Origin of the sequence: Halopseudomonas sp. (assembly GCF_038130085.1) — a bacterium.
In the GTDB taxonomy this organism is placed as follows: Bacteria; Pseudomonadota; Gammaproteobacteria; order Pseudomonadales; family Pseudomonadaceae; genus Halopseudomonas.
Map to the genome: position 1 here is coordinate 1 of NZ_JAYPMU010000009.1, position 41,521 is coordinate 41,521.

39 protein-coding genes and 1 pseudogene are annotated in these 41,521 nt (G+C 56.3%); 14 read left to right on the forward strand and 26 right to left on the reverse strand.

Annotated features, from left to right (window positions below):
• Positions 1 to 21: 21 nt before the first annotated feature.
• The 3 genes from AAFM31_RS08565 to AAFM31_RS08575 all read left to right on the forward strand — a co-directional run bounded on the left by AAFM31_RS08565 (position 22) and on the right by AAFM31_RS08575 (position 3,513).
• Positions 22 to 1,137, forward strand: coding sequence for an acyltransferase family protein (locus AAFM31_RS08565; protein WP_341707503.1), 1,116 nt, complete (start codon positions 22 to 24; stop codon positions 1,135 to 1,137).
• A 73-nt stretch (positions 1,138 to 1,210) separates the two neighbouring features.
• Positions 1,211 to 2,377, forward strand: coding sequence for a glycosyltransferase family 4 protein (locus AAFM31_RS08570; protein ID WP_341707504.1), 1,167 nt, complete (start codon positions 1,211 to 1,213; stop codon positions 2,375 to 2,377).
• The gene (locus AAFM31_RS08575) at positions 2,374 to 3,513 is read left to right on the forward strand and encodes a CDP-glycerol glycerophosphotransferase family protein (RefSeq protein WP_341707505.1); all 1,140 of its coding nucleotides are present in this window, start codon (positions 2,374 to 2,376) and stop codon (positions 3,511 to 3,513) included. Before AAFM31_RS08570 ends, AAFM31_RS08575 begins: the two co-directional genes overlap by 4 nt.
• Before the next feature lie 3 nt (positions 3,514 to 3,516).
• On the opposite strand, the gene AAFM31_RS08580 is transcribed toward AAFM31_RS08575, so the two are convergent.
• From AAFM31_RS08580 to AAFM31_RS17725, 8 genes and pseudogenes are all read right to left on the reverse strand, one after another.
• Positions 3,517 to 3,909, reverse strand: coding sequence for an adenylyltransferase/cytidyltransferase family protein (locus AAFM31_RS08580; RefSeq protein WP_341707506.1), 393 nt, complete (start codon positions 3,907 to 3,909; stop codon positions 3,517 to 3,519).
• A gap of 1 nt (position 3,910) precedes the next feature.
• The gene (locus tag AAFM31_RS08585; RefSeq protein ID WP_341707507.1) at positions 3,911 to 6,346 is read right to left on the reverse strand and encodes a glycosyltransferase; all 2,436 of its coding nucleotides are present in this window, start codon (positions 6,344 to 6,346) and stop codon (positions 3,911 to 3,913) included.
• A gap of 6 nt (positions 6,347 to 6,352) precedes the next feature.
• Positions 6,353 to 7,093, reverse strand: coding sequence for a class I SAM-dependent methyltransferase (locus tag AAFM31_RS08590; RefSeq protein WP_341707508.1), 741 nt, complete (start codon positions 7,091 to 7,093; stop codon positions 6,353 to 6,355).
• 9 nt (positions 7,094 to 7,102) lie between these two features.
• Positions 7,103 to 8,818 (reverse strand): ABC transporter ATP-binding protein, encoded by a 1,716-nt coding sequence (locus tag AAFM31_RS08595; protein WP_341707509.1) that lies wholly within the window; start codon positions 8,816 to 8,818, stop codon positions 7,103 to 7,105.
• 28 nt (positions 8,819 to 8,846) lie between these two features.
• Positions 8,847 to 9,722 (reverse strand): glycosyltransferase family 2 protein, encoded by an 876-nt coding sequence (locus AAFM31_RS08600; RefSeq protein ID WP_341707510.1) that lies wholly within the window; start codon positions 9,720 to 9,722, stop codon positions 8,847 to 8,849.
• Entirely contained in the window at positions 9,715 to 11,682 is a 1,968-nt protein-coding gene (locus AAFM31_RS08605) for a hypothetical protein (RefSeq protein WP_341707511.1), read from the reverse strand. Before AAFM31_RS08605 ends, AAFM31_RS08600 begins: the two co-directional genes overlap by 8 nt.
• A gap of 80 nt (positions 11,683 to 11,762) precedes the next feature.
• Positions 11,763 to 12,074 (reverse strand): pilin, encoded by a 312-nt coding sequence (locus AAFM31_RS08610; protein WP_371833029.1) that lies wholly within the window; start codon positions 12,072 to 12,074, stop codon positions 11,763 to 11,765.
• Between the two features lie 5 nt (positions 12,075 to 12,079).
• A pseudogene (locus AAFM31_RS17725) lies at positions 12,080 to 12,188 on the reverse strand (prepilin-type N-terminal cleavage/methylation domain-containing protein); the annotation flags it as partial.
• 303 nt (positions 12,189 to 12,491) lie between these two features.
• On the opposite strand from AAFM31_RS17725, the gene pilB reads away from it, so the two are divergent.
• From pilB to AAFM31_RS08640, 6 genes are read left to right on the forward strand one after another with little or no spacing between them, the layout of a single operon-like run.
• Entirely contained in the window at positions 12,492 to 14,192 is a 1,701-nt protein-coding gene (gene pilB, locus AAFM31_RS08615) for a type IV-A pilus assembly ATPase PilB (protein ID WP_341707513.1), read from the forward strand.
• 3 nt (positions 14,193 to 14,195) lie between these two features.
• Positions 14,196 to 15,452, forward strand: coding sequence for a type II secretion system F family protein (locus tag AAFM31_RS08620; protein ID WP_341707514.1), 1,257 nt, complete (start codon positions 14,196 to 14,198; stop codon positions 15,450 to 15,452).
• Positions 15,453 to 15,455: 3 nt separating this feature from the next.
• Positions 15,456 to 16,328 carry an A24 family peptidase gene (locus AAFM31_RS08625; protein ID WP_341707515.1) on the forward strand — a complete coding sequence of 291 codons (873 nt, stop codon included), beginning with the start codon at positions 15,456 to 15,458 and terminating at the stop codon, positions 16,326 to 16,328.
• A gap of 35 nt (positions 16,329 to 16,363) precedes the next feature.
• Positions 16,364 to 16,966: a dephospho-CoA kinase gene (gene coaE / locus AAFM31_RS08630; RefSeq protein WP_341707516.1), complete on the forward strand. Its 603-nt coding sequence runs from the start codon at positions 16,364 to 16,366 to the stop codon at positions 16,964 to 16,966.
• Entirely contained in the window at positions 16,963 to 17,154 is a 192-nt protein-coding gene (gene yacG / locus AAFM31_RS08635) for a DNA gyrase inhibitor YacG (RefSeq protein ID WP_341707517.1), read from the forward strand. The genes coaE and yacG overlap by 4 nt, the downstream gene beginning before the upstream one ends.
• A gap of 2 nt (positions 17,155 to 17,156) precedes the next feature.
• Entirely contained in the window at positions 17,157 to 18,092 is a 936-nt protein-coding gene (locus AAFM31_RS08640; protein ID WP_341707518.1) for a Nudix family hydrolase, read from the forward strand.
• Positions 18,093 to 18,154: 62 nt separating this feature from the next.
• Here AAFM31_RS08640 and ispH read toward each other — a convergent pair whose 3' ends face one another.
• The 6 genes from ispH to murJ all read right to left on the reverse strand — a co-directional run bounded on the left by ispH (position 18,155) and on the right by murJ (position 25,541).
• Positions 18,155 to 19,102 (reverse strand): 4-hydroxy-3-methylbut-2-enyl diphosphate reductase, encoded by a 948-nt coding sequence (gene ispH / locus AAFM31_RS08645; protein ID WP_341707519.1) that lies wholly within the window; start codon positions 19,100 to 19,102, stop codon positions 18,155 to 18,157.
• A 48-nt stretch (positions 19,103 to 19,150) separates the two neighbouring features.
• Positions 19,151 to 19,582 carry an FKBP-type peptidyl-prolyl cis-trans isomerase gene (gene fkpB / locus AAFM31_RS08650; RefSeq protein WP_341707520.1) on the reverse strand — a complete coding sequence of 144 codons (432 nt, stop codon included), beginning with the start codon at positions 19,580 to 19,582 and terminating at the stop codon, positions 19,151 to 19,153.
• Between the two features lie 45 nt (positions 19,583 to 19,627).
• Positions 19,628 to 20,125: a signal peptidase II gene (lspA, locus tag AAFM31_RS08655; protein ID WP_341707521.1), complete on the reverse strand. Its 498-nt coding sequence runs from the start codon at positions 20,123 to 20,125 to the stop codon at positions 19,628 to 19,630.
• Complete coding sequence (gene ileS, locus AAFM31_RS08660; RefSeq protein WP_341707522.1) at positions 20,118 to 22,943, reverse strand: isoleucine--tRNA ligase; 2,826 nt, start codon at positions 22,941 to 22,943, stop codon at positions 20,118 to 20,120. Before ileS ends, lspA begins: the two co-directional genes overlap by 8 nt.
• A 23-nt stretch (positions 22,944 to 22,966) precedes the next feature.
• Positions 22,967 to 23,893, reverse strand: coding sequence for a bifunctional riboflavin kinase/FAD synthetase (gene ribF / locus AAFM31_RS08665; RefSeq protein ID WP_341707523.1), 927 nt, complete (start codon positions 23,891 to 23,893; stop codon positions 22,967 to 22,969).
• A 70-nt stretch (positions 23,894 to 23,963) separates the two neighbouring features.
• The gene (gene murJ, locus AAFM31_RS08670) at positions 23,964 to 25,541 is read right to left on the reverse strand and encodes a murein biosynthesis integral membrane protein MurJ (protein WP_341707524.1); all 1,578 of its coding nucleotides are present in this window, start codon (positions 25,539 to 25,541) and stop codon (positions 23,964 to 23,966) included.
• 217 nt (positions 25,542 to 25,758) lie between these two features.
• On the opposite strand from murJ, the gene rpsT reads away from it, so the two are divergent.
• On the forward strand, positions 25,759 to 26,031 hold the full coding sequence (gene rpsT / locus AAFM31_RS08675; RefSeq protein WP_083725310.1) for a 30S ribosomal protein S20: 273 nt from the start codon (positions 25,759 to 25,761) through the stop codon (positions 26,029 to 26,031).
• A gap of 111 nt (positions 26,032 to 26,142) precedes the next feature.
• Here the strand turns inward: rpsT and proB are convergent, their stop codons facing one another.
• From proB to rplU, 4 genes are all read right to left on the reverse strand, one after another.
• Positions 26,143 to 27,261, reverse strand: a complete 1,119-nt coding sequence (gene proB / locus AAFM31_RS08680) for a glutamate 5-kinase (protein ID WP_341707525.1) — start codon at positions 27,259 to 27,261, stop codon at positions 26,143 to 26,145.
• Positions 27,262 to 27,345: 84 nt separating this feature from the next.
• Positions 27,346 to 28,551, reverse strand: coding sequence for an Obg family GTPase CgtA (gene cgtA, locus AAFM31_RS08685; protein WP_341707526.1), 1,206 nt, complete (start codon positions 28,549 to 28,551; stop codon positions 27,346 to 27,348).
• 98 nt (positions 28,552 to 28,649) lie between these two features.
• Positions 28,650 to 28,907, reverse strand: a complete 258-nt coding sequence (gene rpmA / locus AAFM31_RS08690; protein ID WP_088274866.1) for a 50S ribosomal protein L27 — start codon at positions 28,905 to 28,907, stop codon at positions 28,650 to 28,652.
• 24 nt (positions 28,908 to 28,931) lie between these two features.
• Positions 28,932 to 29,243, reverse strand: a complete 312-nt coding sequence (gene rplU, locus AAFM31_RS08695; protein WP_341707527.1) for a 50S ribosomal protein L21 — start codon at positions 29,241 to 29,243, stop codon at positions 28,932 to 28,934.
• Positions 29,244 to 29,497: 254 nt separating this feature from the next.
• Here rplU and ispB point away from each other — a divergent pair, with 254 nt between their 5' ends.
• Positions 29,498 to 30,466: an octaprenyl diphosphate synthase gene (gene ispB, locus AAFM31_RS08700; RefSeq protein ID WP_341707528.1), complete on the forward strand. Its 969-nt coding sequence runs from the start codon at positions 29,498 to 29,500 to the stop codon at positions 30,464 to 30,466.
• A gap of 66 nt (positions 30,467 to 30,532) precedes the next feature.
• Here ispB and AAFM31_RS08705 read toward each other — a convergent pair whose 3' ends face one another.
• The gene (locus AAFM31_RS08705) at positions 30,533 to 31,150 is read right to left on the reverse strand and encodes an FKBP-type peptidyl-prolyl cis-trans isomerase (protein WP_341707529.1); all 618 of its coding nucleotides are present in this window, start codon (positions 31,148 to 31,150) and stop codon (positions 30,533 to 30,535) included.
• A 121-nt stretch (positions 31,151 to 31,271) separates the two neighbouring features.
• Here AAFM31_RS08705 and AAFM31_RS08710 point away from each other — a divergent pair, with 121 nt between their 5' ends.
• Entirely contained in the window at positions 31,272 to 32,564 is a 1,293-nt protein-coding gene (locus AAFM31_RS08710) for an NCS2 family permease (protein ID WP_341707530.1), read from the forward strand.
• Positions 32,564 to 33,649 (forward strand): tRNA (uridine(54)-C5)-methyltransferase TrmA, encoded by a 1,086-nt coding sequence (gene trmA, locus AAFM31_RS08715; protein WP_341707531.1) that lies wholly within the window; start codon positions 32,564 to 32,566, stop codon positions 33,647 to 33,649. The genes AAFM31_RS08710 and trmA overlap by 1 nt, the downstream gene beginning before the upstream one ends.
• Positions 33,650 to 33,671: 22 nt before the next feature.
• Here the strand turns inward: trmA and AAFM31_RS08720 are convergent, their stop codons facing one another.
• From AAFM31_RS08720 to AAFM31_RS08745, 6 genes are read right to left on the reverse strand one after another with little or no spacing between them, the layout of a single operon-like run.
• Positions 33,672 to 34,037 (reverse strand): type IV pilin protein, encoded by a 366-nt coding sequence (locus AAFM31_RS08720; RefSeq protein ID WP_341707532.1) that lies wholly within the window; start codon positions 34,035 to 34,037, stop codon positions 33,672 to 33,674.
• Positions 34,030 to 37,257, reverse strand: a complete 3,228-nt coding sequence (locus AAFM31_RS08725; protein WP_341707533.1) for a PilC/PilY family type IV pilus protein — start codon at positions 37,255 to 37,257, stop codon at positions 34,030 to 34,032. Before AAFM31_RS08725 ends, AAFM31_RS08720 begins: the two co-directional genes overlap by 8 nt.
• A gap of 13 nt (positions 37,258 to 37,270) precedes the next feature.
• Positions 37,271 to 37,804 carry a PilX N-terminal domain-containing pilus assembly protein gene (locus AAFM31_RS08730; protein WP_341707534.1) on the reverse strand — a complete coding sequence of 178 codons (534 nt, stop codon included), beginning with the start codon at positions 37,802 to 37,804 and terminating at the stop codon, positions 37,271 to 37,273.
• Positions 37,804 to 38,523 (reverse strand): PilW family protein, encoded by a 720-nt coding sequence (locus AAFM31_RS08735; RefSeq protein WP_341707535.1) that lies wholly within the window; start codon positions 38,521 to 38,523, stop codon positions 37,804 to 37,806. The genes AAFM31_RS08730 and AAFM31_RS08735 overlap by 1 nt, the downstream gene beginning before the upstream one ends.
• Positions 38,520 to 39,044: a type IV pilus modification protein PilV gene (pilV, locus tag AAFM31_RS08740; protein ID WP_341707536.1), complete on the reverse strand. Its 525-nt coding sequence runs from the start codon at positions 39,042 to 39,044 to the stop codon at positions 38,520 to 38,522. Before pilV ends, AAFM31_RS08735 begins: the two co-directional genes overlap by 4 nt.
• Positions 39,041 to 39,511: a GspH/FimT family pseudopilin gene (locus tag AAFM31_RS08745; protein WP_341707537.1), complete on the reverse strand. Its 471-nt coding sequence runs from the start codon at positions 39,509 to 39,511 to the stop codon at positions 39,041 to 39,043. Before AAFM31_RS08745 ends, pilV begins: the two co-directional genes overlap by 4 nt.
• Positions 39,512 to 39,620: 109 nt before the next feature.
• Between AAFM31_RS08745 and AAFM31_RS08750 the strand changes: the two genes are divergently transcribed.
• On the forward strand, positions 39,621 to 40,175 hold the full coding sequence (locus AAFM31_RS08750; RefSeq protein ID WP_341707538.1) for a GspH/FimT family protein: 555 nt from the start codon (positions 39,621 to 39,623) through the stop codon (positions 40,173 to 40,175).
• Here AAFM31_RS08750 and argJ read toward each other — a convergent pair.
• The gene (argJ, locus tag AAFM31_RS08755; protein WP_341707539.1) at positions 40,172 to 41,389 is read right to left on the reverse strand and encodes a bifunctional glutamate N-acetyltransferase/amino-acid acetyltransferase ArgJ; all 1,218 of its coding nucleotides are present in this window, start codon (positions 41,387 to 41,389) and stop codon (positions 40,172 to 40,174) included. The genes AAFM31_RS08750 and argJ overlap by 4 nt on opposite strands.
• Positions 41,390 to 41,521: the final 132 nt, after the last annotated feature.

Genomic DNA, 41,521 nt, shown 5'->3' on the forward strand with positions numbered 1-41,521 from the left:
CTCAGTTGATCGGCGCGGGTGATGCGCAAATCTGATTTGATCAGCGTTTCCCTAAAGTATATTGGCGACATTTCCTACTCGCTATACTTGTGGCATTGGCCCGTTTTGGTAGTCGGCCAACATCTACTGCTCGATAAAGGCCTCTACTCACAACTGTTGCTTGTAGCGACCTCCTTTGCCCTCGCCGACCTCTCGTATCGATTGATCGAGAACCCAATTCGTCAACACCGAGCCGCGCGCATAAGCACAAAGTGGCAAATCGTGATTAGCCTTGCCGCAATCGCATTGGTCAACGTTCAACTAATTAAATGGCATAACAGCGCAACAGATCGCCTTGTCGCTCAGGCGGAATCCCCTTTCGCACTGGCTCGTATGGATGCCCCTGAGATTTATAGACATGGCTGCGACGACTGGTACAGTTCAGCGCAAGTAAAGGTCTGCCATTTCGGCGCGAAGGATGCTCCCAAGATCGCCGTAGTATGGGGCGACAGCATTGGACTTCAGTGGTTCCCTGCGATTAAGGGCGCCCTTGAACTGGAAACAGGCCAATGGAGAATCGAGGTAATCACAAAATCTTCTTGCCCAATTGTCGACCATCCGATCTTTTACGGACGACTCGGTCGCATCTACACCGAGTGCAGCGATTGGCGCAGGGACGCGGCGAAATACATCAACAAGCTAACCCCCGATCTGCTGATCGTGGGCTCCGCAGGCAGCTATGACCTGGATGAATCAACATGGGAACAAGCGACCCTCAGCTTGCTTAAAGAAGACGCTATGACCGCGAAGCAGGTAGCAATCCTGGCTCCAACCTATGCACTTGGGATGAACGGCGTAACGTGCTTGGAGCGACACGGACTACCAATGAAGGATAGCGAGAATTGTCATACCCGGGCTGAAGATCCCTATCGATCCGCAACCATCACCGCACTGAATCGGGTCGCCACCATGCAACCACGCATTCATGTGATAGACCTGAATGGGAAGGTTTGTCCTGACAGGATATGCAGAGCCCTGATAAACGGCACTATTGTCTATAGAGACAGTCAACACATCACCGCAACTTTCGCTGAAAGCCTCGCATCCGCCGTAAAGGCGGAGCTACAGTTACAGTTCCAAGCGGCTTCTTACCAGTAGCTTCCGAAGATGTGGATTGAAAACACTGCACAACTGACAAATCGACTGTCGGACCAAGGACAATACACAGCAGATGCCACAGAGCCCTCCATCTAAAATATTGCTTATTACCCGCAACCTGCCGCCCCTAATCGGCGGTATGGAGCGCCTGAACTGGCATATGGCCGATGAAATTTCCAAATATGCGGAAGTTCAAGTCATCGGGCCTAGCGGGTCAGCAGCACGCAAGCCGGAAAACGTGACACTTAGAGAGGCACCGCTCAAACCTTTACCGTTATTTCTTATAGTCACGTTTTTGAAAGGCCTCTGGCTCGCCCTGCGCTGGCGCCCGGATACCATTTTGGCTGGCAGCGGCCTAACCGCCCCCACCGCGTGGCTGCTCAGCAAACTATGCGGCGTACGCTCCGCTGCTTACTTGCACGGCTTCGACATCACGGCCGACCACACGGTCTACCGTAGACTCTGGCGCCCAACCTTCAAGAAACTCGATCGTGTCATCGTAAACAGCACCCCAACCCGTGACCTAGCACTTGCCGCCGGCGTTGCGCCGGACCGAATCAGTATCGTATTTCCGGGAGTAACCCTGCCCAAGACACGAAAACCCGAAAGCAGCATCAGTGCATTCAAACAACAGCACGGGCTCGAAGGCAAAAAGATACTGCTCTCAGTCGGCCGCCTGACCACCCGAAAGGGCCTACGCGAATTTGTAGAATTTAGCCTTCCCGACATCGTCAAAGCAGAACCCAATGCCGTGCTACTAGTCGTAGGCGAAGCCCCCAAAAACTCTCTTGGCGCAGGTATTCAGAGCGTCGAAAGCATCCAGGCCCAGGCAGATGCATCGGGAGTCGGCGACCACATCAAGTTTCTCGGCGTCATCACAGACCCCGCCCTGCTGGCCACCGCGTATGAAGCAGCTGACGTCCACGTATTCCCTGTACGCCATATACCGAACGATCCTGAAGGTTTTGGGATGGTCGCGATTGAGGCTGCAGCGCATGGGCTGCCGACAGTTGCCTTTGCGACGGGGGGAGTAATTGACGCAGTTTCCCAAGGGCAAAGCGGAAAGCTGGCACAGCCTGAGAACTATACCGAACTATCCGAGGGGATCATCAGCCACTTCTCGTCGGTGACTGATCTGGACGGCATTCGGTCGTTCGCGGCGCAATTCGGTTGGGAGGCGTTTGCTAAGAAACTGCACATAGCCCTTGGCAGTTCGGCGATTAGCAAGCAGGCCGCATGAAAATAGACAAGTCAAAACCCTCGCATTGGCTTAAGCTGCTTTCGTTCGCAGCACAGGCAACCGTTGGGTTGCTACTTCGCCCGCTATCAAAAAAATCGGCAGTAACGTTGTACGGTCACAAATTGAACGGAAATTTGCTGCCGCTATATCAACAATGCCCTGATGCCGTTTTCTTGAGTATGGATCGCGACTATTGCCTTGCGCTCCACGCTCAAGGCATCCGTGCGCAATGGGCGTGTACTCCCGGTGCTGCCTTACTACTCGCACGCAGTAAAGCCATCATTAGCGACCATGGCCTCCACAGCCTGGAGCCGCTACTGCCTGCGTACCGCAAAACGGGCCTTAAATGCTTCGATGTTTGGCACGGTATACCCTTCAAAGGTTTCGATGCAGACGACTTCAGGCTACAGCGCACCTACGACGAGGTCTGGGTTGCATCCCCTCTGCATCGAGAGCTTTACATTGAGCGTTATGGTTTTGCGCCTGAAAAAGTGATTGTTACCGGATACGCGCGAACCGACGCCCTCGTACAACCCGCACACACCAACATCGAACTACGCGAACATCTGAAGCTACCTGCAGATGGTGCCATCATTTTGTTTGCTCCCACTTGGGCGCAAGACACTCAAGGTAGGAGTCTCTACCCGTTCGGCCACAATGAAACCGAGTTCCTGACGGTCTTGTCAGAGTTGGCGCGGGCTCACAACGCTACCGTGATTTTGCGTACGCACCTCAATAGCAGCGGCACCGAGGTGCGGCGGGAATACTCAAACATCTGCAGGATGCCGAGCAATCAATGGACTGATACCGAAAGCATTCTGCAAGTTAGTGACGTACTGATCTGTGACTGGTCATCCATCGCCTTCGACTACCTCTTACTCGGCCGCCCCACCCTGTTCCTCGATGTACCTGCCCCGTTCCGAAAAGGCTTTTCGTTGGGGCCAGAGTATCGATTCGGCGCACTAGTCTGCAGTCTGAAGACACTCATGCAAGAACTGGAACGAGCGATAGAGCAACCTGATGAGTATTGGCGCTCACACGCAGAGAAACACAGTGCGGTTCTCACGGACATCTATGGCGCTTGGGCGGATGGCAAAGCAACACAGCGCTGTTTAGAACGCCTTAGCGAGTGGTGATGGCTAAAGCCGGATCTTTTCAATGATAGTGGTGGTCGAGATTGACGGAGTACGAGGAAGGTAGACAACCTTACAGATATCCGAGAACTCATCGAATCTGCCAGCCCAATCGTCTCCCATGACCAGCACATCTGCTTTGTGTTGAATGAGATACTCGCGCTTCTGCTCAAGTGACTCCTCAACAAATACCGAGTCTACGCAACGAAGCGCAGCGACAATCGCCATGCGCTCTTCCTGGGAATAGACCGGTGTTCGCCCTTTCTTACTCATATTGAGCAAGTCACTGGATACACCCACGGCGAGGGAACTACCCAGTCGACTGGCTCCTTCTAAGATCCGAAGATGGCCTACATGGAACACATCAAACGTTCCGAAAGTAACAACTCTTTTTTCCATATCAACGACCTAAAGCTTGATCGATACATTTATCGAACTGAGAGACTGCGAACTCGTTATGCGCGTAAAAATCATACGCCTTTGTAGAAACCCGACCTTGAAGAGCTTCAAGCATCCCATATACAAGCCCCCCAACACTGTTCTCAACAAGCAGACCATAACCTTCTGAAAGCAGTTCACTGGGCCCGGGAATGTCTGTCGAGATAACAGGCATACGAAGCTGCATAGCCTCAAAAAGCACTAATCCAATACCTTCATAGAAGGAAGAAAACACAAATGCATCTGCGCGTTTTACCAGCGGAAAAGGATTATTGGACCCCACCACAATAAAAATAGACTCGCGTGCAGGTGAGCGTTTCTGGCGCGCCCTTATTTCATCTAAGAGTACGCCATGGCTACCAACAATGAAGAGTTGAGTATCAGGGTGCTCTTGCCAGACCTGTTCAAACGCCTCGATCAGTCTTAACTGACCTTTCTCAGGAGAAAACCTGCCAAGATTTACGAATGAAAATTTCTGACCATCTCTAAAGCACCGCTCGACTCTTTGATACTCTTCCGCCTCTACCCCTCGGTAAAATGCGTTTGCCAAAGGCTCAGCCGCGCGAGCACTGACGTCAATCAAAAGAGGATTTGGCGTGTATACCGCCTTATTTCGATAATCATAAACCTTTTCGCAGTACTCGGACTCCACACCCTCCCGAACAATAGCTACCGAATCTGCAACTTCATATGAAAGGCGCAGCAACCTCGAATCAAAAACCCTATTAGCTGCCACCTCTTTAACCATTTCGTTATGAACGTAAACAACCTTTTTACAATCTAGACCAAGTGACAGCAGTGCTGCGCGCCAAGAATATCCATTGAAATTCACAAAAACATCGAATTGAGAGTTTCCAAATATCCGAGAACACTCTTTACTCCAGATTTTCCTTAACACGCCACTCCCGCCAAACCAGTCAGCCCTGAAAAAGTAAAGGCTCGCTACTCCAATCAAATTAAGCGGCGACACATATACACTCAGGACAAGAGGAATGTACTTGATATGACGACCGAGAGAGAGAAAATATTCCTCCGCTGCTTCCCTATCATGACTGGAGTCAGCCAAAACCGTGATCTCATATCTATCATCATCCAGCAATGGCAAAAGAGTCTGAAATGAGCGAGCGATCCCATTATTCAGAAGCGCACCAACGTAAAATAAAACTCTCGTCTTCCCTAAAGGATGAGCGACACTCAATGCACACTCAGCCTCAAGTCCGCCAAAAAATTGGTCGCACACTTCTTTTGAGCTAACCCCTTCATCCCACGGGCAGAATTTTTCCAAAAAACCAGCATACGTTGGAGCCAAGCCTTGCACAAAGCTTTGCGATTCGACCAACGCGCCAAGTAGTTCATGGTGATTCGTGGTTTTAAAAAAAGGGAGCGCCTCCAACGCCATATACATATTACGCCCAGATCGATAACTATCTAAGTCTGGCACATAAAGAAATATTGGGCGCCCAGTACAGGCAAAATCAAACATTACCGAAGAGTAGTCCGTCACTAACGCATGACAGCAGGATAGGTGTTCATATGGTTCCCTTTCTACAGGAAACGACTTAACCCGATCATAACCACCAAAACTTAACTTCCCACTCACCTGAGGATGAAGCCTAACCCATATAGTAAAATTTACAGGAAGGTGATCATCTAAAAAATCTAAAAAAACTTTCAATGCCTCCAAAAGCCGAAGAGACTCTGCCTTTCGTGTAGAAAAGTCCCCTCTCCAAGTAGGCATAAAGGCCACATCAAAACGAGACGCACTCAGGGACTTAGCTTTTGAGTTCACAAGTACATCGTTACGTGGGTACCCTCTTCTGACAAGCTTTCTATCCCCCAGGTTCCTAATCATGTACGCATCTAGCAATACATTTTCAGTAAACCGATTAGGAACAAGAATGAAACTGGCGTGCAGAAAATTCCTCTGAGTATTCCCGACATAAGAAAACGCTTCAAAAGGCGTATCTCGCCCTAGTGATTTCAGAGGGGTACCATGCCACGTATTCAAATAGCACTGTTCTTCTCTACGGCTAAAATACAAAGGAAAGGTAACATCGCTTATCAACCATTTTGACACTGCAAGATAATAGACATAAGCAAGACCGCGAGGCCTCACAACTTTAACCCGCCCCGCCCCCAACCTACCCAATACCCATGCTTTTCGCCTGCGCGAGGCCACTACAATCAATTGCAGACTATCGTATCTCGCATCCGAAACAATATTTAACGCCAGATAATAAGGACTACCAAAAAAGTCCGATCCATGGTGCGATTCCAGCAACACAAATTTTTCCTTTACAGAAAAGAAATCGCATATAAAGCTATATATGTAGCCATAGACAAATCGCCGAGTCAGAACCGTGCGGGCAACAGCGGAAAATCTGCGTAGAATATTCACCAGCACTCATCTCCGCGAACGCAGTTCATAAATCACCTGAGGTGCAAAATATGCAGGGAATTTCTTTACCGCAAACTTAACCATATCATCCCCGAACGAAAACTGCCCTTGGACAGAACAGACTTCCAGCCCAAAAGTTTCTGCCCACTGCTCGAAGTCCTTAACCGTCCAAAATCGCAGATGCTCGCGCATGTGATAAACAATAGTCGTTATCGGAAATCTACCACCAAACATCAGGCGAAATCTGTGCTTCAGGCACCCGACGTTCGGAATTGTCACAAAAATGCGCCTAGGCCTCAGCTCAATTACTTGCCGCATAACGCTTTCTGCATCAGGAATGTGTTCCAACACCTCCATCAATGTAACGACGTCCCAATCACACCCAACTTGTTCCAATAGCCGCAAATCGGTGTCAATCACTTTAGTCGCGCATCCATGCTCCTGAGCAACTCGCACAGCCTCAGAAGACGCATCCAGTCCTAGCGACTTGCATCCTGGCTTCACCCTAGCAAGATATTGCTGAAATGAGGCATCCCCACAACCAATATCCAAGACACTTTCTTGCTCCTGAATTAAACCGGCAATTACTTTGAACCTATCCAGCTCTCGCGTACTTCCCTCGTCTACCGCACGCTCCTGCCAATACGCATCGTAGTCGTCGAACTCTTCTAGAGGAGCTAAGCGAGTAATATATTCATGCAACCGAGCAACAATACGAAGGCCAGGTATTTTCAATAGCAAGCTCATATGAGTCCGTTACCTTTCCGTCCCGAGGTGTTGAACTTGATCGCAAAAACCAAGCGAGGTTTTACGATGAGCGATTACAACCACTGTTTTGAGGCTTGACAAAACACCAATAGCTTCGGTGATTGCTGCTTCAGCCTCACTATCGAGTGCACTTGTTGCCTCATCCATAAACAATACAGGAGGATCCCGATACAGGGCTCTTGCGATTCCCACCCGCTGCCGCTGCCCCCCGGACAAGCGCACACCGCGGTCACCAATTGGCGTGTCGTAGCCCCGTGGTAAATCAGTCAGCACAAAATCATGAATCTGCGCCAACCGCGCGGCGTCCTCCACCGCCCGTATGTCAATCTGGCCTCTTGGCACACCAAAAGCGATATTCTCAGCGACGCTCATGTCGGCCAGATAAATATGCTGCGGCACATAACCTATGGCGCGCTGCCAACTCGCTACATTCGAAACATCTACTTCCACATCATCGACCAACAAGCGCCCCTGTTGCGGCTTCAGCAAACCAAGAAGCAAATCCATCAGGGTGCTTTTACCCACTCCGCTAGCCCCGACGATGCCCATACTGGTGTTCGCTGGCACACTCAGATTGAAATTTTCAAAAACTGGCTTTTCTGGTGTTGATGGATAAGCAAATTTTACGCCCTCAAGCCGAATACTCCGTGTCGGGCGCAGTGCAGTCGTGCCAGACGGATTTGTTTGTACCGGAAGCCTAAGATGTTGATAGATGACGTCGAGCGCAGCGGAGGAAAACTTTAGCTGGGCAAAACCCCGGTACATGATCTGCGCCGATGGCAAAATGCGGTATGCGGCAAAGCCGTAGAGACCAAGTACAGGCAACACTTGAGCGATATCTTCGCTACGCTGAATCAGGAACAGCGATAGAGTAATTAGGCCAGTATAGCCAACAGCCTCAACAATATAGAGCGGTGACTGGCTCAATGTTTCGGCGTTTGCCTGATGCCGCGAATAACCACGCGATGCCGCTTGGAAGCGCGCTTGGTAAGCTTCCACTGCACCGGTGACCTTCACATCTTTGATGCCACCAAGAACTTCATTGCAGGCCTTGAAGCGAGCACCGTTCTCTTCCTGCCGCGCCCGCCCCGTCAGCACCAGACGCTTGCGCACCAACACATAGATGCTGCCATACAGCGCCGCCACAAGCGCTGCCGCACCAATAGCGACCCATGGGTCATACAGAAACAACACCGTGACCATAGCCAAAACGACAGCCCCTTGGGCTATCAGTTGGGACAAGGGTTTGATCAGCCCCCCATGCAATTGATCTACTTCTGACAGGGTATTGCGAGCCAATTCAGCAGGGTTGTGTGTCAGAAAGAATTCGTAAGGCTGCGCCAGATAACGGGATAGCAACCGAGCGCTAATCCCGTGACGCAAAAAATAGGTAAACCGGTTAATGGAATGAAGGGTAAATGTCTTGAACAAAGAGGAGCCGACTACCAACGCAATAGACCCCAAACCAAGCATCAAGATAAACCGCCCGTCATCCGCCGGCGCGAGCCGCTCGTATAACCATTTAAGGGCAGCAACTTCGTGAATCACTTCAGGACGTGCAAGTACAGACAGAAACGGCATGATAGATACCACTCCGACTGTCTCAGCGAACGCCATCAAAACCACCAGCGCCATCATCAAAATGGACTTACTGCGCTCACTCGGCGTAAGAATGAACCAGACCTTTTTCAAATCAGAGGTCATACCTGCCACATACCTTTCACACGAGTCACTAGCGCCCCTCCCGGTACATCAACGCGGTGATCTGCTCTGATATCAGCCCCATGAGAAACACCATCGCGCTGCCGGTGTAGAGCAATGCACTCATGTTGGTAAATCGCCCGAACGCACTCAAGGTATAGCCATACCAGACTGACGCAAGCAGAAACGCCAACGCGGCAATCGGTGCAAACAGCTTGAGCGGAGAGTAGAGCGTGCCGATTTTAAAGATGATCAACAAAAACCGAACGCCATCCTTCAGCGGCTTGATATGACTTTTCCCAACGCGCTGAGCCGCGTGAATAGGCTCGTAGGCCACTGAGTACCCCGCCCTGAAAAACGCCATAGTTGAGGTAGTCGGATACGAGAAGCCGTTTGGCAGCAGATACAAGAACTCGCGAAACTTGTCAGCACGCACCGCCCGAAACCCAGAAGTCAGGTCTTCGACCTTATGTCCTGTCATATAGGTGGCGAGCCTGTTGTAGAAAACGTTCGCTGCGCCTCGCCCCACGCTGGCTTGGGAGCCCTTTTGTCTTGCCCCCACGACAAGGTCGTACCCTTCATTCAGCCGAGTCAGCAAACGCTGAATATCTGCTGGGTTATGCTGCCCGTCGCCGTCCATGAACACGATAACGTCCCCTGTGGCTGACCTTGCGCCATTTTTGATGGCCGCTCCGTTGCCCTTTGAGTAGGGATGGCGCTTGACCACGCAACCAGCCGCCTCTGCAACCGCCGCTGTTTCATCGGTCGAGCCATCGTCAACGACAATAACTTCTTTCCATCGCCCTGCCGACATCAGCTTCTCCAGCATGCCAGCCAAACCAACAGCTTCATTCTTTGCCGGTATGACAATCGACACGTCCGACTCCAGAACCAGATTCTTACTCATTCGCCTGCCTTTGTGAGTCGTTATTTGATTCACGCTCTTCCAATAGATCCGCTTTAAGCTCGTCAAGCACTGCTTTTGTCATCACCCCGGTGTTTTCCTCAACGAAAGGGTAGCGCCGCTCAATGGCAGACAGCGCAGAAGAATGATCATCGGCCGCCAACGCCGCAGAAACCTGATACTGCAGCACGGGTAGCGCCACCGGGGAGGCCGCTTCTGCCTCCAGCAAATATCGATCACGTTCAGTATCGCGCCCGAGATCCTCGGCCACGGCCGCCGCCAGGAAATAAATACGCGTGCTTATATGATTGATTTTGAAAAGCTGGCTGCCCGATAACGCATTGATCAGGCTCAACAAGTCTTCACCGTTGAGGTCGCCGCAAGCTTCATTCTGAATCAATTCTCTTAACCCAAATAACCCGTCAACCACAGAACGCGGCTTTTCCGCACCAGCAGCAAAAGAAACCGTGCTTTTTAATCGCTGCCGGGCCTCTTCGTACCGATTCAGCTTGCAGGCGTAGCCTACTGCCTGCAGCTGAACACTGACACAACCGGGGCAGTGCTCAATGGTTCGATCCAGCAAAGACAGCGTGTACTCGTATCGCTGCCTGCGAATATGTTGGTAGTTCAGATCTGCAACCGTGTCCTGGGCACCGGACAGCTCTAGAAAAACAGCGTGGGTTACGGCCCGAGATGAAGCAGGCCGCTCGGCAGCCCACACATTAGCCGCTTTGATCGGTTGCCCCCACATGGTCGTCACCGAGAGCAGCACAGCCCACTGAAGTAGCACGAACAAGCCGAACACCAAGATGGCCAAACGACGATATGCCATTGGCACACTTGCAACCCCAAAAGCTAGAGCCAAGCAAATGCCATAAACAGGGAGGTAGTTTCTGTGCTCGAAATAGAGTTCCAGCTGAATGGAGGTAGATTCAAGAAGGTGGCCAAACAGAAACCAGAGCAGTGCAAACAACGGCCAACGGGTTCTACCTGTCACATGCAGCCATATTGCTGCCGACAACACCATCAGCCAGCCAACAGCCGCGCCTATTGCGTGTAGCGGGTTCGGAGTTCTCGGATAGTCATCGTGGAACGGCCCGAACAACGATGGAACAGGCGCAAAGAATGCCTTCAGGTACTCCCAGAGTATTACCTGCTCGATCTGGAGCCGCTGCCACACGCTGTAGCCGCGCACATCCGACACCCAGAAATAGTTGCGCATCAGCGGAGACAGATAAACAAGAAAAACCGCCAAGGCTAGAAACAGCACTGCTAGCCTGGCCTTGTGTGTCCAGTGCGCGCGCGCCCCAAGCGCCTGCTTGCGCACCAAGATATCTATTGCCAGTGCAAACAGAGGCGTCAGCGCACCGTTTTCCTTGCTGAACATAGCCAGCAAAGTGCCCAACCCAAGCAAAAAGAACTGAACAAACAAAGCGCGCACAGGGGACACCGAGTACAGCCGGTAGCTCCACACAAAACCGACCAACCCCAAGAGACTAAATAATGCCGCGAGCCCCGTCATGCGCTGGATGGCAATCAATGAGGTTGACGCCAACAAAGGCAAACCTGCCCATAGAATGGCAGCACCAAAAGCCGCAAAAAATGCCTGATTCACGGAGCAATGGCTGCTGACGCGTACACACAGGTAACCCAGCGCACCAATCAGCAGCGTGTTAACAAAATGGATAAGCGTATTAACCAGAAGAAGACCAGGGCTATTATCTGGCCAGCCATTCGCCTGCAGTGCAAATGAAGCCAACGCAATGGGCCTGCCTAGAGGGCCAGCGAAACCATCAAAGGTGAAGGCCATCGCTGAGTGCAAATCGGTAATCTTGGATAAGCCTTCCAGATTTCCATAGTCGTCATAAAAAAGGGCACCACCAAAGCCTTGTTTATAAACCAGGAAAAGCAGTGCTGAAGCAAAGGCTATCAACAGGCACCTAAGCGCAACCACCTTAGTCATAACGTTCCACACGCCAAGTTTTCTATAACATGAAAAAGCCCCGCTTTGCGGGGCTTTTTCAAATCAACAACATGCCCGCATTAGCGGCAAGAACCCGGCAGCCAGGAGTTCTTGGCAGGAGCGGTTACAACACTGGCGGAGCAGATCCACTCAGTGATGTGGAAAGAGCTCTGATAAACCGGAGAAAGCTCGATAGTTACACCATCGATGTCGTCTTGACTTTCTACGGTCACGATACCCGTGGTACCAACCAGAAGGTTAGTCGCGTAACGAGTTGCCTCGAAATCGCCACCACACTGACTCAAGTTGCTAGTAGCAGACTGACCTTTGGCCTGAACAGTTTCAGTTACACAAGTCCGAGCAGAGCTGGCAGCCAGAACCACTTCAGACATCTTGGCACGTGCGGTGTAGTCCTGGTAGGCCGGCAGAGCGATAGCAGCCAGAATACCGATGATCGCAACCACGATCATCAGTTCGATCAAGGTAAAACCCTTTTGAGCTTTCATGTTGTACTCCTTTAAGTGAAATAGCCGTGCGGCTCACAAGATCAAAGCAAATATCAGACCAACGTGCAAAGGAGTGATCTACGGCCTGTGCAATGGCTCTTAGTCGCCATACCAACACGCGAGCCGAACGGTGTACGACAAAAAGTGACATTTTTTGTCACCCTGCGCATTTAGACCGGGCCGGAAATCAATGCAAATACCGACAACCCACGCACAACCAGCAGACGCAGACAGTTCAATCACAGCGGCGACTGTACTATAGTCTGCAACATTGACGTTTTTGCAGATTGGGACTATTGCCACATGGAAACCCCCGCTCTTTCAGGGCTCGCACGACGTATCGTGCAAGAAGGCCTCATTGAGGCCGAAGTGGCTGCCAAAGCATGCCAGCAGGCAAACCAGGAAAAGATTCCGCTGATCACACACCTGGTACAGAAAAAACTGGCCGATGCCAAATCACTGGCCATGACCTGCGCCGAAGAGTTCGGCTACCCCTACTTTGACCTCAGTTCCCTGGACAAGGAAGCCCAACCCAAGGAACTGGTGAGCGAAAAGCTCGTTCGCCAGCACAACGTGATGCCGCTGTTCAAACGCGGCTCACGGCTGTATCTGGCGATTTCCGATCCAACCAACCAACAAGCACTAAGCGACGTCCAGTTTCATACCGGCCTGATGACCGATGCAGTCATCGTCGAAGACGATAAGCTGCTGAACGCCATAGAAAAGTATCTGGATAGCCCGACTGGCGGCTTGGGTGACATCGGCGACGCAGATCTCGACGACCTTGATGTACAAACCGTCAAGGACGAAGACCGTGCAGATGGCGGCAGCGAGGCAGATGACGCCCCTATTGTGCGATTCGTCAACAAGATGCTGCTGGACGCCGTGCGAATGGGCTCTTCAGACTTGCACTTTGAGCCGTACGAAAAAATGTACCGGGTGCGGTTTCGTACCGACGGTGTGCTGCACGAAGTAGCAAAACCGCCCTCACAGTTAGGGGTCCGTATCGCAGCACGCCTCAAAGTCATGTCTTCCATGGATTTGGCGGAACGCCGTAAGCCGCAAGATGGTCGCATCAAGCTAAAGATTTCCAAGAACAAGGCAATCGACTTCCGCGTCAACACCCTACCAACACTCTGGGGTGAGAAGGTTGTGTTGCGTATCCTTGACTCGGAGAGCGCCAAGATGGGTATTGATGCCCTGGGCTACGAAGAAGATCAGAAGAAGATGTACCTCGCAGCATTGGCTAGGCCCCAAGGCATGATTCTGGTTACCGGCCCCACGGGCTCAGGCAAAACCGTATCGCTGTACACCGGCTTGAATATCCTCAACACCATGGAGCGCAACATTTCCACCGCGGAAGACCCCGTGGAAATCAACCTCGAAGGCATCAACCAGGTCAACGTCAACCCGAAACAGGGCCTGGACTTTGCCCAAGCGCTGCGTGCCTTCCTGCGTCAGGATCCAGACATCATCATGGTGGGCGAGATCCGTGACCTTGAAACGGCAGAGATTGCGATCAAGGCGGCGCAGACAGGCCACATGGTCATGTCGACTCTGCACACCAACAGTGCAGCCGAAACCCTCACCCGGATGCGCAACATGGGCGTGCCCTCGTTCAACATTGCCACCTCCGTCAACCTGATCATCGCCCAGCGGCTGGCCCGTCGCCTATGCAAATCGTGCAAGAAGCCCATGGAAGTACCCAACGAGGTGCTTCTTGAAGAAGGCTTCACCCAAGATAAAATTGATACAGGCCTAACAATTTACGGCCCCGTGGGTTGCGAAAACTGCAAAGACGGTTATAAAGGTCGTGTTGGTATCTATGAAGTCGTCAAGATCACCCCGGCGATGCAGCGCATCATCATGGAAGACGGCAACTCAATTCAGATCTCTGACGTAGCGCAGAGTGAGGGTTTCAGAAACCTGCGCCAGTCCGCCCTAATGAAGGTTGAAGAGGGTGTCACCAGCCTGGCGGAAGTCAACCGAGTGACCAAGGATTAAGTCATGGCGCAACAAGCCGCACTGAAGAAAAAACCTGCAGCCAGGAAGGCGAAAGAAGACAAACTTCACCCGTTCAAATGGGAAGGCAAGGATCGCAAGGGCACCAAGATCTCAGGCTCACTGCAGGGAGAGAACGCGGCGCTGGTCAAGACCCAGCTGCGCAAGCAAGGCATCTTGGTCACCAAGATCAAGCGCGAATCCACACTGTTTGCCAAGCGCCCCAAGCCGATCAAACCACTGGATATCGCCTTCTTCACCCGTCAGCTGGCGACCATGATGGAGTCTGGCGTACCCATCATCCAGGCGTTCGAGATTATCGCCGAGGGCGCAGAGAACCCAAGCGTCGCGAAGCTCGTTACCGATATCAAGAATGATGTCGCAGCTGGTAACACGCTGGCTGACTCGCTTCGCCAGCACCCCAAGTACTTCGACGACCTGTTCTGCAACCTCGTTGAATCAGGCGAACAATCCGGTCGCTTGGAGTCGCTGCTTGACCGCATCGCGACGTATAAGGAGAAGACCGAGGCGCTCAAGGCCAAGATCAAGAAGGCGATGACTTATCCCATCGCCGTAGTCGTGGTTGCTGTCATCGTGACAGCCATCATGCTGTTGAAGGTCGTACCCGCCTTTCAGGATGTATTCGCCAACTTTGGTGCGGAACTACCAGCCTTCACCCTTTTCGTGATCGGCATATCAGAGTGGCTCCAGTCGTGGTGGTTTATCGCACTGGTGCTGATTATCGCGATAGGCTACGCGTACTCGCAGGCACACCAAAGATCGAAGGCGTTTCGCGATTTTGAGGATCGAACGCTCCTCAAGGCGCCCGTCGTCGGCGATATCGTCTACCAGGCAGCTGTCGCGCGATACGCTCGCACCCTGTCCACCACCTTCGCAGCCGGTGTTCCGCTTGTTGACGCCTTGGACTCTGTGGCTGGCGCAGCCGGCAATGTCGTGTTCTACAACGCAGTAATGAAGATCAAAGAAGACGTCTCAGCCGGCTCACAGCTCAACTTTTCAATGCGCACCACAAACGTGTTCCCCTCTCTTGCCACCCAGATGACCGGGATTGGTGAAGAGTCCGGTAACCTCGACGGCATGCTGGAGAAAGTCGCTGATTACTACGAAGCGGAAGTAGACAACAAGGTTGATAACCTCACTACGCTGCTTGAGCCGCTCATCATGTCGGTCTTGGGTATTCTGGTAGGTGGCTTGATTATCGCCATGTACTTGCCGATCTTCCAGTTGGGTAACGTCGTCTAACCCATGCCGCTCATTGACTACCTGGCCAGCCACGCGCTGGCCTTTGTTTTGCTCGCAGGGCTGCTAGGACTGATCGTCGGCAGTTTTCTCAATGTTGTCATCCACCGCTTACCCCGCATGATGGAACGGGAGTGGCGTCAGCAAGCGCTGGAGCTGCTCCAGCCTGACACCGAGCACCCGCCCGGTGAGACTTACAACCTCCTGCTGCCGCACTCCCACTGCCCGCACTGCAAGACTGAGATAAAGGCGTGGCAGAACTTGCCAATCATCAGCTACCTGATTCTGGGCGGCCGGTGCGGCCAGTGCCGTCACCCAATCAGCGCCCGTTACCCGCTAGTCGAAGCGCTGACCGCAGCACTATCGATGGCGGTTGCCTGGCAGTATGGTTTCGGCTGGGCCGCGGCCGGCATGATTCTGCTGACTTGGGGCCTGATCAGCCTCAGCATGATCGACGCAGATACTCAACTGCTGCCGGACGCACTGGTGCTGCCACTGCTTTGGCTCGGCCTGATCGCCAACAGCTTCGGCCTCTATACCGACCTGCATACCGCGCTTTGGGGCGCGATCGCCGGCTATCTCAGCCTGTGGTCCGTTTACTGGCTGTTCAAGCTGATCACTGGCAAGGAAGGCATGGGCTATGGCGACTTCAAGCTGCTCGCTATGCTCGGCGCCTGGGGCGGCTGGCAGACTCTGCCACTGACGATTCTGCTGTCATCGCTGGTTGGAGCAATCCTCGGCATTATCATTCTCAAGGCTCGTGGTGCCGCTAACAGCACCCCACTGCCCTTCGGACCCTATCTGGCCATTGCTGGCTGGATAGCACTGATCTGGGGTGAGACAATCACCAGCCAGTATCTGCAATTCGCTGGTTTTTGAACCGGTCACGCAGTAAATCCGAGGAGCAGTACCCGATGATCATTGGCCTGACAGGCGGTATCGGCAGCGGCAAGACCGCCGCCGCCAATCGCTTCGCTGCCGCGCACGGCATCCACGTCGTCGATGCGGATGAGAAGTCCCGCGTCGTTGTTCAACCCGGCAAGCCCGCACTGAAACATATCGTCGATCGCTTCGGCGACGAGATTTTGCTTGAGGACGGCAACCTCAACCGCGCCGCCCTGCGCGAGCAGGTCTTTGCCGCGCCAGCCGAGCGCCAGTGGCTGGAGCAATTGCTGCACCCGCTAATTCGCGACGAGATCATCACCGATTTACAGTCAGCAACGTCTCCCTACGCGCTGCTGGTCTCGCCGCTACTGGTTGAATCAGGCCAGAACGCACTGACCAAGCGCATAATCGTCGTGGACGTACCCGAGGCCATGCAACTCGCCCGCACAGTCCAGCGCGACGCGGTACCTGAGGCCCAGGTACGCGCAATTATGCAGGCACAGGCACAACGCGAAGAACGCCTGCGGCACGCCCACGACGTCCTGACCAACGACAGCGACCTGGCTGCTCTACACGCACAAGTCGACGCATTACACCAACACTATCTGCAACTGCTGGAGGTGCAACCATGACACTGACGGTCAACTGCCCCACCTGCAAAGCGCCTGTAACCTGGGACGCCAGCTTCCCTGAACGCCCGTTCTGCAGCCATCGCTGCCGCCTGATCGACCTTGGCGCCTGGGCCGCCGAAGAGCACGTGATTGAGGGGCGCCCTGACGACGAGCAAGACGTCTTTTCCGAAGACCTACCGGAGCGCTGATCATGCGCCGCATTCATGTCATGGCGGCGGTTATCCGCGATGCCCAGCGCCACATCCTGATTGCAAAACGTCCCGACAGCGCCCATCAGGGCGGATTGTGGGAGTTCCCGGGCGGCAAACTGGAGGACAGCGAATCTCGCTACGACGGACTGCAACGCGAGCTGTGCGAAGAACTCGGCATCGAGGTTCGCGAGGCTCGGCCGCTGATTGATCTGCACCACGACTACCCGGACAAGCACATCCGGCTCGACGTCTGGGAAGTCAGTTCATTCACTGGCACCGCGCACGGTGCAGAAGGCCAGCCGGTACGCTGGGTCTCTGAGCAGCAACTGCCGGACTACGCCTTCCCCGCTGCCAATCAGCCCATCGTGAGCGCCGCGCGCCTGCCTGATCTATACCTGATTACACCTGACTGCAGCACCGCAGAGCTATTGAGCGGGATTGAGCGGGCAATTGAGGCAGGCGTAAGGCTTATTCAGCTGCGCCAGACCCAACTCAACGCAGACCAGTACCGGGCGCTTAGCCAAACCGTGCTCGCCCGCTTCGAACAGCATGCAACCTTCATCCTCAAGGGTGACAGCCCTCCCGATAGCGCATGCACCGGCTGGCACCTGACTGCAGCTCAGTTGCACCAGCTCAGCACCCAGGGCGATCGCCCTCTGGCAGCGCACCGCTGGCTGAGCGCCTCCTGCCACAATGCTGAGGAGCTGCTCATGGCGGAGAGTCTGGGAGTCGACTTTGTCACCCTGTCGCCGTTGCTGGCCACCGCTTCTCACCCGGACGCGACACCACTCGGCTGGAATCAGGCCACCTCATTGGTGGCCCAGTGCAAGCTACCAGTCTATCTGCTTGGCGGCGTTGGGCCGGATGACCGGCAGCGCGCCTGGGCTGCCGGCGCGCAGGGTGTTGCCGCCATTCGCGGACTTTGGACCAGCTGACAGAAAGAAAAAGGGGCACGAATCTCGCACCCCTTCCGGCCGCTCAGCTCTCCCTCAACACCTCAGGACAGATCAACAACCCGCAACTCCTTTGGCATGCTGAACACAATGTTCTCTTCCTTGCCTGCCAGCTCTTCAGCACCGGTAGCGCCCTGTGCGTGCAGGTGAGCGATGACCTGTCGCACCAGAACGTCAGGCGCAGATGCTCCAGCAGTCACACCGACATTCCGCACACCCTCTAGCCAGCCAGCCTGGATTTCGTCAGCACCATCAATCAGGTAGGCAGGAGTCCCCATACGCTCTGACAGCTCACGCAGGCGATTCGAGTTGGAGCTATTCGGACTACCGACCACGAGCACCACATCACATGAACTGGCGAGCTGTTTGACGGCGTCCTGACGGTTCTGGGTCGCGTAACAGATATCATCCTTGCGCGGACCGTCAATGGCCGGGAAACGTGCACGCAGCGCATCAATCACTCGTGCGGTGTCATCCATCGACAGCGTGGTCTGAGTAACGAACGCCAGCCGCTCAGGATTGTGTACCTGCAGCGAAGCAACATCGCCCTCGTCCTCCACCAGGTAGATGGCGCCACCGTTACTGGCATCATACTGCCCCATGGTGCCTTCTACTTCCGGATGGCCCGCATGGCCGATCAGAACGCATTCCCGGCCCTCGCGACTGTAGCGCGTGACTTCCATGTGTACTTTGGTCACCAGCGGACAGGTCGCATCGAACACCTTAAGACCCCGATCCGCAGCTTCCTGACGCACCGCCTGAGATACGCCGTGAGCACTGAAGATGACGATCACGTCATCCGGCACCTGATCGATCTCCTCTACAAACACCGCACCACGATTACGCAGATCCTCGACCACAAACTTGTTATGGACGACCTCGTGCCGCACGTAGATTGGCGGGCCGAACACTTCCAGCGCGCGATTGACAATCTCGATGGCTCGGTCGACGCCGGCACAGAAGCCGCGGGGGTTGGCCAGTTTGATCTGCATGAAAAGCCTCGCTGGAGTATCGAAAAAATGGGCCGAGCGCTGACGCGCTTAGCGTACGTCGACGATCTCGACGTCAAAGGTGATGACCTTGCCGGCCAGCGGATGATTGAAGTCGACCTCGACCACAGAATCATGCACCTGCTTGACCACGCCAGGCAACTCGCCGCCTGCGGCATCGGCAAAGATCACCAGCAGACCCGGCTCCAGCTCCATTTCGTCGAACTGGTCGCGCGCAATCGTCTGGATATTCTGCTCGCTGCCCGGGCCAAAGCCGCGCTCCGGCTCGATATCAAAGCTGCGGCAATCGCCAGACTTCAGGCCGAACAATACCTGTTCAAACCCAGGCAGCAGGCTGCCATCGCCGATTTTGAAGGTCGCCGGCTGCTTGTCGGTTGTGGTATCGACCACGTCGCCATTGGGCAGCTTGAGGGTAAAGTGCAGGGTTACTTCGGACTCGTGGCCAATACGTGTTTCTGTCATGGGAATCTCGCCTGGAAAGCCGTGCCCGCATGCGCGGGCTGACGGTCAATTTTGCTCCGGCTTCCTGCCGAAAAACATGTCGAACAGCAACAGTGCCGCGCCAACGGTAATGGCGCTATCGGCAATATTGAAGGCCGGGAAGAACCAGCTTTGCTGCCAGTGCACCAGAATAAAATCGGTCACCTTGCCATGAATCACCCGGTCATACAGGTTGCCGATCGCGCCGCCCAGAATCAGCGCCAGGGCGATGGCTTCGAGCTTCTTACTGCGATCCAGCCTTGCCAGCCAGACGCACAGCACCACGCTTACCACAACTGCGATAACGGCAAACAGCCAGCGCTGCCAGCCACTGGCGTCGGCCAGAAAGCTGAACGCAGCGCCGGTGTTGTAGGCCAGGGTGAAGCTGAACAGGCCATCGATGATCGGCACCTGCTGGTACAGGTGCAGCTCCGACACAGCCACCCATTTGGTCAGCTGGTCGACCACAATGACCAGCGCCGACAGCACCAGCCAGATCAGACTGCCCTTGCGGACATCAGGCATGCTTGCGTACCTCGCCAGCACCTTCGATGTTCTCAACGCAGCGACCGCAGATATCCGGATGAGCGGCGTGGCTGCCGACGTCTGCACGCAAATGCCAGCAACGCGCACACTTGGCTGCGTCGGACTTGACGATTTGCAGCTTGAGCCCCGGTAAATCGGTCGCCACCGCCTGCTCGCCGGCATCTGCCAGCGGAGCCAGTGTGGCTTGCGAGGTGATCAGCACAAAGCGCAGCTCATCGCCCAACTGGGCCAACGCGCCACGCAAATTGTCGTCCGCGTAGAGGGTCACTTCGGCTTCCAGATTGCCGCGCAGCACCTTGGCATTGCGCAGATTCTCCATCTCCTTGTTGACCGCTTCTTTCACACCCATCACCTGAGCCCAGAACTCGCGACCCAACGCCTGCCCTTCCGGCAGCGCTTCCAGCCCCTCGTACCAGGTATTGAGCATGACCGATTCGCTACGCTCGCCCGGCAGGTACTGCCAGAGCTCTTCTGCGGTGAAGCACAGGATCGGAGCAACCCAGCGCACCAGCGCCTCGGCGATGTGATACAGCGCGGTCTGACAAGAGCGGCGCGCCACACTGTTGGCCTGCGTGGTGTACTGACGATCCTTGATGATATCGAGATAGAAACCACCCAGCTCCTGCACGCAGAAGTTGTGCACCTTCTGGTACACGTTCCAGAAGCGGTAGGTATCGTAGGCCTCAATAATTTCCTGCTGTAGCAGCAGAGCACGATCAACCGCCCAGCGGTCCAGATCCAGCATCTGCTCCGGGGGCAGCGCGTCGGTCGCCGGATCGAAGCCACTCAGGTTGGAGAGCAGGAAGCGCGCGGTGTTGCGAATACGACGGTACGCATCGGCGCTGCGCTGCAGGATCTGATCAGATACAGCGATTTCCGCGGTGTAATCAGTAGAAGACACCCACAGACGCAGAATGTCGGCCCCAAGAGTGTCGTTAACCTTCTGCGGCGCGATAGTGTTACCCAGCGACTTGGACATCTTGCGGCCCTTCTCGTCGACCGTGAAGCCGTGCGTCAGCAGGCCACGGTAAGGCGCGTGACCGTCGATCGCACAACCGGTCAACAGGGACGAGTGGAACCAGCCGCGGTGCTGGTCGGAACCTTCCAGATACAGGTCGGCACGCGGACCTTGATCATGGCCCATCAGGTGCGAACCGCGCATCACGTGCCAATGGGTGGTTCCGGAGTCGAACCACACATCCAGCGTGTCGCTGATTTTTTCGTACTCAGCCGCTTCGTCACCCAGCAGTTCGGCCGCATCGAGATTGAACCAGGCATCAATGCCCTGCTGCTCGACGCGTTGGGCGACCTGTTCAATCAACTCGACGGTGCGCGGATGCAACTCGCCCGACTCGCGATGCAAGAAGAACGGAATCGGCACGCCCCAGTTGCGCTGACGGGAGATACACCAGTCCGGACGACCAGCGATCATGTTATGCAGGCGCTGCTTGCCCCAGGCGGGAACGAAGTCAGTCTCGTCGATGGCCTTGAGCGAACGCTCGCGCAGGGTTTCACCACCCGCAACCGGGACATCCATACCGACGAACCACTGCGCGGTGGCGCGGTAGATCAGCGGCGTTTTGTGACGCCAGCAATGCATGTAGCTGTGCTGGATGCTCTGATGCTTGAGCAGCGCACCCACCTCTTCCAGCTTGGCAACGATGGCCGGATTGGCCTTCCAGATAAACTGGCCGCCAAAGAACGGCAAGTCTTGAACGTAGACGCCGTTGCTCTGCACCGGGCTGAAGATGTCGTCATTGTGCATGCCGTACTGCTTGCAGGTACGGAAGTCGTCTTCGCCGTAGGCGGGAGCCGAGTGAACGATACCGGTACCAGCGTCGAGCTCGACATATTCCGCCAGATAGACCGGAGACAGACGGTCATAAAGCGGATGACGGAAGTTGATCAGCTCCAGCGCGGCGCCCGCTGCTGTCGCAATCACTTCGCCTTCCAGTCCATAACGCGCCAGACAGTCAGCAACCAGATCTTCTGCCAGTACCAGCAGCCGATCACCAGTGTCGACCAGCGCGTAATTGAATTCAGGGTGAGCGTTCAGCGCCTGGTTGGCGGGAATGGTCCACGGGGTGGTCGTCCAGATAACGATGGCTGCCGGCTTGGGCAGCGCGCTCAAACCGAAGGCGGCGGCCAACTTGTCGGCATCCTCCACCGGGAACGCGACATCGATGGCCTCCGACTTTTTGTCCTGATACTCCACCTCGGCCTCAGCCAACGCAGAGCCACAGTCGAAACACCAGTTGACCGGTTTGAGGCCCTTGAACACCACGCCCTGCTCAACCATACGTCCCAGCGCGCGAATTTCGCCCGCTTCGTTGGCGTAGTTCATGGTCAGGTAGGGGTTATCCCAGTCGCCCAGCACACCCAGGCGAATGAAGTCTGCCTTCTGCAGGGCAACCTGCTCACCCGCGTACTCGCGGCACAGCGCACGGACCTGATCTGCCGGCAGATGCTTGCCGTGAGTGGTCTCAACCTTGTGTTCAATTGGCAGGCCGTGGCAGTCCCAGCCCGGCACATAGGGCGCATCAAAACCCGACAGGGTCTTGGAGCGGATGATCATGTCTTTGATGATTTTGTTAAGCGCATGACCGATGTGAATCACACCGTTGGCGTAGGGCGGGCCGTCGTGCAGGATGAACTGCGGCCGGCCTTGGCTGACTTCCCGAATCCGCTGATACAAGCCGTCCAGACGCTGGAGCGTCTGCGGTTCGCGGTTCGGCAACCCGGCCTTCATCGGAAAATCCGTGGCGGGCAGATTCAGTGTCGCTTTGTAGTCGGTCATTTTCTATCAGGCTCTCGGAAAATTTACAGACCCCACTGGGCCCTTGCGGCAGCAAAATCGGCCTCGATCGCCGCCTGCAATGCGTCCAGCGAGTCGAAACGCTTTTCGTCCCGCAACTTCTGGTGAAACACAACAGTCAGCCGGCGACCGTACAGGTCGCCAGCAAAATCAAACAGATGCACTTCCAGGTGCGCCTTGCCATCCCCACTGACCGAGGGACGCTTACCGATATTGGCCACACCCTTGCGCACCACGCCGTCGAGCTCGACGCTGACACGGTAAACCCCGTGCAACGGCGGGTTTACCCGCTTGAGCTGAACGTTGGCCGTTGGTGCGCCGATAGTGCGGCCCAATTGCTGCCCGTAAACCACACGCCCGGTGATACTGAACGGACGCCCCAACAACAGCGAAGCGAGAATGAAGTCGCCGTCCGCCAGCACCTGACGCAAGCGACTGCTGCTGATGCGCTCGCCGTTCTCGGCGACCGTATTAGCCGCTTCAACAGTGAAGCCGTGCTCGCTGCCGCTTTGTTGCAAAAAGGCAAAATCGCCGGAGCGGTCACAACCAAAACGAAAGTCGTCACCGACCTCCAGGTGACGCACCCCAAGCCCGTCAATCAGCACCTGCTGCACAAATTGCTCGGCACTCAGCTCGCGCAAGCGACGATTGAAGGCCAGACACAACACTCGGTCCACGCCGTTCTGCTGCAGCAGCGTGAGTTTCTCGCGCAAACGTGTCAGCCGCGGCGGAGCAGCATCAGGCGCAAAGAACTCGCGGGGTTGTGGCTCAAAGATCACCACGCAGCCGGGCAGACCAAGACGCTCTGAATGCGCTCGCAGGCGCGAAAGAATGGCCTGATGTCCAACATGTACACCATCGAAGTTACCGATAGTGGCGACACAGCCCCGGTGCCGGGGCCGCAGGTTATGTAAACCGCGGACCAGTTCCATAATGCTCGTCAGTGGTGGGTCAATCGAAACGCCGCAGTATACAGCCTTGCAGGGTAGCTCGTCATGCCGTTCAGCCCCGCGCGCCGCGTAGGTCACGCAGACGCAACCCAAGCGCGAACAACACTCCGAGATAGACCACCATACCGCCGACTACCAGCAACGCCATCTCCCAAGCCTTGCGCTGCCAGCCCCAGGCCAGCCAATCCGCGGTTGCAGGTACCATCCACAGAAGCAGCGCAGCCATCGCAGTCGTCGCCAACAGTAAGCGCAGCGAAAATCGCAACCAGCCGGGCTGAGCCTGATAAACCCCGTCACGACGCAGCCCCCACCACAGCAGACCAGCATTGAGCAGTGCCGAAAGGGAGGTAGCCAAAGCAAGACCGACATGCTGCAGCGGCCAGATCAGCAACAGATTGAGCCCCATATTCGAGACCATGCAGATAATCGCGATACGCACCGGCGTTTTCGTGTCCTGACGGGCAAAGTAGCCGGGCGCTAGAACCTTGATCAGCATGAAGGTCATCACGCCAACGGAATAGGCCCGCAGCGCGGCGGCCGACTGACCGACATCATCACCTGTCATTGCGCCGTAGTGAAACAGCGTCGCAATCAGCGGTTCGGCCAGCAGCAGCAGCGCCAGCGCGGCAGGCACACCCACCAGCAGCACCATGCGCACGGCCCAATCCAGCGTACGGCCAAAGGCCTTCAGGTCTTCCCCAGCGTGCTGACGCGACAGCGCCGGCAGAATCACCGTCCCGATGGCAATACCAAACGCGCCCAGCGGCAACTCCGACAGGCGGTCTGCGTAATACAGCCAGGAAATGCTGCCGGTCTGCAGAAACGACGCCAGCACGGTATCCAACAACAGATTGATCTGACTGACCGACACACCGAACAGGGCCGGAACCATCAAGGTCATTATCCGCTTTACGCCTGGGTCGCGCCGATTAGGTCGCGGAACCGGCAGCAGCTTAATCTGCGCCAGAAATGGCAGCTGGAATAGGAGCTGCGCAACACCGGCAATAAACACCCCCCAGGCCAGCGCCATGATCGGCTGGGCAAAATACGGCGTCAGAAACAGCGTCGCGCCAATCATGCACACATTCAACAGCACCGGCGTGAAGGCCGGCACGGCAAAGCGCCCATAGCTATTGAGAATGGAGCCACACAGCGCCGTCAGCGATATCAGAAACAGGTAGGGAAAGGTGATGCGCAGCATATCGGTGGCCAACGCGAGCTTGTCATCATCACCGTGAAAGCCCGGAGCAAACAGCGTGATGATGACCGGCGCACCAGCGACCCCGAGCGCCGTTATACCCGCGAGCGTCAGCCCAAGCGTGCCAGTCACCCGGTCAACCAGTTGCTTCACCGCTACCAGAGAGCACTTGGTGCGATATTCCGACAGAACCGGCACAAAGGCCTGAGCAAATGCCCCCTCTGCAAACAGGCGACGCAGAAAATTCGGGATTTTAAAGGCAATGAAGAACGCGTCCGCTTCGGACTGCGAACCGAAATAAGCGGCGACAACGATATCTCGCACCATGCCCAACACGCGCGACAGCAGCGTCATGATACTGACAACCAGGCCTGATCGAAGCAGACTGGGTGCCTTGGGTGCAGCAGGATCAGGGACAGCAGGTTGAGACATGAAATATCGCACCAAAATAAAACCGCCATCATAGCGGTGCGCACTTGCCCTTGTCAGGCTACACGAGTGTAAAATGCCGCCACTTCGGCCACTGTGACCACCGGTCAACAGAGCCGTTCAAGCAGCTTCACACATGCTTGACATTCTGCAAGACCGGCGGCATAGTACGCGGCCTTGTTTGTACCTAATTCATCCAGATTTTCTGAGGAGCAAGACGGTGGCCAACTCACCTCAAGCCAAGAAACGCGCCAAGCAGGCCGAGAAGCGCCGCAACCACAATGCAAGCCTGCGCTCCATGGTCCGTACCTACATCAAAAACGTAGTCAAGGCGATCGACGCCAAGGACCTCGACAAAGCCAAGGCAGCCTACACCGCTGCTGTTCCGGTCATCGACCGCATGGCTGACAAAGGCATCATCAACAAGAACAAGGCCGCTCGCCACAAGAGCCGTCTGAACGCGCACATCAAGGCCATGGCTGAAGCCGCTTGATTCGCAGTTCTTGCTGAATAAAAAAACCGGCCTAGGCCGGTTTTTTTTGTGCCCGCACATCGAGCCAGGCATCAGCATCAGACCGGGCGCACCGCAGCACGCCCAATCACATCACACCAAAACCAGGTTATCCTTGTGCACCATCTCCGGGTCATCGATGTAACCGAGAATGCCAGCAATCTCGTCGGTCGACTTACCGGCAATCCGCGACGCATCCTGCGCTGCATAGTTTGCCAGCCCCCGCGCAACCTCTCGCCCATCAGGCCCGACACAAACCACCATCTCGCCGCGCCGAAAACCGCCCTCGACGCCAACAACACCGACCGGCAACAAACTGCTCTTGCCTGAGCGCAGCGCCCTGACCGCACCCGCGTCCAGCAATAGACGACCACGAGTTTGCAGATGCCCGGCCAACCACTGCTTGCGCGCAACCAGCATGCCCTTTTCAGACAACAACAAGGTGCCCAGCGACTCACCCGCGTGAAGACGATCAATCACCCGCTCAAGGCGCCCACCAACGATAACCGTTGCAGCACCCGAACGCGCAGCCAGCCGCGCCGCACGCAACTTGGTCGCCATACCACCTCGCCCAAGCGCACCAGCACTTCCACCCGCCATCGCATCCAGCGCAGGATCATCCGCCATCGCAGACGAGACCAGCTCTGCGGCCGGATTGCTTCGCGGGTCCGCGGTAAACAACCCATCACGGTCAGTCAGAATCACCAACAGATCCGCTTCGACCAGGTTGGTAACCAAAGCCCCCAGCGTATCGTTATCACCAAAACGAATTTCATCCGTAATAACGGTGTCGTTTTCATTGATAACCGGGATAACGCCCAGATCCAGCAGCGCACGCAGCGTGCTGCGCGCATTCAGGTAACGCTTACGATCGGACAAGTCATCGTGGGTCAACAAAACCTGCGCAGTCGACAGGCCGTGACGCTGAAAGCTGGACTCCCAGGCCTGCACCAACCCCATCTGACCAATCGCAGCCGCCGCCTGCAGATCGTGCGTCGTTTTCGGCCGCTCAGTCCAACCTAGACGACTCATACCCGCCGCAACCGCACCCGACGAAACCAGCACCACCTGAGCACCAGAGGCGCGCAACGCCGCAAGCTGCTCAACCCACACTGCCATTGCCGCCTGATCGAGACCACGTCCATCGCCGGTCAGCAGCGCACTGCCAATCTTGACTACCCAGCGACGGGCCCCGGTTACCTTTTCACGCATGCTGATTCCATCAACAAAATGCCAAAGACAAACCGCAGTGGCAGCGGCCGCCACCACGGAACATACCTACCAGACAGACAAGCATCAGTGGACGTAGAAAATCTCCGGACCGTCCTCGTCATCCTCATCGTCGTCATCATCCAGATCATCAGTCGAAATACCCTGCTTGCGCAGAGCGCGACGATCATCCAAGGCCTGAATATGCGCCCGCGCTTCGTCCTCGATACGCTGATCCAGCTCCGCCATTTCCTCGGCGTATTGCTCATCCTCAACCAGACGATGCTCACGTTCATCCAGCCAATTCATCACATCCTTCGCCAGCTCAGCGGTACCCATGCGCTCGGAAGCGGAGATCACGTACACAGGACCCTCCCACTCCAGACGCTCAACCACATCATCCAGAATCGCCTGCTGTTCATCCTCCAGCAACTGATCACACTTGTTCAGCACCAGCCAGCGCTCGCGCATCGTCAGCGACGGACTGAACTTGCCCAACTCATGAATGATGGTCTCAACCGCCTCGACAGGATCAGACTGATCCAGCGGCGCCATATCGACCAAGTGCAGCAGCAGACGCGTACGCGACAAGTGCTTGAGGAAGCGCGTTCCAAGGCCAGCACCATCAGCAGCGCCGGCAATAACACCCGGGATATCCGCAATCACAAAGCTGCGAAGCTGCCCCACGTCAACCACACCAAGATTCGGCACCATGGTGGTAAACGGATAGTCAGCAACCTTCGGCTTGGCCGCAGAAACCGAGCGAATAAACGTACTCTTGCCCGCGTTCGGCAACCCCAGCAGCCCCACATCCGCCAGCACCTTGAGCTCCAGCTTCAGGTCACGCAACTCACCCAGCGAACCCTGGGTCGTCTGGCGCGGGGCCCGATTCACACTCGATTTGAAGCGGGTGTTACCGAGACCATGGAAACCACCCTGAGCCACCAGCAGACGCTGACCAGCCTCGGTCAGGTCACCAATGATTTCCTGAGTACCCGCATCAATGATGGTAGTTCCAACCGGCACCGGGAGAACCATGTCCTCACCTTTTGCACCAGTACAGTCACTGCCACGACCATTCTCGCCGCGCTGCGCATTAAAGCGACGCGTATAGCGGTAGTCCACCAGCGTATTCAGGTTAGGATCAGCCTCGAGATAGATGGAACCGCCATCACCGCCGTCTCCACCGTCCGGGCCACCCTTGGGAATGAACTTCTCACGACGGAAGCTCATGCAGCCATTACCACCATCACCGGCCTTAACCGTAATGGCTACCTCATCAACAAATTTCATTTATCTCCCCTTCCCAAGCGGGACGGGCTATTGGAATAGATACGCTACAAACAAAAAAGCCCCGTCGCAAGACAGGGCTTTTAAGAAGCTGGGGCTTATCAGGCAGTTACGACGCTAACGTAACGACGACCGAATTTGCCTTTAACTTCGAACTTGACCACACCTTCGACCTTAGCGAACAGAGTGTGATCTTTGCCCATGCCGACATTCTTGCCAGGATGGAACTCGGTGCCGCGCTGGCGAACGATGATGTTGCCCGGAACGATGGCCTGGCCACCGTACATTTTCACACCAAGTCGTTTGGATTCTGAATCGCGGCCGTTACGCGTGGAACCGCCTGCTTTTTTGTGTGCCATGAGTCTTTACTCTCCTGAATCAGCTTAGGCAGAGATGCCGGTGATCTTGATTTCGGTGTACCACTGACGGTGGCCCTGACGCTTCATGTGATGCTTACGACGACGGAACTTGATGATACGAACCTTATCACCACGACCGTGCGCGCTGACTTCTGCAGTCACCTTGGCACCTTCAACAACCGGAGCACCGATCTTGACGTCGTCACCGTCTGCAACCAGCAGAACTTTGTCGAACTCGATGCTGGCGCCGGTTTCAGCGTCCAGTTTCTCTACTTTCAGGAACTCGCCTTCAGCGACCTTGTATTGCTTGCCGCCGGTAACAATGACTGCGTACATTTTGCTTTCTCCGTAATCCTGCTCACCCAGCGCTTTAGTGAAATGATTATTGGCTGGCATGGCTGCAAGTGACTTCGCCTATCGAAATCGACCTTGCCATTGTCAAAACAGGGATGCTTTATCTCAGGGCGCGGATTTTACTCAACCGCCCGCCATTAAGCAAGCCTTGCCAAACCTGCAAGTCCCGCCTTCCTTGACAGCTTGGGGCCCGCAACCTAGCATGCCGCGGAACCTTTTCTGGAATACTGCAATCAATGAGCACGTTGCCTTTCTACGAGCCGGTCGCCGGAGACTTCGCTGCGGTCAACCAGCTGATCCTGGAACAACTGCACTCCAGAGTGCCTCTCGTGGAAAAGATCGGCCACTATATCATCAGCGCTGGCGGCAAACGCCTGCGTCCTCTGGTCGTTCTCCTCAGCGCCCGCGCCTGCGATGCTGACAGCCCTGAGCAACACTCGCTGGCAGCGATCATTGAGTTTTTGCACACCGCTACCCTCCTGCACGACGATGTCGTTGACACCTCCGACATGCGTCGCGGGCGCTCTACTGCAAATGCACTCTGGGGCAACGCGCCGAGCGTTCTGGTCGGCGACTTCCTTTACTCCCGAGCCTTCGAAATGATGGTCGCCCTCGGTGAAATGGAAGTAATGCGTATCCTTGCCAACGCGACCAACGTGATCGCAGAAGGCGAAGTACTGCAGCTATCCAAGGTTCGCGACGCCAATACCGACGAAGCGACCTACATGGAAGTGATTCGCAGCAAAACGGCCATGTTGTTTGAGGCTGCATGCCACAGCGCAGCCGTTCTCAGCAAAGCAAACGCCGAACAGACCGAAGCTCTGCGCCAGTATGGCGATGCGCTCGGAATTGCATTCCAGCTGATGGATGACTTGCTCGATTACAGCGGCGACGCTGCCGAGATGGGCAAGAACGTTGGTGATGATCTGGCCGAAGGCAAACCCACCCTGCCTCTCATCTATACCATGCGCAACGGCACCACCGAGCAGGCAGCACTGGTCCGCAGCGCCATTCAAAAAGGTGGCACTGACGACATCGCACCTATCCGAGCAGCCGTCACCGAGTGCGGTGCGCTGGATTACACCGCACGCCTTGCCCAAGAGCACGCCGACCGCGCCGTCGCACTGCTGGCAGCACTGCCGCCCTCGACCTATCGTGACTCTCTGGAGCAACTTGCGCGCTTTGCGGTAAAACGCAGCTTCTGATCCCTCACCTCCAGCGCACAAAAAAAGGCACGCATTGCGTGCCTTTTTTCTACCTTCGATTTGCGATTAGAGAACCTTGATCAGCTCAATATCGAAAATCAGCGCACTGTGCGGCGGAATGCTGTTACCCGCACCACGAGCACCATAGGCCAGCTCGGACGGGATATACAGGCGCCACTTTGCACCTTCCTGCATCAGTTGCAGGGCTTCAGTCCAGCCAGCGATGACACCACCAACCGGGAACTCGGCGGGCTGGCCGCGCTTGTAAGAGCTGTCAAACACTTCACCAGAAATCAGCGTGCCTTCGTAATGGGTACGAACGGTAGAGCTGGCTTCCGGAGTTGCACCCGTGCCTGCGGTAACCACTTCATACTGCAGACCCGATTCAAGGGTGATCACACCCTCGCGCTTGGCATTCTCAGTCAGGAAATCAACGCCAGCCTGAGCAGCCTGTGCCGCAGCGGCCTCGGCAGCCGCCTGCATCTTGCCCTGCAGCACCTGAAACGCCGCCTGCAGCTCTCCCTCTGGTACCTGGCTGGACTGCTGCTGGAAGGCGTCCTTCAGACCGGCAGCCACCAGTTCCAGCGCCAGATCAGGAATATTGCTGGCCAGCAGCTGCTCGCCCATCTGACGGCCAATGCCGTAGCTGACGCGCTTCTCGTCGGTATCAATCATGTTGCTCATGGCGAGCCTCCGCTTGAAAAATGGCCGACAAGCCTGACACATTGTCGGCAAAAATTCACCCGCTGCGGCGAATAAGCTACAATGCGTCGCTTTCTGCCCTCCTGCCCGGAAAGCCGCCAAAATGCTGGAAAAACTGTTCAAACTGCGCGAACACGGCAGCAACGTACGCACCGAAGTACTTGCTGGCGTCACTACCTTCCTGACGATGGCCTACATCATCTTCGTCAACCCGATGATGATGGCCGACGCCGGTATCGACCCGGGCGCCGCCTTCGTCGCCACCTGTCTCGCGGCTGCCATCGGCTCGCTGATCATGGGGCTGTGGGCAAATTACCCTATCGCCCTGGCCCCCGGCATGGGCTTGAACGCCTTCTTCAGCTACACCGTGGTCGGCTCCATGGGCTACAGCTGGCAGGTCGCGCTGGGTGCCGTATTCCTTTCCGGCTTTCTGTTCTTCCTGCTCAGCCTGTTCCGCATCCGCGAATGGATCATCGACAGCATCCCGCTGCCCCTGCGTTCAGCCATCGCAGCAGGCATCGGCCTGTTCCTGGCCCTGATCGCCCTCAAAAGCGCCGGACTGGTCGTCGACCACCCCGTGACCTTGGTAACGATGGGCAAACTGAGCCAACCCGAGCCTCTGCTAGCCGCAGCCGGGTTCGCGATCATCGTAGCGCTTTCCTACCGCAAGGTGACTGGCGCAGTCATGATCGGCATTCTACTGGTCACCGCTGCCAGCTTCATGCTCGGCCTCAGCCACCTCGACGGCATCGTTTCTACGCCTCCCAGCCTGAAGCCAACGTTCCTTGAGCTGGATATCAACGGCGCCCTTGAAGTTGGCCTGTTAAGCGTCGTATTCGCCTTCCTGTTCGTTGATCTGTTCGACACCTCAGGCACCCTGATCGGCGTCGCGCAGAAGGCCAATCTGGTCGAAGCGGACGGCAAGATGCCGCGACTCGGTCGCGCCCTGATGGCTGACAGCACCGCCACCATGGCTGGCGCGGCCCTCGGCACCTCCACAACCACCAGTTACATCGAGTCCACCGCTGGCATCAGTGCCGGCGGCCGTACCGGCCTGACTGCCTGCGTGGTCGCACTGCTGTTTCTGCTAAGCATGTTCTTCTCACCGCTGGCGACAGCCGTTCCCGGCTACGCAACAGCGCCTGCCCTGCTGTTCGTTGCCGTGCTCATGACCCACGGCCTGGTACAGATCAACTGGGACGACCTGACCGAAGCGGCGCCAGTAGTAGTTACCGCCCTCGCGATGCCGCTGACCTTCTCGATTGCCAACGGCATTGCCCTCGGCTTCATCAGTTGGACCGTGATCAAGCTGCTTGCCGGGCGCTGGCGTGAGCTCAACCCCAGCCTGTACATCCTGGCTGGCCTGTTCGTTATCAAACTGGCGCTGTTCAGCTGATGAGTACCGCATTTCACCCCGAGCAATACGAAGCGCAACTTGACGAGAAGCGCGAGCGCCTGCAGGCATTACTTGCACCGTTCGAGGCACCAGCACCCGAGGTGTTCGAGTCGGCTCGCGAGCATTTCCGCCTGCGTGCAGAGTTCCGCCTCTGGTACGAGGCAGGCACGCCCTACTACGCTATGTTCGAGCAGGGCGACAAGCGCAGCCCGATCCTGATCGAACAGCTGCCGATTGCCAGCCGCCAGATCAACGCATTGATGATGCCGCTTCTGGATGCGTGCAAGGCCGACCCTATCCTGGGTCGCAAGCTGTTCCAGATCGAGTTCCTCACCACCCTGTCCGGCCAGGCGCTAATAACCCTGTGCTACCACCGCCCGCTGGATGACAACTGGGATGCTCCTGCCAAGGCACTGGCCGAGCAGCTCGGCGTCCAGCTCATCGGTCGCAGTCGCGGCCAGAAACGCGTATTGCAGACCGACCATGTGGTAGAAACCCTGCAGGTCGCTGGCCGCGAGTGGCACTACCAGCAGATTGAAGGCGGCTTTACCCAACCCAACGGCAAAGTAAACCAGCATATGCTGAGCTGGGCATTGGATGCAGCAGGCGAGAACAACGATGACTTGCTGGAGCTGTACTGCGGCAACGGCAACTTTACCCTGCCGCTATCCACGCGCTTCCGCCGCGTCCTGGCCACCGAACTGGCCAAAAGCTCGGTACGTGCCGCACAGGAAAACTTGCGCATCAATGGCGTGGAAAACGTCACACTGGTCCGACTCGCCAGCGAAGAGGTTACTCAGGCGCTGACCGGCGTGCGCCCCTTCCGTCGTCTGCAAGGCATTGATCTGAGTGGCTTTGATTTCGGTACCGTGTTCGTCGACCCGCCACGCGCAGGGCTCGACCCGGCGACTTTGGAACTGGTCAAAGGCTACCGCCGTATCTTGTACATTTCCTGCAATCCGGAAACGCTGGCGGAAAACCTGCAGGAGCTTACAAAAACGCACCGCGTAGTGCGGTGCGCTCTGTTCGATCAATTCCCCTACACCCATCACATGGAATCAGGGGTACTACTGGAGCGCCGCTAGGCGCTCCGATAGCTTGCTGGCGCTACTCCCACGACGCCGTACCGTCGCTGCGCCACGTCAGCGTATCCGAACCAACCATCCGCCCCCGTGGCGTAGCCACAATCTGGTATGTCTGATTGGTGCCGCCAATATTGAGCTGAGTAGTGTAATTGACGTTCGCATTCAACTCAGGCGCCAAGCCGGCCACAGTCGCACCTTGGTAGGAGAAGTTCTTGGTGCGATGGCGCTCAAGCGCGCTGGCAAGCTCCATGATCTGCCCCTGCGCCTCGCGCTGCAGCCCCCGTTCGATGTATGAGGTGTAGGCAGGGTAGGCGATCGCCGCCAGCAGGCCCACGACCACCACAACAATCATGACCTCGATCAGCGTAAAACCCCGCGACTTATTCATCTTCACCCTGATCACCTTCGTCTCCATCTTCCTCTTCGACAACACTTGACTGCCTGATGCTATTGGCTTCATCAGGCGGAAGCTGCATCCAGCGACGCTTGCGCAGGCGCGGATCGCCCAGCGCGCCTTCGCCCACCACCTCAGTACCAACGATGGTAATTACCTTCCCCTCGTCATCAACCAGCAGCGTCGGCGTGGGAGCCGGGGTTGACTGCTGAAGCGCCTGGCTGCGGGATGCAGGCGTTGGCAGATCATCCGACAGCGCGGCAGGCAACGCAGTTATCAGATTGACGGTATGCAGATAGGCTCGGCCATATCGCACAGCACAGGGATTTTCTGACTCCTGATCAACGGTCGGGGCATAGGTCGTGAACAGAATCCGGCCATTAAAGATGACCGGCGACGCCAGAGCCTTCTCACCCGTCTCGCTGAAGGTGTAATACCAGCCACGGGCAGTAGACAGAGGTTGCCCACCCGCCGTGACATTGGTCATATTCGCGGTAGTCGCCAGCGTCTGCGCGCCAGATCCATTCAAAGCGGTTCTATCTCTGATGACAAACACACCATCGGTCGTCGTTTCATCCAACGGATGCGCACGGTAACCAGAGCCGATCACAACGTAAAGCTCATTGCCGGTATTCGCACGCACCAGACCAACTGCAGGCGCCTCGTAGAAACGACGACGCGCGCTGCCAGTGCCGCCCAGATTCGCAATGCGGTCAACCACATGCTGACCATCATCCTTGACAGTGATGCGGAATACCTGACCTGCCAAATCACCGAAGTACATGTGATCCGCCACACCGTCAAAGTCGATATCAACAACGGCAATGCCGCTTGGCACCGCCCACTTCATATCTGTGACTGACTGCGTAGCGTCATTACGACCACCCGCGGACCAGAGCACCTCACCTGTACTCGCGTTGAGGAAGTAGACCATGTTACCCATCTGGTCACTTGCTGAAAGAGCGGAATTGCCATCGTGATCGGACGGACTATAACCACCACCCACTACCAGGATCGGCACGTTGTTACCATCACCATCCGGCACGCTGGTTAGCGTCGGTGTCGACCAGGTTTGTCCGAGGCCGGCCATGCCGGTAGAGTCATTATTGACCTGCCACAGCATCGAAGGCTCGGCTGGGTCTGTGACGTCCAGCGCATAGTAGTTACGGCCGCCACGACGCATGCCTCCGTACAGATACACGGCCTCAGGTGCTGCCAGAGCGTTTGTTCCACCCTGACGCCAGGCAACCCAGCTACCGTCCAGACCATAAGTCTGACGCGTATTATCCCCTCGCAGGCCGGGGCGACTGGTCGTGTACTGATTAGCCTTCTGCAAAATTTCGTGGGGCATAAAGGCAAAGGCTTCAGAGCCGTCTTCGGTGTCAATCGCGTGCAACATGCCTCCATTGGTGGAAACAAACACGTAATTGTTTTCGGCATCCTCACCGTAGTTGACCATGACCGGCACGCTATGCAGCGGATCACCCCACATACTTTCGAGCTCGGTAAGCAACGCAGTACGATCCGCAGCGGTGGCACTCGCTGAGAGACCGAGCTGGGTATTGCTAGGCGCACTGGTGCTGGACCAGTTCATTTGCTGCAGATCACCGCCCGCGGACGTTGTATAGAAGAGGCTGCGAGTACCGACTTGCTCGCGCGCGCCCCCTTTGGTCACGTCCGGGCCATCAACCATCGTGCTCCAGACACTTTGCGAGCCTACCCGGAAGTAACCGGTTGCCGGGTCGACCGCGTAGCCGTTCTGGCCATGAATTTCGCCATCCACGACTTGGTAACGCTTCAGATTACCGTTCCAGTAACTGCTTTCGAAGGGCTGGAACACCGAGTAATACAGCTGATCCAGATGTTGGAAGCGGTTCATCGCATTCACCGCCACACCGGGCGCCGAGATTGAGCGGGCATCTTCATCGATCAGGTCAAGGGTGCTCTGGAATGCTTCCAGCAGGGTTTCAGCGCTGTCCGAGTCATAGGTCTCACCACCACCCGCAGCCGATACCGACTGCATGTTCGCGAGCGTGGTTTCGCCCATATACAAACCGATATTGTGTGTCTTGATCGGAGTACTGACGCTATTGCTACTTGAGTTGAGGTAGGAGGCGATACTGACCTGACAGTCGTAGGAGTTTCGTCCGCAACTGACCAGCCCTACATCCTCCGGGTCATCACCAGACGGCGCGCCGTCGGTAAACAGAATGATATGGTTGGATTCGCACTGATTTGCAGTGTTGACCGGCGAAACAAAGTTATTACCGCTGACGATAGCGCGCTCATCGTCACACCCGCCCTCTTCAATTTCGCAAACCTGCACAGTGGCCTGCTCGCTCAGCGAATAGATGAGATTACGCTCTTCGTAGTTACGCGTGCGATAAAACCAGAATCCCCAGTAACGCTCACGCTCACACAACGCGCCGCGCGGGCTGCAAGACCTGCGACTCCAGTCACTCCAGTCGCTCAAACGGCAGAAAGCGCTGTCGGTATCGCAATAACTTACCTCCTCCCAAGTATCGGTAACGGTACAGCCAGCGACCGCTGGGTCACAATAATCCACTTCTACCGGAGGAGACCATTGCGTTTCCTCGCGACATATCTCCACATCCGGCGCGTTACTGATACAGGCTTTGTTGTCATTCGAGTTGGAGTCAACATCAATATAGGAGTCGCTGTAAGAAATACCGGTACGATTGCGGCGCCCGAGCATGTAGTCGGCCATATCGTCAAAAGCCAACGAGGTCGGCGTGCTGCCGGATGGCTGCGCACGATCGCTTGGGTAAGGGTCATTCTGGCCACCGTTCAGGCGATTCAACGCATTCAGGAAATAAGGACGAGTGACGTCATTAACCGGCATCACCGGCAGCAGAATCTGCCCCCCGGAGCTGCCACGGAAACGCCCAAAGCCGATTTCTACGGTACTAGGGGCGTCTGCAATGATTTGCTTCATGGCATCGTGCAGCAGAGTGATCCGGCGGTTATCTACATCGCTGCACCAGTTGCTCCCCGACCCGGTGCGGCAGTTACGCATCGAACCCGACGTATCGAGCATGATCAGCACATTGGCCTTCGGCGTGTTCTGGGCGTTCTCAGCATTCGCCCGGGCAAAGTAGATTTCGGTGTCATCCGCCTGGACAGCCATCGGGATTACTAGCCCAAGACAGCACGCGAGCAGCCTCGAACCCAATAGTGTTTTCAAATTGATCATGTGTACGCTCTCCCTAATTAATCTCAGCGCCGGGCTTGATGCCGCGCTTGAGCGTTTCCTGGAGGTGATGGTTCTCGATGCCGTAATTATCCATCTCGCTTTCGCCAAGAATGTTGATCCGATAATCCACAAACACCCCGGCGCCACCACTGGAGCTCACCTGAGATCCGCTGATCGGGCTGAATCCATCAAGATAACTGTATGACTCGGCCTGCAAGAGCCCCCGCACATCCATGAAGTCGGTGCTACCACACGCCCCCTGCGCAGCCCCAGCCGACTTCATGCAATAGCGCGCAGCCTGGCCGTCCACTGCGTTGTAAAGCTGCTCGTTACTCAACGCTGTTAGCGCGCCATAGGTACTGACAATGACTGTTTCAGCTGCTTCGAATGTCATCACGTCGGACTGCACGCCGGTTGCGACCTTGGCGGAGAAGACACTGGAGCGCATTGCCGAAAGCCCTAGCACCGACACCATCAGCAGCACCAGAAGTGCGACCACAAGCGCCACGCCGCGTTGGCCATGTGCGTAGTTGGCTGAACCTTTCATCAGACACCATCCCAGTCGTAGTTACGGATCATCACGGTCGAGCGGAAAACCTTCCGCAGGCGCGCGTCAGCAGCAACATTGATAACCTGATCGGCGAGATAGAAGGTGCTGGCCGCTGCATCCACCTGAATGTTGCTGTCACTACTAAGCAGAACCGCAAAGCGGATCGATACCACCGGATTGGAACCCTGTCCGCCGGCATTGACGTAGCGGGTAACGCTAGGCTCGCCGTTCACGTTGGTGTCAATTCCGTACTGAACCTGAAAGCTCTCTACCCCGGACATCAGCTCTGCGACGCCGCCACTCAGACTACCTGAGCACGACAACACGCCCTGGTTGTCGACAAAGTAGCGATTGACGATTTCCTGTTCGGACCCGTCGCCCCCACCCTGGCAGTCACGAACACCGAAGTAGTTGATCACCAGTTCGTCGTTGGATCCGCTGGAGCCTTCCTGTGCATAGGCGACTTGCGTGTTATCGAAAACGACTGGTTCAATGGTTCCGTCGACGGCCGTTCCGCGGCCGGCCTGACGAATATCAGCCATCATGTAGCGCAGCAGCATCTGTCCGTCATCCTCAAGAGAGGAGCTGACACGCTGTAATGCAAAAGTCTGGTTGTTAACCAATAACAGTTGCATGGCGACACCACTGGCGATCAACCCCAACACCAGCGCCACCATGAGTTCGATAAGGCCGAATCCGGCCTGAGGCAGCTTCATCGCTGAATCTCCATTACCAGGCACTTGCTGTCGTCCGCGGTGTTGATACCCGTGTTGCTAACGCACTGCGCCGGCGCCTGGTCTTCCCAACTGACGATCACACAACCCAACGAGTTGAAAGCACAGTCCATCGCCATCACCCGTCCGCCGCGCAGGCTAGTGGATGCAGCCCATACCAACTGTTTGATATCCCATTCCGCCATTTCTTCCGAGTTGCACGCCGCGTCCATGCAAGCCTTCCAATCTTCCGGGCTGCCGGATTCGCCCGTGGCGCTGGCAGGCCAATTAGTTGCAGTCGCGTAGTAATCAGTCTGAGCCGGATTGGACTTGATACGCTCGATGGCGTCCTGTGCGATCATCGCGGCATGAGCGCGATCATTGGCATCACCGCTGTTGCGCAATGCGGTCAGCTGCAAACCGGCATACCCCAAGGCACCAAATGCCACAATTAATAGGGCAACCAGCACCTCCAGCATACCCACGCCCCTCTGACGACCGAGGCAAGCGCTCGAATGATTCATGGGCAATCCCCTTTCTCTGTCTGAGTCACTTTGCCCAGAAACGAAAGCTCGAGGGTGTAGCCGCGCACGGGACGTGCTTCAGATGAGCAGACGGAAAACTCGGCACCACCTCCGGTAACCCCGCCCTGAGCGACAAAAGTCACTCCGCCAGCCGCATCCTCCCGGCCTACGGTGACACCATCCTCAGGAGTAAAGGTTTTGTCCTGCTCGGCCGACGCAGCGGGATAGTCAACCGTCCATCCTCTGCTCCAGCCACCGCCAGCGGGACTGACAGTCACATCGGCGCGCATGCTGAGCGCCTGCATCCTTGCCGCACCAAGCGCCGATGCAAGATCACCGGCCGTCGACCTGAGTGAGCTGTTTGCCATCATGGTCCGCATGCTCGGTACCGCCAGCCCTAGAATGACCGCAGCCACCACCAAAGCGACGAGTAGCTCGATCAAAGTGAAGCCCTTCACATATCTCATCCAAACAACCCTCCTAGTACCGCGGGCACTATAAAAAGGCCAAAGGTCAACGTCGCGGCTTGGACGATGGCCGGTCAGATCACCGGGACGAGGGGTTAATGACGTCGAAATGCGCCAAATTGTTTACACGAGACACCACCACCCATACTCAGGCATCAGCCTGATTGAGCTACTGGTAGCGTTGACATTGCTGTGCCTGCTGACCACTCTTGGCATGCCATCACTCGGTGGCATGCTGGAGCAGCGGCGCCTGGATGCAGCCCGCGACCAACTCGCCACGAGCATCCGGCTGGCGCGCGAGGAAGCCATAAGTCGCAATCAGGCCGTGGTCATGGCACCGCGGAATGGCCTCTGGAGCGAGGGATGGCACGTCTTTGTCGACAGCAATCAAAATGCGCAGCTGGATGCTGGCGATACATTGCTGCAGGAGGATGTAGCCGCAAAGGTGGCTGTTATCAGGGCGACAGGAGAACTCGCCCGCTATCTGCGCTACAACCCGATGGGAGAATCAGAGCGTGTGGATGGTGGCTTTCTTGCCGGGACCTTGCGCCTGTGCCCGGCAAGTCCGGCCCAACCCGGCAGACGCTTGATCATCAACCGGGTAGGCAGGCTACGCAGTGAGTCGGCGGCACTGTCCGCCGACGCCTGCGCGGCAACGGATTAGGTACGGTACTCAGCGTTGATTCGCACATACTCGTGAGACAAATCAGTCGTCCACAAGGTCTCGCTAAAGTCACCACGACCCAGCTCGATGCGGATGGTGATTTCTTCCTGCGCCATGACACGAGCGCCCTGCTCCTCAACATACTCCGGCGCACGACCGCCCTGGCGGGTAATGCAGACATCATCCAGGTAGACGTCGATCTTTTCGACATCCAGCGCCGGCACACCGGCGTAGCCGACCGCGGCCAGAATACGACCCCAGTTCGGATCAGAGGCAAACAGCGCGGTCTTGATCAGTGGCGAGTGAGCAACAGCGTAGGCCACATCCAGACACTCGTTGCGGTTGCCGCCACCATTGACCTGAATGGTGACAAACTTGGTAGCGCCCTCGCCATCACGGACGATTGCCTGCGCCAGCACCAGCAGCACTTCTTTTATCGCCGCTGACAGCTCGGCGTAGCCTTCGGCACTGACACTGTCGATCGGGGCAATAGCGGCTTTGCCGGTGGCGATCAGCATGCAAGAGTCGTTGGTACTGGTATCGCCATCGATAGTGATGCGATTGAACGACAGGTCCGCCGCTTCGCGCAGCAGTGACTGTAGTGCCGACTGTGCAACCGGCGCATCAGTGGCAACGTAACCCAGCATGGTAGCCATGTTCGGGCGAATCATGCCGGCACCCTTGGAGATACCGGTGATGGTAACGGTCTGGCCGGCAATCTGAATCTGACGGCTGCAGCCCTTGGGCTGGGTATCAGTGGTCATGATGCCTTCAGCCGCAACGGCCCAGTTGTTCTCGGACAGATTATCCAGCGCAGCAGGCAACACCGGAATGATCTTGTCGGCCGGCAGCAGCTCACCAATAACGCCGGTACTGAACGGCAAAATCTGCTCAGGCGCGACCCCAACCAACTGAGCCAGTGCATCACAGGTTCGCTCAGCAGCCAGCATACCGGGCTTGCCGGTCCCTGCATTGGCATTGCCGGTGTTCACCAGCAGATAGCGCGGCGCGCTGACCATGCGTTGACGGCACAGGGTGACTGGCGCCGCACAGAAGGCATTAAGCGTAAACACGCCTGCGATAGCTGAGCCCTCAGCCGCCTCCATGACAACCACATCCTTGCGTCCGACTCGCTTAATGCCCGCAGAGGCAATACCAAGACGAAAACCGGGTACAGGGTGCATCACAGGCAAAGGGCCAAGACCGACAGGCATGATCAGAAACTCCAGAACAAGGGATAAATAAACGCCAGAAACCAGTGTGGGGGGTGTGGCAAATTAGTCAAACCCCCCACCCAAACCAAAAAACAGCCAGGCAACCCACCCGAAACACCAGATCATGCCGGG

Coding starts and splice junctions, on each gene's coding strand:
- AAFM31_RS08565 (WP_341707503.1), top strand. CDS start 22: ATGCGCAAATCTGATTTGATCAGCGTTTCCCTAAAGTATATTGGCGAC.
- AAFM31_RS08570 (WP_341707504.1), top strand. CDS start 1,211: ATGCCACAGAGCCCTCCATCTAAAATATTGCTTATTACCCGCAACCTG.
- AAFM31_RS08575 (WP_341707505.1), top strand. CDS start 2,374: ATGAAAATAGACAAGTCAAAACCCTCGCATTGGCTTAAGCTGCTTTCG.
- AAFM31_RS08580 (WP_341707506.1), bottom strand. CDS start 3,909: ATGGAAAAAAGAGTTGTTACTTTCGGAACGTTTGATGTGTTCCATGTA.
- AAFM31_RS08590 (WP_341707508.1), bottom strand. CDS start 7,093: ATGAGCTTGCTATTGAAAATACCTGGCCTTCGTATTGTTGCTCGGTTG.
- AAFM31_RS08595 (WP_341707509.1), bottom strand. CDS start 8,818: ATGACCTCTGATTTGAAAAAGGTCTGGTTCATTCTTACGCCGAGTGAG.
- AAFM31_RS08600 (WP_341707510.1), bottom strand. CDS start 9,722: ATGAGTAAGAATCTGGTTCTGGAGTCGGACGTGTCGATTGTCATACCG.
- AAFM31_RS08605 (WP_341707511.1), bottom strand. CDS start 11,682: ATGACTAAGGTGGTTGCGCTTAGGTGCCTGTTGATAGCCTTTGCTTCA.
- AAFM31_RS08610 (WP_371833029.1), bottom strand. CDS start 12,074: ATGTCTGAAGTGGTTCTGGCTGCCAGCTCTGCTCGGACTTGTGTAACT.
- pilB (WP_341707513.1), top strand. CDS start 12,492: ATGGAAACCCCCGCTCTTTCAGGGCTCGCACGACGTATCGTGCAAGAA.
- AAFM31_RS08620 (WP_341707514.1), top strand. CDS start 14,196: ATGGCGCAACAAGCCGCACTGAAGAAAAAACCTGCAGCCAGGAAGGCG.
- AAFM31_RS08625 (WP_341707515.1), top strand. CDS start 15,456: ATGCCGCTCATTGACTACCTGGCCAGCCACGCGCTGGCCTTTGTTTTG.
- coaE (WP_341707516.1), top strand. CDS start 16,364: ATGATCATTGGCCTGACAGGCGGTATCGGCAGCGGCAAGACCGCCGCC.
- yacG (WP_341707517.1), top strand. CDS start 16,963: ATGACACTGACGGTCAACTGCCCCACCTGCAAAGCGCCTGTAACCTGG.
- AAFM31_RS08640 (WP_341707518.1), top strand. CDS start 17,157: ATGCGCCGCATTCATGTCATGGCGGCGGTTATCCGCGATGCCCAGCGC.
- ispH (WP_341707519.1), bottom strand. CDS start 19,102: ATGCAGATCAAACTGGCCAACCCCCGCGGCTTCTGTGCCGGCGTCGAC.
- fkpB (WP_341707520.1), bottom strand. CDS start 19,582: ATGACAGAAACACGTATTGGCCACGAGTCCGAAGTAACCCTGCACTTT.
- lspA (WP_341707521.1), bottom strand. CDS start 20,125: ATGCCTGATGTCCGCAAGGGCAGTCTGATCTGGCTGGTGCTGTCGGCG.
- ileS (WP_341707522.1), bottom strand. CDS start 22,943: ATGACCGACTACAAAGCGACACTGAATCTGCCCGCCACGGATTTTCCG.
- ribF (WP_341707523.1), bottom strand. CDS start 23,893: ATGGAACTGGTCCGCGGTTTACATAACCTGCGGCCCCGGCACCGGGGC.
- murJ (WP_341707524.1), bottom strand. CDS start 25,541: ATGTCTCAACCTGCTGTCCCTGATCCTGCTGCACCCAAGGCACCCAGT.
- proB (WP_341707525.1), bottom strand. CDS start 27,261: ATGCGTGAAAAGGTAACCGGGGCCCGTCGCTGGGTAGTCAAGATTGGC.
- cgtA (WP_341707526.1), bottom strand. CDS start 28,551: ATGAAATTTGTTGATGAGGTAGCCATTACGGTTAAGGCCGGTGATGGT.
- rpmA (WP_088274866.1), bottom strand. CDS start 28,907: ATGGCACACAAAAAAGCAGGCGGTTCCACGCGTAACGGCCGCGATTCA.
- rplU (WP_341707527.1), bottom strand. CDS start 29,243: ATGTACGCAGTCATTGTTACCGGCGGCAAGCAATACAAGGTCGCTGAA.
- ispB (WP_341707528.1), top strand. CDS start 29,498: ATGAGCACGTTGCCTTTCTACGAGCCGGTCGCCGGAGACTTCGCTGCG.
- AAFM31_RS08705 (WP_341707529.1), bottom strand. CDS start 31,150: ATGAGCAACATGATTGATACCGACGAGAAGCGCGTCAGCTACGGCATT.
- AAFM31_RS08710 (WP_341707530.1), top strand. CDS start 31,272: ATGCTGGAAAAACTGTTCAAACTGCGCGAACACGGCAGCAACGTACGC.
- trmA (WP_341707531.1), top strand. CDS start 32,564: ATGAGTACCGCATTTCACCCCGAGCAATACGAAGCGCAACTTGACGAG.
- AAFM31_RS08720 (WP_341707532.1), bottom strand. CDS start 34,037: ATGAATAAGTCGCGGGGTTTTACGCTGATCGAGGTCATGATTGTTGTG.
- AAFM31_RS08725 (WP_341707533.1), bottom strand. CDS start 37,257: ATGATCAATTTGAAAACACTATTGGGTTCGAGGCTGCTCGCGTGCTGT.
- AAFM31_RS08730 (WP_341707534.1), bottom strand. CDS start 37,804: ATGAAAGGTTCAGCCAACTACGCACATGGCCAACGCGGCGTGGCGCTT.
- AAFM31_RS08735 (WP_341707535.1), bottom strand. CDS start 38,523: ATGAAGCTGCCTCAGGCCGGATTCGGCCTTATCGAACTCATGGTGGCG.
- pilV (WP_341707536.1), bottom strand. CDS start 39,044: ATGAATCATTCGAGCGCTTGCCTCGGTCGTCAGAGGGGCGTGGGTATG.
- AAFM31_RS08745 (WP_341707537.1), bottom strand. CDS start 39,511: ATGAGATATGTGAAGGGCTTCACTTTGATCGAGCTACTCGTCGCTTTG.
- AAFM31_RS08750 (WP_341707538.1), top strand. CDS start 39,621: ATGCGCCAAATTGTTTACACGAGACACCACCACCCATACTCAGGCATC.
- argJ (WP_341707539.1), bottom strand. CDS start 41,389: ATGCCTGTCGGTCTTGGCCCTTTGCCTGTGATGCACCCTGTACCCGGT.